General features: G+C 63.5%; 49 protein-coding genes and 1 riboswitch (2 of these 50 only partly in view). Of the genes, 23 read left to right on the top strand and 26 right to left on the bottom strand.

Going from position 1 to position 57671, the window contains the following annotated elements:
- From LHFGNBLO_RS31720 to LHFGNBLO_RS31700, 5 genes are all read right to left on the bottom strand, one after another.
- Positions 1-283: the beginning of a DUF5682 family protein gene (locus LHFGNBLO_RS31720; RefSeq protein ID WP_258603925.1), read on the bottom strand. 1982 nt of this gene lie to the left of the window's left edge; the window shows 283 of its 2265 coding nt (coding positions 1-283); it begins with the start codon at positions 281-283; its stop codon lies beyond the left edge, outside the window.
- 4 nt (positions 284-287) lie between these two features.
- Entirely contained in the window at positions 288-1367 is a 1080-nt protein-coding gene (locus tag LHFGNBLO_RS31715) for an ATP-binding protein (RefSeq protein ID WP_258603923.1), read from the bottom strand.
- A 19-nt stretch (positions 1368-1386) separates the two neighbouring features.
- Entirely contained in the window at positions 1387-2826 is a 1440-nt protein-coding gene (locus LHFGNBLO_RS31710; protein ID WP_258603922.1) for a DUF5691 domain-containing protein, read from the bottom strand.
- On the bottom strand, positions 2823-4217 hold the full coding sequence (locus LHFGNBLO_RS31705) for an SWIM zinc finger family protein (protein ID WP_258603921.1): 1395 nt from the start codon (positions 4215-4217) through the stop codon (positions 2823-2825). The genes LHFGNBLO_RS31710 and LHFGNBLO_RS31705 overlap by 4 nt, the downstream gene beginning before the upstream one ends.
- A 100-nt stretch (positions 4218-4317) precedes the next feature.
- The gene (locus LHFGNBLO_RS31700) at positions 4318-4857 is read right to left on the bottom strand and encodes an Lrp/AsnC family transcriptional regulator (RefSeq protein WP_258603919.1); all 540 of its coding nucleotides are present in this window, start codon (positions 4855-4857) and stop codon (positions 4318-4320) included.
- Between the two features lie 48 nt (positions 4858-4905).
- Here LHFGNBLO_RS31700 and LHFGNBLO_RS31695 point away from each other — a divergent pair, with 48 nt between their 5' ends.
- Complete coding sequence (locus LHFGNBLO_RS31695) at positions 4906-6123, top strand: MFS transporter (RefSeq protein WP_258603918.1); 1218 nt, start codon at positions 4906-4908, stop codon at positions 6121-6123.
- Here LHFGNBLO_RS31695 and LHFGNBLO_RS31690 read toward each other — a convergent pair.
- The 5 genes from LHFGNBLO_RS31690 to LHFGNBLO_RS31670 are packed head-to-tail and all read right to left on the bottom strand — an operon-like array spanning position 6120 to position 10834.
- Entirely contained in the window at positions 6120-7409 is a 1290-nt protein-coding gene (locus LHFGNBLO_RS31690; protein WP_319944236.1) for an NAD(P)/FAD-dependent oxidoreductase, read from the bottom strand. The genes LHFGNBLO_RS31695 and LHFGNBLO_RS31690 overlap by 4 nt on opposite strands.
- 8 nt (positions 7410-7417) lie before the next feature.
- Entirely contained in the window at positions 7418-8389 is a 972-nt protein-coding gene (locus tag LHFGNBLO_RS31685) for a branched-chain amino acid ABC transporter permease (RefSeq protein WP_258609992.1), read from the bottom strand.
- Positions 8386-9294: a branched-chain amino acid ABC transporter permease gene (locus LHFGNBLO_RS31680; protein WP_258603915.1), complete on the bottom strand. Its 909-nt coding sequence runs from the start codon at positions 9292-9294 to the stop codon at positions 8386-8388. The genes LHFGNBLO_RS31685 and LHFGNBLO_RS31680 overlap by 4 nt, the downstream gene beginning before the upstream one ends.
- Positions 9291-10040 (bottom strand): ABC transporter ATP-binding protein, encoded by a 750-nt coding sequence (locus LHFGNBLO_RS31675; protein ID WP_258603914.1) that lies wholly within the window; start codon positions 10038-10040, stop codon positions 9291-9293. Before LHFGNBLO_RS31675 ends, LHFGNBLO_RS31680 begins: the two co-directional genes overlap by 4 nt.
- The gene (locus LHFGNBLO_RS31670) at positions 10037-10834 is read right to left on the bottom strand and encodes an ABC transporter ATP-binding protein (protein ID WP_258603912.1); all 798 of its coding nucleotides are present in this window, start codon (positions 10832-10834) and stop codon (positions 10037-10039) included. The genes LHFGNBLO_RS31675 and LHFGNBLO_RS31670 overlap by 4 nt, the downstream gene beginning before the upstream one ends.
- Positions 10835-10958: 124 nt before the next feature.
- On the opposite strand from LHFGNBLO_RS31670, the gene LHFGNBLO_RS31665 reads away from it, so the two are divergent.
- The 6 genes from LHFGNBLO_RS31665 to LHFGNBLO_RS31640 are packed head-to-tail and all read left to right on the top strand — an operon-like array spanning position 10959 to position 15339.
- Positions 10959-11687 (top strand): GntR family transcriptional regulator, encoded by a 729-nt coding sequence (locus LHFGNBLO_RS31665; RefSeq protein ID WP_258603910.1) that lies wholly within the window; start codon positions 10959-10961, stop codon positions 11685-11687.
- Entirely contained in the window at positions 11684-12172 is a 489-nt protein-coding gene (locus LHFGNBLO_RS31660; RefSeq protein ID WP_258603908.1) for a DUF3830 family protein, read from the top strand. Before LHFGNBLO_RS31665 ends, LHFGNBLO_RS31660 begins: the two co-directional genes overlap by 4 nt.
- Positions 12173-12526 (top strand): TIGR04076 family protein, encoded by a 354-nt coding sequence (locus LHFGNBLO_RS31655; RefSeq protein WP_258603907.1) that lies wholly within the window; start codon positions 12173-12175, stop codon positions 12524-12526.
- On the top strand, positions 12523-13578 hold the full coding sequence (locus LHFGNBLO_RS31650) for an aldo/keto reductase (protein ID WP_258603906.1): 1056 nt from the start codon (positions 12523-12525) through the stop codon (positions 13576-13578). Before LHFGNBLO_RS31655 ends, LHFGNBLO_RS31650 begins: the two co-directional genes overlap by 4 nt.
- A gap of 19 nt (positions 13579-13597) precedes the next feature.
- Complete coding sequence (locus LHFGNBLO_RS31645; protein WP_258603905.1) at positions 13598-14026, top strand: DUF4440 domain-containing protein; 429 nt, start codon at positions 13598-13600, stop codon at positions 14024-14026.
- Positions 14027-14076: 50 nt separating this feature from the next.
- Complete coding sequence (locus tag LHFGNBLO_RS31640; RefSeq protein ID WP_258603903.1) at positions 14077-15339, top strand: ABC transporter substrate-binding protein; 1263 nt, start codon at positions 14077-14079, stop codon at positions 15337-15339.
- Between the two features lie 93 nt (positions 15340-15432).
- Here LHFGNBLO_RS31640 and LHFGNBLO_RS31635 read toward each other — a convergent pair whose 3' ends face one another.
- The 5 genes from LHFGNBLO_RS31635 to LHFGNBLO_RS31615 form a co-directional block, all read right to left on the bottom strand.
- Positions 15433-16506 carry a proline racemase family protein gene (locus LHFGNBLO_RS31635; protein WP_258603902.1) on the bottom strand — a complete coding sequence of 358 codons (1074 nt, stop codon included), beginning with the start codon at positions 16504-16506 and terminating at the stop codon, positions 15433-15435.
- Between the two features lie 43 nt (positions 16507-16549).
- Positions 16550-17539: a DUF808 domain-containing protein gene (locus tag LHFGNBLO_RS31630; protein ID WP_258603901.1), complete on the bottom strand. Its 990-nt coding sequence runs from the start codon at positions 17537-17539 to the stop codon at positions 16550-16552.
- A gap of 121 nt (positions 17540-17660) precedes the next feature.
- Positions 17661-19391 (bottom strand): Na/Pi cotransporter family protein, encoded by a 1731-nt coding sequence (locus LHFGNBLO_RS31625; protein ID WP_258603899.1) that lies wholly within the window; start codon positions 19389-19391, stop codon positions 17661-17663.
- Between the two features lie 94 nt (positions 19392-19485).
- Positions 19486-20520 carry a phosphate ABC transporter substrate-binding protein PstS gene (gene pstS / locus LHFGNBLO_RS31620; protein ID WP_258603898.1) on the bottom strand — a complete coding sequence of 345 codons (1035 nt, stop codon included), beginning with the start codon at positions 20518-20520 and terminating at the stop codon, positions 19486-19488.
- Positions 20521-20775: 255 nt separating this feature from the next.
- Complete coding sequence (locus tag LHFGNBLO_RS31615; RefSeq protein ID WP_258603896.1) at positions 20776-21891, bottom strand: anhydro-N-acetylmuramic acid kinase; 1116 nt, start codon at positions 21889-21891, stop codon at positions 20776-20778.
- Here LHFGNBLO_RS31615 and LHFGNBLO_RS31610 point away from each other — a divergent pair.
- The 6 genes from LHFGNBLO_RS31610 to LHFGNBLO_RS31585 all read left to right on the top strand — a co-directional run bounded on the left by LHFGNBLO_RS31610 (position 21890) and on the right by LHFGNBLO_RS31585 (position 26840).
- On the top strand, positions 21890-22156 hold the full coding sequence (locus LHFGNBLO_RS31610; protein ID WP_258603894.1) for a hypothetical protein: 267 nt from the start codon (positions 21890-21892) through the stop codon (positions 22154-22156). The two genes, LHFGNBLO_RS31615 and LHFGNBLO_RS31610, sit on opposite strands and share 2 nt — an antisense overlap.
- Positions 22146-22829 carry an SDR family NAD(P)-dependent oxidoreductase gene (locus tag LHFGNBLO_RS31605; RefSeq protein WP_258603892.1) on the top strand — a complete coding sequence of 228 codons (684 nt, stop codon included), beginning with the start codon at positions 22146-22148 and terminating at the stop codon, positions 22827-22829. The genes LHFGNBLO_RS31610 and LHFGNBLO_RS31605 overlap by 11 nt, the downstream gene beginning before the upstream one ends.
- A gap of 171 nt (positions 22830-23000) precedes the next feature.
- A complete protein-coding gene (locus tag LHFGNBLO_RS31600; protein ID WP_258603891.1) occupies positions 23001-23855 on the top strand; it encodes a MetQ/NlpA family lipoprotein in 855 nt (284 codons plus the stop codon).
- Positions 23856-23938: 83 nt separating this feature from the next.
- Positions 23939-25033, top strand: a complete 1095-nt coding sequence (locus LHFGNBLO_RS31595; protein WP_258603887.1) for a methionine ABC transporter ATP-binding protein — start codon at positions 23939-23941, stop codon at positions 25031-25033.
- Positions 25014-25670 carry a methionine ABC transporter permease gene (locus LHFGNBLO_RS31590; protein ID WP_258603885.1) on the top strand — a complete coding sequence of 219 codons (657 nt, stop codon included), beginning with the start codon at positions 25014-25016 and terminating at the stop codon, positions 25668-25670. The genes LHFGNBLO_RS31595 and LHFGNBLO_RS31590 overlap by 20 nt, the downstream gene beginning before the upstream one ends.
- A gap of 150 nt (positions 25671-25820) precedes the next feature.
- Positions 25821-26840: an isopenicillin N synthase family dioxygenase gene (locus tag LHFGNBLO_RS31585; protein WP_258603884.1), complete on the top strand. Its 1020-nt coding sequence runs from the start codon at positions 25821-25823 to the stop codon at positions 26838-26840.
- Between the two features lie 332 nt (positions 26841-27172).
- On the opposite strand, the gene fba is transcribed toward LHFGNBLO_RS31585, so the two are convergent.
- From fba to mtnK, 4 genes are all read right to left on the bottom strand, one after another.
- On the bottom strand, positions 27173-28237 hold the full coding sequence (fba, locus tag LHFGNBLO_RS31580; protein WP_010914722.1) for a class II fructose-bisphosphate aldolase: 1065 nt from the start codon (positions 28235-28237) through the stop codon (positions 27173-27175).
- Positions 28238-28413: 176 nt separating this feature from the next.
- Positions 28414-28887 carry a 6,7-dimethyl-8-ribityllumazine synthase gene (locus LHFGNBLO_RS31575; protein WP_258603882.1) on the bottom strand — a complete coding sequence of 158 codons (474 nt, stop codon included), beginning with the start codon at positions 28885-28887 and terminating at the stop codon, positions 28414-28416.
- A gap of 75 nt (positions 28888-28962) precedes the next feature.
- A riboswitch (FMN riboswitch) is annotated at positions 28963-29109 on the bottom strand.
- A gap of 211 nt (positions 29110-29320) precedes the next feature.
- Positions 29321-30415 carry an S-methyl-5-thioribose-1-phosphate isomerase gene (gene mtnA, locus LHFGNBLO_RS31570; RefSeq protein WP_258603881.1) on the bottom strand — a complete coding sequence of 365 codons (1095 nt, stop codon included), beginning with the start codon at positions 30413-30415 and terminating at the stop codon, positions 29321-29323.
- Positions 30412-31686: an S-methyl-5-thioribose kinase gene (gene mtnK, locus LHFGNBLO_RS31565; protein ID WP_258603880.1), complete on the bottom strand. Its 1275-nt coding sequence runs from the start codon at positions 31684-31686 to the stop codon at positions 30412-30414. Before mtnK ends, mtnA begins: the two co-directional genes overlap by 4 nt.
- Before the next feature lie 137 nt (positions 31687-31823).
- On the opposite strand from mtnK, the gene LHFGNBLO_RS31560 reads away from it, so the two are divergent.
- From LHFGNBLO_RS31560 to LHFGNBLO_RS31550, 3 genes are all read left to right on the top strand, one after another.
- The gene (locus tag LHFGNBLO_RS31560; protein ID WP_258603878.1) at positions 31824-33335 is read left to right on the top strand and encodes a sugar ABC transporter ATP-binding protein; all 1512 of its coding nucleotides are present in this window, start codon (positions 31824-31826) and stop codon (positions 33333-33335) included.
- Between the two features lie 85 nt (positions 33336-33420).
- A complete protein-coding gene (locus LHFGNBLO_RS31555) occupies positions 33421-34416 on the top strand; it encodes an ABC transporter permease (protein ID WP_258603876.1) in 996 nt (331 codons plus the stop codon).
- 46 nt (positions 34417-34462) lie between these two features.
- Entirely contained in the window at positions 34463-35515 is a 1053-nt protein-coding gene (locus tag LHFGNBLO_RS31550) for a substrate-binding domain-containing protein (RefSeq protein ID WP_258603874.1), read from the top strand.
- Positions 35516-35585: 70 nt separating this feature from the next.
- Here the strand turns inward: LHFGNBLO_RS31550 and LHFGNBLO_RS31545 are convergent, their stop codons facing one another.
- The gene (locus LHFGNBLO_RS31545; RefSeq protein WP_258603873.1) at positions 35586-37640 is read right to left on the bottom strand and encodes a bifunctional aldolase/short-chain dehydrogenase; all 2055 of its coding nucleotides are present in this window, start codon (positions 37638-37640) and stop codon (positions 35586-35588) included.
- A gap of 93 nt (positions 37641-37733) precedes the next feature.
- On the bottom strand, positions 37734-38699 hold the full coding sequence (locus tag LHFGNBLO_RS31540; protein WP_258603870.1) for a sugar-binding transcriptional regulator: 966 nt from the start codon (positions 38697-38699) through the stop codon (positions 37734-37736).
- 190 nt (positions 38700-38889) lie between these two features.
- Here LHFGNBLO_RS31540 and LHFGNBLO_RS31535 point away from each other — a divergent pair, with 190 nt between their 5' ends.
- The 7 genes from LHFGNBLO_RS31535 to LHFGNBLO_RS31505 all read left to right on the top strand — a co-directional run bounded on the left by LHFGNBLO_RS31535 (position 38890) and on the right by LHFGNBLO_RS31505 (position 50026).
- Entirely contained in the window at positions 38890-40530 is a 1641-nt protein-coding gene (locus LHFGNBLO_RS31535; RefSeq protein ID WP_258603869.1) for an acyl-CoA synthetase, read from the top strand.
- A 390-nt stretch (positions 40531-40920) separates the two neighbouring features.
- A complete protein-coding gene (locus LHFGNBLO_RS31530; protein ID WP_258603868.1) occupies positions 40921-41529 on the top strand; it encodes a TetR family transcriptional regulator in 609 nt (202 codons plus the stop codon).
- A 59-nt stretch (positions 41530-41588) separates the two neighbouring features.
- Entirely contained in the window at positions 41589-42737 is a 1149-nt protein-coding gene (locus LHFGNBLO_RS31525) for an efflux RND transporter periplasmic adaptor subunit (protein WP_258603867.1), read from the top strand.
- A 343-nt stretch (positions 42738-43080) separates the two neighbouring features.
- The gene (locus tag LHFGNBLO_RS31520; RefSeq protein ID WP_258603866.1) at positions 43081-46221 is read left to right on the top strand and encodes an efflux RND transporter permease subunit; all 3141 of its coding nucleotides are present in this window, start codon (positions 43081-43083) and stop codon (positions 46219-46221) included.
- Between the two features lie 48 nt (positions 46222-46269).
- Positions 46270-47763, top strand: a complete 1494-nt coding sequence (locus LHFGNBLO_RS31515; RefSeq protein WP_258603865.1) for an aldehyde dehydrogenase family protein — start codon at positions 46270-46272, stop codon at positions 47761-47763.
- A gap of 129 nt (positions 47764-47892) precedes the next feature.
- Positions 47893-49248 (top strand): LLM class flavin-dependent oxidoreductase, encoded by a 1356-nt coding sequence (locus LHFGNBLO_RS31510; protein ID WP_258603864.1) that lies wholly within the window; start codon positions 47893-47895, stop codon positions 49246-49248.
- A gap of 97 nt (positions 49249-49345) precedes the next feature.
- Positions 49346-50026, top strand: coding sequence for a TetR/AcrR family transcriptional regulator (locus LHFGNBLO_RS31505; RefSeq protein ID WP_258603863.1), 681 nt, complete (start codon positions 49346-49348; stop codon positions 50024-50026).
- Between the two features lie 207 nt (positions 50027-50233).
- Here LHFGNBLO_RS31505 and LHFGNBLO_RS31500 read toward each other — a convergent pair whose 3' ends face one another.
- The 5 genes from LHFGNBLO_RS31500 to LHFGNBLO_RS31480 all read right to left on the bottom strand — a co-directional run.
- Positions 50234-51772, bottom strand: coding sequence for a trimethylamine methyltransferase family protein (locus LHFGNBLO_RS31500; RefSeq protein WP_258603862.1), 1539 nt, complete (start codon positions 51770-51772; stop codon positions 50234-50236).
- 9 nt (positions 51773-51781) lie between these two features.
- Positions 51782-53884, bottom strand: coding sequence for an FAD-dependent oxidoreductase (locus LHFGNBLO_RS31495; RefSeq protein ID WP_258603861.1), 2103 nt, complete (start codon positions 53882-53884; stop codon positions 51782-51784).
- Between the two features lie 206 nt (positions 53885-54090).
- The gene (locus LHFGNBLO_RS31490; RefSeq protein WP_258603860.1) at positions 54091-55800 is read right to left on the bottom strand and encodes an APC family permease; all 1710 of its coding nucleotides are present in this window, start codon (positions 55798-55800) and stop codon (positions 54091-54093) included.
- Positions 55801-56116: 316 nt separating this feature from the next.
- A protein-coding gene (locus LHFGNBLO_RS31485) for an IS630 family transposase (protein WP_258599869.1) occupies positions 56117-57065 on the bottom strand; the annotation gives its coding sequence in 2 pieces (ribosomal slippage) (positions 56117-56728 and positions 56730-57065; 948 coding nt in all).
- A gap of 110 nt (positions 57066-57175) precedes the next feature.
- Positions 57176-57671, bottom strand: partial view of a DUF1989 domain-containing protein gene (locus tag LHFGNBLO_RS31480; protein WP_258603858.1) — the 3' end only. Its footprint extends 1874 nt past the window's final position; only the last 496 of its 2370 coding nucleotides appear in the window; the start codon falls outside the window, past its right edge; its stop codon occupies positions 57176-57178.

Raw genomic sequence — 57671 nt, 5'->3', positions numbered from 1 at the left:
CCGCGTTGTTCTCCACCGCCCACACCGCAGCCTGGTACTCGGGCGAGAACTCGGCGAACGGCCAGAAGCTTGTCGCTGCCGGATCGTCCTCTGGATAGCAGAGCAGCGCCACCGGCGGCTGCATTTCCGGGCGGGCCAGCAAGGGCAGCAGCGCGGAGGCATCGCTCGGCCCTTCGATCAGCACAGCGACCGGTTTCAATTCCTGCAGTGCCTGCACGAGGCTGTCGGCGGAACCCGGCCCGTGATGGCGTATGCCGAAATAGGCGACGTCGCTCAACCCCATGACCTCAGATCGCTGCGTTCAGCGCCGCATAGTAGCCGGCATAGTCCGGCCGCTTCTTGAGCACTGTTTCCAGATATTCTTCCAGCACCACCTTGTCCTGTACCGGGTCCTTGACGATCGCGCCGACAAGGCTGGCGGCAAGACCTTCGGCGCCGAGCTTGCCGCTGTCGAACCAGGCCGCCTGGCTGAGGCCGCCAACCATGGTGGCGATCGCCTCCGCGGTCGACAGCGAGCCCGAAGGCGTCTTCAGCGTCACCTTGCCGTCGGCGGTCGCGCCGGAGCGCAATTCGCGGAAGATGGTCAGCACGCGGGCGATCTCCTCGCCGACATTTTTCGGCACCGGCAGGTCGAGCCCGCCAGCCATCTCGTCGACCCGTTTGGAGACGATCGCCACCTCTTCCGCCATGTCCTCGGGCAATGGCAGCACGACGACGTTGAAGCGGCGCTTGAGGGCCGAGGACAGTTCGTTGACGCCCTTGTCGCGGTTGTTTGCCGTCGCAATGATGTTGAAACCACGCTGGGCATAGAGCGAGGTGTTCAACTCCGGGATAGGCATCATCTTTTCGGAAAGCACGGTGATCAGCGTGTCTTGCACGTCCGAACCCATGCGCGTCAGTTCTTCGAGACGGCAGAGCTTGCCGCTCTCCATGGCGCGGTAGAGCGGCGTCGGCACCAGCGCTTCCTGGCTCGGACCCTTGGCCAGCAGCTGCGCATAATTCCAACCATAGCGGATCTGGTTCTCGTCGGTGCCGGCCGTGCACTGCACGATCAGCGTGGAATTGCCCATGATGGCGGCGGCGAGATGTTCCGACACCCACGATTTGGCGGTTCCGGGAACGCCGAGCAGCAGCAGCGCGCGGTCGGTGGCGAGCGTCGCCACCGCCGTTTCCATCAGCCGGCGGCGGCCGACATATTTCGGCGTTATCACGGTGCCGTCACCGGCCTTCCCGCCCAGCAGATAGGTCAGGACGGCCTTCGGCGAGAGGCTCCAGCCCGCAGGCTTCTGCCGCTCGTCGCCGCGCGCCAGCGCTTGCAGTTCAGACGCGTAGGCCTGCTCTACCGGAAGACGGATGGCTGCGTTCATTGTGCTGTTCTCCGATTGCTCACGTGTTGGGTCCAGGCCTGGCCAAGGCCGCGTTGAGGCGCAGAAAAGCGAGCGAAGCCGCCGCCGGCGGCATGCCGGCCGCGACAATGTCGCCGATCAACCGCTCCGCAGTCGCCGCTGTGGCAAGAAAGCCTATCGTTTCCAGGGCGTGGTCTGCGCTTCGCTTAGCAGGCTCGTCGTTTCCCGCAACCTTGGAGCGTAGTGCCGACAGCGCCTTGCCATTTGTCAGATCGTCCCATTCCAGCCAGCTTGCTTCGGCGCCTTCCACCAGGTTGAGCGCTTCAAGATTTTGCGCGTCATTCAGCATCTGCCTGATCAGGGTACGCTTCCTGCCGCTGTCCAAACGCAACATGAGGTGGAAGACGAAAAGCGCCGGCTTGCCGCCCTCGGCGGTCAGCGTATCCGCCAATAGCGCCACCGTGGCATCGCTGCCGGACACCGCGACCATCCGGACGAGAGACAGATCCGCTTTGTCGTCGACGCCGAATTGCCATGCGCCAATGAAATCGGCCTCTGTTTTGCCGAAGCACGCGGCAAGATCGACCAGGTAACAGCTTGCAAACAGGTCGACGCGACGACTTTCTTGCGCAGACGACTTCAGCTTCGCCGGCGTGTAGGTGGTGCGACGGCGGATGAAGCCGGATTTGCCTTCGCTGATGAAGGCGGCGAGTTCGGCAACGGGATCGTCGGCCCCGCCATCGCCGGCGCGGCCATGCTCGCCCAGCCTTGCCAGCAGCCTCCCCGCCAGCTCCTGCACCTTGCCGGACCGGTCGGTGGCCAGGCTTTTCAGGAGCGGCGCGTCCTCCGGCGTCAGGCCGAAATGCATCAGTTCGATCAGCGCCAACCGGACTTCCGCCGGTTCGCCCGGCGCCTTGGCTTCGATCAGGCTGCGGGCCGCCGCCGGATCGCGGCGCCGCATCTCGGCCAGCGCCATGCGCCGCGCGGCGGGATAGAAGTCATCCCAGTTCTGCACCGTCAATTGCTCCTGCGGAGCAAGTTTCTGCCCCTCCACGCTGGCCTGCCAGTCGATCCAGGGGGCGTAGACGTCGGGGCTGTTCTGATCCGATACAGACGGCATCCAGTCCAGCGGATGCAGCACGTTGCCGCGGCTGGCGACAAGCGTCGCGATGCGTGTCTTGCGCCGCGCATCGGCAGCATTCTTCAGGGCCGCCCGCAACAGCGGCCGCAACCGCTCCGGCAGCAGCGGCAGGCCAAGCCTTGGCAGCGGTGGACGACGCTTGAGTACCTTCGGTGCCGCAGGCCGCAAGCCAATATCCAGGGCCTGCGCGGCAATCGCCAGAAGCCGGCGCTCCTGCTCGTCCGGGCTTGCGCCCCCGGCGATTGCCTTCCACGCGGCCGGAGCCAGTTCGAATGTGGTTCCGCCGGTGATCCAGCAATCGCGCATTGTCGCCAGACCTGTCTGCTCCAACTCGTTCACGACAGGTCAAGCCTCCCGAATCCGCTTTGCGCCGCCAGAAGATCAAGCCGGGCGCCGTTCCACAGCGCTGCCGTGGCCGCGAGGTCAAGGCCAAGCACTGTCTGATGGACGGCGCCGGCGATTGGCAGGGCGATCCCTTGCGGGTCGTCTGCCGCTTGCCACCAGGCCGTGCCCCGGTCGTCCAGCAGGATTGCACCGGGCGGCAAGATGAGAGGGCTGTCGGTAAGCCAAGGCGCGCCATCCTGCTGGGAAGCATGCGCGGCAAGTGGGTCCTTCACGTCGGCAAAATCAGGCCATGCGCCGGACGTGACGTCGCCCATGCGCTCCACCACCAGTGCACGAAGCGGCTGGCGTGCCGGATAAAAGACCAGCCGGGCATTGAAGCGATCGCCTGGGGAAAAGGCGTTGGATCGGCGTCCGGCCGAGGCCGGAAAATAATCGAGAAGCACGGCAAATTGCGGGATGGCGCTCTTCAGATCGAGCAGCCATGTCGAATGGCTGACGAGACCATCCCTTCGGGTCTCGATCTTCTCGCCGACAACTTCCCAGAAGCTTTCGATCTGTTTCGCATCGGGATTGGCCAGAACCTGGTCGCGGGTTTCGGATGTCGATACGAGCCGTTTCAGCTCGGGGTCGTCGGGCGCCGACCGCCAGGCCTTGGCCAGCAGCACCAGCTTGCCGAGTTCGCGGATCGCAGCGTCCGGTCTTTCTTCGCTGCGCAGCGCCATCAGCCTTGACGGGATCTCGTCGATGCGACCGGCAAGTGCTGTTGCCTTCATGTCGACCAGCCGCGCGGCAATGCGGCGGCAACGATCGCTGCTGGCGTCGACAAATCCGGAAAGACCTAGCCGCAACTGGTCGGCAATCCATTGGTCGAGTTCATCGAGCGCCGCCGACACTGCGGATCGCGTATCTTCCACCCGCTTGCGCTGCGCTGCTTCGCGGCGCTCCACCGCCGCAACGTCTTCGACGGCGGCGCTCTCGTCCTGCCGTGCGGCTTCATCAATGCTCTTGCCTACCGCGCCGGGTATCGGGCCCGTCGGCTGTGGTGTCGTCTTCCGGCGCCGGCCGAGCCAGTCATTCACCCATTCCGGTATCGATTCGGCGGGCGCAAAGCTGGCTGGCGCGGTGGCGGCGATCCACATCAGGGCCAGCGTGTGCTTGCACGGGAATTTTCGCGACGGGCAGGTGCATTTGTAGCCGTGATCGCCAGTATCAACCGCTACGCGATAGGGATTGGAGCCGGAGCCCTGGCATTCACCCCATATCAGCGCCTGCTGCTCATTCTTTTCCAGGCGCGGCCAGTTCGATCTCTTGGTCAGCTTGGAGGCGGCGCTCAGCGATGCCTGATCGGGGGCAAGCGCCTCGATGGTTTTCAAATCGAATTCCAAGCCGCGCCCCCTCGTGACTCGAACCAATGCGCCTGTCGTCAGGATAGATAGCCGTTTGTTAAGAACTATTGTAGCTCTGGCGAAATGAAGATCGCGCCAGTCAATATAGCGGCTTGGCCATGTGTCGGGGCGTTGGCCATTGCGTCGTGATCCCCGGCTGCACCGGCCGCTCGAGATAGGTCGACAGAACCACATAGCTTCGCGTCGCGGTGACGCCGGGCGTTTCGTAGAGGCGCTGCAGCAGGCCTTCGAGCGCCCTTGTGTCCTCGGTGCGGACCTTGATCAGCATGCAGGTATCGCCGGCCACCGAATGGATCTCCTCCACCTCCGGGTGCTCGGAAACCGCCATCAGTTCCGGGGTCTTGCCCCAGCCGCTGGTGTCGACGTGCACGAAGGCGAGCAACGGCTTGCGCACCGCCTTGGGATCTATGATCGCCGCCGTATTGCGGATGGCGCCGCTGCGCCGAAGCCGCTTCACGCGTTCATGGGCTGCCGGCGGCGAAAGGCCGACGCGATCACCGAGTTCGGCATAGCTGATCGTGGCGTCGTCGACCAGAACGCCTAATATCTTTCGGTCAATCGCGTCGACGTCGCGGGTGGTAGGCTTGTTCTGCAGAATGCCATCTGTTTCTTCATTCATACCGAAATTCCTTATTGCTGCAGAACTAAATACGGTCAGTATGGCCGTATGTCGAACAGTGATCAAGCAGCAACATTGGCCGCGGCGCCCAGGCCATCTATCCCGGCCCTCGCATACCTGCTGACCGGATGCATCGCCGTGATCGGCTCCAACTCGCTGGTTCTCGGTCCGATAGCACCGGCAGTGGCGGCGGCGTTTGCGACAAGCGTGCCGGTCGTCATGATCGCGTCCGCCGTGTTCGGTCTTGGTACATCGGCAAGCGCCTTGTTCCTAGCGCGCTATATCGATCGAATTGGCGCCCGGCGCATGTTGCAAGGCGCGTTGCTTCTGCTGGCAATCGCGCTTGTCGCCAGCGCCGCCGCACCGACGGTATCGGCGCTGGTTGCGGCCCAGCTTGTTGCCGGCATCGCCGCCGGCGTCGCCATGCCGGCAATCTATGCCAGTTCCGCGGCGATCGCTCCGCCCGGTCGCGAAAGCGGGACGATCGGCGTTGTGCTGACCGGCTGGACCCTGAGCATGGTAGCCGGTGTTTCGCTGTCGGCCGTGCTTGCCGACCTGGTGCATTGGCGCGCCGTGTTCGCGGCGGTCGCGCTCCTTGCAGCGCTTGCGTTGGCCGGTCTCACAGTGACCTCGCTGAGCGACGTCAGGAAAAGCGGCCCGGCGCCGACGCCGCTGGCTGCGTTGCGCGTTCCCGGCATCGTGCCCCTTTTGATCGCCTGCGCCGCCTTCATGACCGCCTTCTACGGTGTCTATGGCTATCTCGGCGACCATCTTCACAGCGGGTTGGGACGGCCGGTGAGTGCCAACGGCTGGGCAGCACTCGCCTATGGCGTCGGCTTCGGCACGGCCGCACTCCTTGACGGCATAATTGATCGCCTGGGCGCGCGCCGCGTCATGCCGTTCGCCTATCTGCTCGTCGCGATCGTCTATGTCGCGCTTGCCGCGGCAAGCGGCAGCTTCGGCCTGACCATTGCGATGGTGGCCGTGTGGGGCCTTGCCAATCATTTCGGCCTCAACGTGTTGGTGACGCGCCTCACCGCACTCGATCCTTCGCGGCGCGGCACCATCATGGGCTTGAACAGTGCGGTGACGTACTTCGCGGTCTTTGTCGGCACCACCGGCTTCGGACCGCTTTATTCCGGGTTTGGATATGCCACGTGCGCGATGGTCGCAGCGCTTCTGATGCTGATTGCCGCTTCGGCGGCGGCATGGCCTGCCGCAGCCCGCCGGCAGGACGGCCACGCTTCGATCGAGCAGCGGAGCTAAGCGGCAGCGTCCAGCCGGTCGCGCAGCATGCTCCATGGCAGCAGCATGTTTGGCGCATGCCTGAGCAAGCCATGCAGCGGGATCGGCGACGGTGGCGCAAACGGAAGTGGCAGATCGCGGGCGTCGGCTCCACCAGCCCAGTCCGCAAGCACCTTGCCCATGGCCGTGGTCATGGCGATGCCGCGACCGTTACAGGCAAAGCCGGCGATCAGGCCCGGCCCGAGATCGACGAGGCGCGGCAGGAAATCGGGCTCGACGGCAGCCATCCCCGACCAGCTGTGTTCAAGCGGCGGCAGTTCCGGAAGATCGAGATGTCTTGCCAGCCGTCGCCAGATCGTTTGCGGCACGCGCGTATCGGCGCCGCTGCCCAGAACATGCATACCACCGCTGATCAGCCGGTTTTCGGCATCGAAGCGGAAGGTAAAGAGATTGCGCCTGGTGTCGCCGACGCCTTGCCCGCCTGGCAGCAGGCGCGTGCGCACTTCGCGTGGCAGCGGCGCAGTCGCGACCTGGAAGATTTTCAGCGGGAAGTAGGTGCGCTGCAGCACCTGAAACAGCGGTCCACCATAGGCGTTGGTGGCGATCAGGACCTTTCCGGCACGCACCGACCCGGCCGCCGTCTTCAGGGCCCAGCCGTCCGACATCCGATCGATAGAGGTAACGCGCGCGTGCTCGAAGATGCGCGCGCCGGCCTTCTCCGCCGCATCGGCCAGCCCACGGGCGTAGTCGACTGGATTGAGCACGCCGCCCGAACGATCCATCCAGCCGCCGGCATAGCCTCGAACGCCGGTCATGTCCTCGATTGCCTTTCTGTCCAGCGTGACAACAGGCCTGCCGCGCCCTGCCCACTGGCTGGCGCGCGATTTGACCTTTTCGAAAGCAGCCAGTGAATGCGCCGGCTGGATCCATCCGCTCTGCATGGCGTCGCAGTCGATGCCATGCCGCCGGATCAGGCGGAAGACGAGGTCGGCGCTGCCGGCGGCGAAATCGATCAGCCTTTTGCCGCGCTCGGGTCCGAGATGGACAAGGATGTCGATCGGGTCCTTCTTGGCGAAGTTCGGTACGATGAAGCCGGCATTGCGCCCGGTTGCGCCCCAGGTGATGATTTCAGCCTCGAGAACGGCAACCGAGCGCCCCCGCTCTGCAGCGTGAAGTGCTGTTGACAGGCCGGCAAAGCCGCCGCCGACGATCGCCAGATCGACATCGAGTGCACCTTCCAGCGCTGGCCGTTGGCGGCGATAGCGGCTGATGGCGTGCCAGAGGGAAAGGCTGGGCGAGCCGGCCATGTCTTTCGTCACTTGCTCTCGCTCGCCACTGCTTTCACAACCTTGCCGAACCGCGCACGCGGCCTGTCGCCGAGCAGGCCATTCGGCCTGACCAGAAGGATGACGCATAGCATCACGCCGATGGCGACGATCTGCAGCGCGGCGGCGCGCGCCTGCTGCTCCGGCGAGAACAGTACGCTGGTCAAGGTTCCCGACCCGGCCCATATCGCCCATACCAGGATGCTGCCGACAACGGCGCCTATGTTGCTGCCCGAGCCGCCGACGATCAGCATCACCCACACCTGGAAAGTCAGGATCGGCAGATAATTGTCCGGCGCGATGAAGCCGGTGAAATGCGCCTGCAGCGCCCCGGCCAGCGCCATGATGGCGCCGCCGACGGCAAAAGCCTGGACGCGGTAGAAACGCGCGCTCTTGCCCAGCGATATCGCCGCCCGCTCATCCTCGCGCAGCGCCTTCAGCACGCGCCCCCATGGGCTACGCGACAGATGCTCCAGCGCCAGATAGACGATCAGCGTCACCCCCGAGACGACGGCGAGATTCGACAGGTTGAACAGCAACGGCGTTTCGGCAAGGCCGCCGAAGGGACGCGGAATGAAGCCGATGCCGAACGGGCCGCCGGTCAGCTTCTGGGCGTTGAGCGCGACGAGCTGCACGACGACGGCGACGCCGAAGGTGGTGATCGCCAGATAGTCCGATCTCAGGCGCAGCGTGGCGATGCCGGTGATGGCGGCGGCGATTCCGCCAACCAGCATGGCGCCGAGCCAGCCGACAAGGATCGGCAGGCCGAAGCCGCCAAGACGCGCCGCGTCATCGGGTGTGGTCAACAGTGCCGAGGTGTAGGCGCCGATGGCGACGAAGCCGGCGAGACCGACATTGAACAGCCCGGTCAGCCCCCATTGCAGATTGAGTCCGAGCGTGACCAGCGAAAAGATCAGTGCGGTGGTCAGGAAGAAGGCGCCATAGCCGAGCAGATCCATCAGCGTTCCCTCACTCCGAAAAGGCCGATGGGCCGCACGAACAGCACCGCCATCAGGATGATGAAGGAGACTGCGGCGCGCCATTCGGCACCGATCAATTGCACCGCACCGGCTTCGGCGAGGCCGATGATCAAGCCGCCGAGAACGGCGCCCGGCACGCTGCCGATGCCGCCGAGGATGGCGGCCGCGAACATCGGCAGCAGCATGTCGAAGCCCATGAACGGGCGGATCTGGATGAGAATGCCGATCATGACGCCGGCGACGCAGGCCAGCGCCCCGCCGATGATCCAGGTGACGCGCACCACTTTTGCGACGTCGATACCGACGATGCGGGCCAATGCCGCGTTCTGGCTCAATGCCTGCATCGAGCGGCCGGTCTGGGTGCGCGTCATCAACAGGTGCACACCGAGCACCAGCGCGGCGGTCAGCAGCAGCAAGGCGATCTGGTCGGGGGTGATGCGAATGCCAAAGCCGACCGGCATGGCGATCTGGATCGCCCGGCTGAAATAGGTCGGGCGCGAGGTGAAGATGAATTCGAGCAGGCTTCGCAGCGCCATCGAGGCGCCGAAGCTCGCCATCACCACGATGATCGCCTGGCCTTGTGCGCGCAGCCGCGCGAACAGCACAAAGTCGAGCAGCAGCGCCAGCAGGCCGGTGAGCGCCATGCCGATGATCAGCGCGGCGATCAGCGGCCAGCCGAAGGACAGCGGTGCGATGGGTGCTATCTTGCCGAACATGGCGCCGAGGGCGCTGACCACGGCCAGTGTCGCGTAGGTGCCCCAGGCCATGAAGTCGCCATGAGCGAAGTTCGAGAAGCGCAGGATCGAATAGGTCAGCGTCACGCCGATGGCGCCAAGGCCGATCATCGAGCCCGTCAAAAGTCCGTCGACGACAAATTGCAGGCTCATGCCGCACTTCCTTTGCCCGGCTGTTGGCGGCGTTGGCCAAGATAGAGTTCGGCGACGACCGGATCGTTCCACAGTTCGGCGGCGACGCCCTCATGCCGGTCCTTGCCTTCGACCAGCACATAGGCGCGATCGCCGATGGCAAGCGCTGCCTTGGCGTTCTGTTCGACCAGCAGGATGGTGACGCCGGATTTGCGGATGCCGGCCAGCATCTCGAACACCATCGACACGAATTTCGGCGACAGGCCCGCCGACGGTTCGTCAAGCACCAGCACCTTGGGATGGACGATCAATGCCCGGGCGACCGCCAGCATCTGCCGCTGTCCGCCCGAGAGGTTTCCGGCCACGGTCCGGCGCTGGCGGGCGAGATCGGGGAAGGCCGCATACATTTCCTCGATGCGGGCAGGGGTCTCGCGCGGCTTCAGGATGCCGCAGGCGACCTTCAGATTGTCCTCCACCGACATCAGCGGGAAAATGTTTTCGGTCTGCGGCACGAAGGCAAGGCCGAGGCGAACCATGGTGTGGGCGGGCGCGGCGGTGATATCCTTGCCGTCCAGCAGCACCGTGCCGCCGGTGATCGGGACAAGGCCGGAGATGGCCTTGATCAGGCTCGACTTGCCAGCGCCATTGGGGCCGAGAACGACGACGATCTCGCCCTTGCTCACGGTGATCGAGGCGCCGCGCACGATCGGCACGCCGGGCTCGTAGCCGGCTTCGAGGTCGCGAACGTTGAGGACGGTCTGGGTCATGCCGCGCCTCCGAGATAGGCCTCGATGACGCGTGGATCGCGCGCCACCTCGTCGGCGGTGCCCTCGCACAAAAGCTGGCCGCTCGCCATGACCAGGACGCGATGGCAGAGCCGCGTCACCATGTCGATATTGTGCTCGATCAGCAGGAAGGTGATGCCGCGGGCGTTGATGTCGCGAATGCGGTCGATGATGACTTCGAGCAGCGTTGCATTGACGCCGGCCGCCGGCTCGTCGAGCAGGATGATCGTCGGGTCGGCCATCATGACGCGAGCGAGTTCGAGCAGCTTGCGCTGGCCGCCGGAGAGCACACGCGCCGGTTCGTGGGCCAGGCGGGCAAGTGAAACCAGCTCGAGCAACTCGAGCGCCTTCGTCTCGGCAACCCTTTCCTCGGCGGCGACCCGTCGCGGTATCAGGAAGTTGGCGAGCAGCCTTTCGCCAGCTTGGCCCTGTGCGGCCAGCATGACGTTTTCGATCAGCGTCAGGTTGGGCAGAGGCCGCGGAATCTGGAAGGTGCGGCCAAGGCCGCGGCCGATGCGGCGGTGCGCCGCTTCCCCCGACACCAGCGTGCCGTTGAGCAGGATCTCGCCGCTGGTGGGCAGGATGCTTCCGGCCAGCAGGTCGAACATTGTCGTCTTGCCGGCGCCGTTCGGGCCGATGAGGCCGAGGATCTCTCCGTGCCGGACGTCGAATGAGACATCATTGACCGCGACGAGGCCGCCGAAACGCCTGACGACGTTCTTTGCCGACAGAACCGGTGCGCGGATTTCGTCCTGCCTTTCTGTTGTCTCGCTCATGCACCCTCTGGCCGAGCGGTCGTTGCCGCTTTCTGATTTTTTGATTTGTGATCACACTTGCTTTGATCACGCTAATCGGCTTTAATTTTCTCCGCAAGCCAAAAACGCGCCAAACCGGAGTGCCATGCAAAAGGCTGCCATCGAGCGAAACAACGAGGCGATCGCCGCCCAGCTTACGCCGGTCGGCCGCGAGACCGTGCAGGATCGCGTCTATTCGGAATTGCGCCGGGCCCTGATCGGTGGCCTTTTCGAGCCGAGCCAGGTGCTTACCATCCGCGGGCTAGCCGATGCGCTGGTCACCAGCACCATGCCGGTGCGCGAGGCGCTCGGACGGCTGATTACGGAACAGGCGCTGGAGGCGCTTCCCAACCGCTCGGTGCGGGTGCCCCCGATCACGCTGGAGCGTATCGATGATCTGTTGCGCGCCCGCTCGCTCATCGAGGGCGAAGCGATCGCGCTTGCCGCCACGCGCATGGGTCCGCGCCAGATAGCCACCATCGAAGCCATGCTCGGCGAGTGGGACGAGATGCGGGCGCTGAAGCACAAGAAGGACATCGACCGCGAAGCGACGCTCAACCAGAGCTTCCATTTCGAAATCTACCGTTGCTGCGGGTCCGCCGTGCTGATCCCGATGATCGAGAGCCTCTGGCTGCAATCGGGACCCTGCATCCGCGTCGCCATCTACGCCTTCTCGGAGGCTGGCGAGGTCGATACCGCCCACTATCACCGCAGCATCGTCGCGGCACTTGCCAGGCAGGATGCGCAGGCTGCGCGCGAAGCGCTTGTCGCCGACATCAGCCGGCCCTTCGCCTTCCTGCGCGACAAGCTGCAATCCGCGAAAGGCTCGACATGACCAAGCCTGCCATCCGGATCACAGAGCCACGCTCGAACCTTTCGGTGACGGCGCTGCTGTTGCCGGAAAAGGCGCCCGAGAATGCGGCCTTCCTGCAGGCGTATCTCGGGCAGCCGCGCGTCGTTGCCGGCATCCATGCGATGTGGACGGGGCCTGAAATCTCCTGCCCGGTTCCATCAGCGCATCTGGATGGCCAGGCCTATGCCGTGCCCTTGTCGGCCGAGAATGCGACGCTGACGCCGCAGCCCGGCGACATCGTGCTGTCCTATGTGCCGCCGCGCATGTGGGGTGGCAATCCCAACGCGATCTTCGACATCGGCCTGTATTACGGGCAGGGCGCGCGCCTGCTGTTCCCGATCGGCTGGCTGGCCGGCAGCGTGGTGGCGCAGGTGCGTCCCGACGAGCGCGATCAGTTCGCCGCCGCTTGCGGCGTCATCCGCCGCAACGGCGCCTGCGACGTCACCTTCAGCCTGGTGGAGGTCTGAATGGCCGATGACAGTTTCGAACTCTTCGACCTCCGCGTCGAGGCGGTCATCCCGCAGGGCAAGCCGATCTATTGCGGCGCCAAGGCGGGCGATTATTTCGAGCTCAAGGGCGAGATGCTGTCGATGCCGGCGGGGCAGGGCTTTTCGATCTATTCGATATCGGCCGTCCTGCCGTTGCTGGCAGCCAAGCAGCGTCCGACCCACAAGAACGACTGGATGACATCGGACGCCGAGATCGCTTGTCCCGATCCCAATTGCGCCAGCCGGCTGAGGATCGTCAGGACCGGCAAGCGGCAGTTCAGCCATGCCGAGACCACGGCAGTGCCGCTGCCGAAGGAGAATGACGAGAAATGACCGCCAAGACCTTCGAGCTCAGCCCCGGCTACACCATCTCGCGCGTCATCCGCGGCGGCTGGCAGCTGGCCGGCGGGCACGGCGCCATCGACCGCGAGCAGGCGGTGACCGATCTGATCGCCACCTTCGATGCCGGCATCTGGACCTATGATTGCGCCGATATCTACACCGGCGTCGAGGAGTTGATCGGTGCGGCGCGACTGCGGCTGGCCAGCGAGCGCGGTCTCGATGCCGCCGCCCGGATGAAGGTGCACACCAAGCTGGTGCCCGACCTCGAACGGCTCGCCAACATCAGCCGCGATTACATCAAAGGCATCGTCGACCAGTCGCTGCGGCGGCTGAAGACCGAGCGGCTAGATCTCGTCCAGTTCCACTGGTGGGATTATGAGCAGCCTCGCTATGTCGATGCGATGGGCTGGTTGAACGAGCTGCGCCTCGAAGGCAAGCTGCGCAATGTCGGCACCACAAATTTCGACACGCCGCGCCTGGCCGAGATCCTGGCGGCCGGCGTGCCGCTGGTCAGCCAGCAGCTGCAATATTCCGTGCTCGACCAGCGGCCGGCCAACAGCCTTGCCGCACTTGCCGGCCAGAATGGCATCAGTTTCCTTTGCTACGGTTCCGTGGCGGGCGGCTTCCTCAGCGACAAATGGCTTGGCGTCGCCGCGCCGCAAACGCCGCTCGAAAACCGCTCGCTGGTCAAGTACAAGCTGATCATCGATGACTTTGGCGGCTGGGACTTGTTCCAGCAACTGCTTCAGGTGCTCAAGGCGGTGGGTGACCGCCACGGCGTCGACATCGCCACCATCGCCAGTGCCTGGGTGCTCGAGCAGCCGCAGGTGGCGGCCGTCATCGTCGGCGCCCGCAATCAGGCACACGCTCTTGCCAATGCGAAAATAATGGACGTCGCGCTCGATGCCGATGACCGGGCGCGGATCGCCGCCGTCATCGCGCAAAGCGGTGGCCCCCTGGGCGACGTCTACACGCTGGAGCGCGACCGCCACGGCCGCCACGGTTCGATCATGCACTACAATTTGAATGCGGGCCGGATATGAGCTTGAATGCAGGCCGGATATGAGCGCACAGCCCTCCTTGTTTTCACGCGCCAGTGCCGAGGTCGTCGATCTCCACCGCTTCTTCGTCGACTGGTTCGTCGAGGCGCGCGCCGACAGCGCCGATTTCAGCCGCTTCGAACGCGTCATGGGCGAAGGCTTCAGCATGGTTGCGCCAAGCGGCCAGATCCTCGATCGCGACGCGGTTGTCGATCATGTCCGGGACAGCCGCGCCACCTGTGACGAAGGCTTTGCCATCTCGATCGAGGACATCCGTCCCGGCTGGCAGACCGCCGATACGATCGTCGTCTTCTACATCGAGGCGCAGCTGCGCGGCGGCGAGCACAGCCGCCGCCGGTCGAGTGCCGTTTTCACCACCAGTTCATCGGCGCCCAACGGCGTCGAATGGCGACATCTGCATGAAACCTGGCTGCAGGTGCCGGAAAGCTGAAACAGGCTCCAGAGAAGAAATCAGAGTCGAGTAACGAAAGGGGAACAACAATGACAAAGACGATACTCCAGATCACCACCGCGCTTGCCTTGCTGACGGCAGCCGGTGCTGCGCAAGCCGCCGACTGCAAGATCACCGTCGGCCTGGTCATGGAACTGACCGGCCCGGCTGGCGAATATGGTCAGGCCGGCGCCAAGTCGGTCGAGATGGCTTTTCGCGACATCAATGCCGCCGGCGGCGTGCGCGGCTGCGATCTCGCCACCGACACGCGCGACAGCCAGAGCCAGGGCAACATCGCGGTCGACGCCGCGACCCAGCTCGTGCAGGTCAAGAAGGTGCCGGTGATCATCGGCGGCATCATCTCCTCGGTGTCGATCCCGATCCTGACCTCGGTCACCGCGCCGGCCAAGATCGTCCAGGTCTCGCCCGCCTCGTCCTCGCCGACGCTGACGGCGCTCGGCCGCGATGGCAAGACCAACGGCATCTTCTTCCGCACCATCACTTCGGATGCGCTGCAGGGTGTCGCCGCCGGCAAATATGCCATCGACAAGGGCTTCAAGAAGCTGTCGATCATCCATGTCAACAACGACTTCGGCGTCAACATGGCGGCGGAGTTCTCGCGCGCCTACAAGGCGCTCGGCGGCACCATCGTCTCCGACACGCCCTACAACGAAAAGCAGTCGAGCTATGCTTCGGAAGTTACGGCGGCGATGGCCGGCGAGCCGGACGGGCTTTATCTCGTCAGCACGCCTGTCGATGGCGCGACCATCGCCCGTGCCTGGATTTCGCAAGGCGGCGTCCAGAAATTCCTGCTCAATGACGGCATGAACAGCCCGGACTTCATCGAATCCGTCGGCGCGGACTACTTGAAGGACGCCTATGGCACGTCTTCCGGTACCAGCCCGACCGCCTCGACCGAGTATTTCACCAAGAACTACAAGGAGTTTTCCGGCATCGAACCAACGAACCCGGCGGCCGACCGTTCCTATGATGCCGGCGCCATCGTCGGGTTGGCCATCGCCATCGCCGGCTCCGAGGATCCGGCCAAGATCAAGGACGCGATGTACAAGGCTGTCGACCCGGCGGGTACACCGGTCTTTGCCGGCAAGGACGAGTTTGCCAAGGCGCTCGGCCTGATCAAGGACGGCAAGCCGATCCGCTACGAAGGTGTCATCGGCCCGGTCGCCTTCGACAAATATGGCGATATCACCGGCCCGTTCCGCCTCTGGAAGATCGTCGATGGCAAGGTGACGACCGACGGCGAAATGACCACGGAAGACGTCAACGCCTTGCAGGCGACGCTGAACAAATAAGTTCTCCCTCGCAGATACAAAGAACCCCGGATCGAGAGATCCGGGGTTCTCATGCGAGGGCAGCCATGTCTCGGGCGTGGATGCCTTTGCCGTCTACAGAACCGCTGCACCGCCACCGACCAGATAACCGTTGCCGAGCGGATCGCGTTCATCGACGAGCAGCCGCGAATGGGCGGTGATCCAGGCGCTTCCCTCGACTTGCGCAACGATGCCGCCAATGCCGTTCTGAACCCCTGGACTGACCGGCATGCCGCGATAGAGCGTGCCCATCAACCCCTCGTTGACGAAGGATTGGCCGATTTCAAGTTGCCCCAGCGCGACCAGCGCCGCCATGCGCGCGCAGGTCGCGGTTCCGCATGGCGAGCGATCGAACGACCCTGCCGCCGACACCGGTACGTTGAAGCCTGTCGCCTGCGGATCACGCGGTGTGTCGGTCCACACGATGTTGCCGACCACAGGCGGCTTGCCGTTGCGCGGATCGGCTGACGTCAGTTGCGCCGCGATCCTGGCCCGGATGTCTTGCGCGGCGACAATCAGCGCATCGATCGCATTCGCTTCGACACGAAGGCCCGCGGCCGCCACGTCGATGAAGGCGTACCATTGGCCGCCATGGGCGATGTGGACCGGCACGGTTCGGTCGTCGCCGAGCCGCAGTTCCAGCGAGCATAGATAAAACGCAAAGCCGAGCCGGAAGGCCACAGCCTCGCAGCGCCCGTTCTTCAATGTGGCGCGCAGTTCGACGCGGCCTGCAGGCGTACGCAACCCGAATTCGAAGGCGCCGTCGTACCCCGGCATTATCGGCCCAACCAACCCGAGTTCGATCAGCGTCGTCGCGGCACCGATCGTCGCGTGACCGCACATGTCCGGGTAGGTCGCCGCGTCCATGTAGACGACGCCGTAGTCATCGCCTGGGCTGGCCGGTGCGATAAGCGCAACCGAGAACATCGAGCGATGGCCGCGGGGTTCGAACACCGAGACCCGCCGCACCCAATCACGCTTGGCCCGCAACAGTTCGCGCGCCTCGTTTGGATCCAGCCCCGGCGCCAGATCGGCGCCGGCGATGACGACCCGAGTCGGCTGGCCACAGGTGTGCGAGTCCACCACCTCCAGCATTCTAGACGTCATCCGGGACAGTGACGGCAGATCAAAGGGGCGGGTCAGATCCATTGCGTCTCCCTTGGGATGGCAGCTATCCGTCAAGCACGAGCGGCTAGGCCCTGCGGGGCTTGGGCTTGAACTGACGCCATAGTGGCGAAATGCAATAGCTGATCACAGGGATGGTGAGGAGCCCGATTGCAATCCCGGCCAGGCCGGCGCCCGTCGCCTCGACCAGCCATTTGACCAGTCCACCGGCCGCGGGAAGGCTGTGCGCCGCCATCTCGGCAGCGTCGTGGATGAGATGACCGAGGCCCCCGAAACCATAGGTCTCGAAGCCGTGCACGACGATGCCGCCGCCGACCCAGATCATCGCCGCGGTGCCGATGATGCCGAGCACCCTCAGAAAATAGGGCATGCCGAGAACGAGCATCCGACCGGTGACGCGCACCAGCCCGCCGATCGGCGAGGTCGATGTCATGCCGGCCAGCGCCAGACCGAGGTCGTCGGCCTTGACGATGAGAGCGACCGCGCCATAGACCGCAACTGTGATGCCCACGCCCACCACAGCCAGAATGACGGCTTGCGTCGCGAAGCCGCTGTCGGGAACCGAGCCCAGCGTGATGGCCATGATCTCGGCCGAAAGGATGAAGTCCGTCTTGATCGCGCTTGCCACCTTCTGGTCTTCGAAGGACTGTGCGCCGGGATCGATCGAGCCGAGTTCGGCCTCATGCTTGTGCGCGGCATGCGGCACGACGAGTTCGTAGATCTTTTCGACGCCTTCGTAGCAGAGATAGACGCCACCGATCATCAGCAGCGGCGTGATGGCTTGCGGCAGGAACAGGCTGAGCGCGAGCGCCACCGGCAGCAGGATCAAGAGCTTGTTCTTGAGCGAGCCGAAAGCGATCTTGCGAATGATCGGTAATTCGCGCGCCGCCGCAAAACCGGTGACGTAGCGCGGCGTGACGGCGGCATCGTCGATGACCACACCGGCTGCCTTGGCGCCCGCCTTGGCGGCCTGGCCGGCAATGTCGTCCAGCGACGCCGCTGCGACCTTCGCCAGCGCTGCGACATCATCGAGAAGGGCGAGCAGACCAACACTCATGGTCCTTCACTTAGCTCTGTTGCAGACAATGCGGAAGGGAGTGTCATTGCGAGGTCGGAAAAAGAGCGGCATCGCAAGATGGCGATGCCGCTCTGGTCGTTTGTTCTGCCGTCTTTGGCCGTTACTCGGCCGGTACCGCGCTGAAGCCGGTGTCTCCCATGGAGCGCGACGTGGCTTCCCGGCGTGCTGACGCACGGGCGAGCACGCTTTGCCGGTTGACGGATTTGCGCTCGGCATCGATGCGGTGGATCAGGATTTCCGCACGCTCGATCGAACCGAGCAGGGCCAGGATCGTGCCGCGTTCGGCGGCACCAGCATTCGGTCCGAGCGCCAGCGTGCGGGCACGCAGTTCCTCGACCTCCGGCAGATTGACATGGCCGGCCGGCATCTGCGGGTTTGAGATGCCGTAGGTCGGCAGGATCTCGCGCAGCGAGGTATCGAGCTTGTTCAACGCTACGTCGACGATGGCTTGTGCCGGGTTGCTGAACTTCTCGCGTTTGACGCGGCGCGCCACCTGATGCATCGATTCCGTCAAGGCAGCCGTGAAGTCGGCTTCCTCGATCAGGCTGGCGATCAGATCGAGTTGCTCATAGGGCAAATCCTCCTTCATCAGCGAAGCCGTGTAGGAACGAATGTCGCGGCTGAGGATGTCGGTTGCGAGATAGTGCTCGCCCGGATCCGACGGCGCCTTCTTGGAAGAGCGTGCGATGTCGAGGAACATTGCACCGGCTTCGAGGTGACGCGCCGTCTCCTGCTGAACGGCGGGAATGGCCTTGGCAAAATCACTGGCCAGCTTGCGGTCGAGGAATTTCGGTGTCGAGAAATCCTCCGCGTCCTCGGCATCCGTGCGACCGACACGCGACAGCACGCGCTCGAACACACCGATGAAAGGGAACAGCAACAATGTGTTGAAGACGTTGAAGAAGGTCGAGTAGAGGCCGACCGCCACCGGCACCAGGGGAAAGGTCTCCTTGCCGTCGACGATCACCGCAACGGCCGGATCGCCGCCAAAGAACTGCATGGCCCAACCCAGGACCTGGATGGAGACGAAGAACAGCGGGATGGTGATGCACACGCCGATGATGTTGAACGATATATGCGCATAGGCGGTCCGCTTGGCATTCTTCGAAAGGTTGAGCGAAGCCATCCACGATGTGATCGTGGTGCCGAGATCGGCGCCGAGTGAAAAGGCGACGGCGGTTGTCCAGTCGAGAATGCCAGCCGCGCCAAGGCCCATCACAATGCCGATGGTCGCAGAGGACGAATGGATCATGGCGGTCACGCCGGCAGCAATGAACACGCATTTGAGAAGGTTGAGGTAAGAGTCGGCCGTGAGGGTTTGCAGCAGCGCCATGACTTCGGGCAGGTTGCGAAGCGGGCGCAGTCCGCCAGTCATCAGATTGAGGCCGTAGAAGATCAGCGCGAAACCCATGCAGGCGAGCGCTATGTTCTTCACCTTTTCGCTCTTGGCGAAGCAATAGACCAGCGAGAACACGCCGGCCAGGATCAGACCGAGCGGACCGAGCGGCAGGGCGATGAGTCCGTTGCCAAGCGTGGTGCCGATATTGGCGCCCATGATCACGCTGATCGCCGGCCTCAAGGCGATGACACCGGCATTGACCAGACCGACGACCATGACGCTCATCGCGGTCGACGACTGGATCACGCCCGTGATCAGCGTTCCCGCCAGCACGCCCTTGACCGGCGTTCCGGCTGCCTTGGCAAGAAAGTCGCGCATCCGGTTGACCGAGAGCGCCTGGATGCCGTTTGCCATGAAGTCCAGACCGAGCATGAAGATGCCCAATCCGCCGATCACCGGCACCAGGATGTCCTTGAAGATATCTATGTCCATTTCACGCAATCCCCCAACAAGTCGCCAATGCGACGCGACACGAAGTTCAGCTCAATTGCTGCGCGAAGCAGCCCGGCACCGAGCGGCGCCCACCTCAGTTTCCGACAGGCACCTGCTTTGCCCAGTACTGCTCGATCTGCTCGACAAGCGCTTTCGGCAGCGGCACATAGCCGAGCGCGGTGGCGTCGCCAGCACCTTGTGCGAAGGCGAGCCGGAAAAGATCATGCACGCGGCGATAGCGATGTTCCGAACGGCCCGAGACCTGAACGACGGCGAACACCGCCGTGCTGATCGGGTATGCGGCATCTCCGCTGCGATCGGTCAGCGAAGCGAAGAAGTCAGTCGTTTCCTCCCAGGCAACGGAATTGGCCGCTGCTTGCACGCCTTGCGGATCCGGTTTGACGAAACTACCCGATTTGTTCTGCACCGCTGCGAAGGGAAGGCCGGCGCGCAGCACCTGCCCGTATTCGGCGTAGGCGATCGCCCCTTTGGTCGCCGCCACGGCACGAATCAGAGCCTTGGTACCTTCGGCGTCAGTCCCAAGCGGCCATTCGATCAGCGTGTCGGCTCCGAGCTTGGTCTTCCATTCTTCGCTGCTGGACGAGAGGAACTCGGTGAAGACATAGGTCGAGCCGGAGCCGTCCTGCCGATGGACGACGCTGATGGCCAGATCGGGCAGGGCTATTCCGGGATTGAGCGCCTTGATCGCGGGATCGGACCAGGACTTGATCTTGCCGAGATAGATGTCGGCGATGACAGGGCCGGAGAGGCGCAGGCCTTGCTCCGGCAAGCCGTCCAGATTGGTGACCACCGCGATGCCGCCCATCACGATCGGAAATTGCTGCTGGCCATTCCTGGCGAGGTCGCTCGGCGGCACGGGAACATCCGTGGCCGCGAAATCCAGTTCGGGCTGCGCAAGCCGCATGAGGCCGGCTAGAGAGCCGACCGGCTCATAGTCCACGCTCCAGTCCAGCGTGAAGAAGTCGCCGCCGTCGGCGCGCGCATTCTTGTATGCCGTCGCCCATTTGCCGATGATCGGCGCAGCCAAGGTCGACCCGGCACCGCGAATAGGCTCAGCCTGCGCCGCGGTCCCGACGATGGCCACGGCAAGCGTTATGGCACCTGCCAATTTTGAAACCGCCGCCCAGGTACCGCGCAATGACACTAAATTTGTTGAAAACATAAATAGAATCCTGATTGTATTGCCGCCGCCGGTCTGGCGGACACATCAATAGTTATGCGCCCGGTGAAATGAGGCGCCGGCCAAAGACAAGATCACTGGTAATTTGTATTAATTTTTCTTAACGATTGGATGACAGGAATCCCTGCGCGGGATTCTTTTCGGTTACGTCAAACCGGGACAAAACCCGGCATCGTCGTTACTCTAACCGGCGAGCCGTCCGCCGCGCATCGGCTGCGGCACGCCGGTTGTACTCGGGAAGCTGATCGGCAGGCCTCTGAGCACGCGCACCGCCAGGAAAGCAAAACACTCCGCCTCCACCGCGTCACCCTTCCAGCCGAGCGCCTCGGCCTGCACGACCTCGACACCGGCGCGGCTGGCAAGCATGGCCATCATCGTGGGGTTGTGGCGGCCGCCGCCGCTGACCACCAGCGTCTTCGGCCGGTGCGGCAACAGATCGAGCGCCTTGCCGACGGCAGAAGCCGTGAACGCCGTCAGCAGCGCCGCACCGTCCTCGGCATCCATGCCGTCCGCCATCGCCGCGCCGAAATCGAAACGGTCCAGCGATTTCGGGTAGAGCTTGGTCAGATAAGTGTGCTGCAGCAATTTCGACAGCCGGGCTTCATCCACTGTTCCCGCCCTGGCCAGCGCGCCGTCGCGATCCATTTCGCCGAGCCCTTTCGACTTGATGAAATCGTTGAGCGGCGCATTGGCCGGTCCGGTGTCGAAGGCAACGACATTGTCCTTGCCGTCCCACCAGGTGATGTTGGCGACGCCGCCGAGATTGAGCACCGCCGTGTCGCCGCTGGCATCGGCATCACGCAGCAGCGCGGCGTGATAGGCCGCCGACAGCGGCGCGCCTTGCCCGCCGGCGCGTATATCGGCCGAACGGAAGTCGTAGGCCACCTTGGTTCCCAGTATGGCATGCATCAGTTCGCCGTCGCCGAGCTGGCGGGTGTCACCGAGCCGGCCGGGTTGCGGGGCGCGATGCAGCACGGTCTGGCCATGGAAGCCGACGACGCCGATATCGGCCATGGTCAGGCCGTAGCTTTCGACAAGGTTCTTCACCGCCACGGACTGGGCGCGCGTCAGCGCTTCTTCGGCTTCGGCAAAGATCGCCGGCTCCGGTCCGTCGAAGTTCCAGATCCTCGCCTGGCGCAACGTCTCCTCCAGCAGGGTGCGAATCGCTGTGGGGTAGGGGGCCAGCGTATAGGTGCCGAAATCCTCGATGCGCTCGCCGTCGGTCTTGATCAGCGCGACGTCGATATTGCCGTCGAGAACGGTGCCGGTCATCAGGCCGACGGCCCAGATTGGTTCCATGGTCAAGTTCCTCTACGACACCGCTGTAGCAGTGTTGCGATTCCTTCTGGATTCACGTGTCGGACGGATCGGCTCGTCAGGCAAGACCTTCGCCGACATCGGATCGCGCGGAACCTGCCGGCAGCGTTTTTCGCAAGACGGTGAAAATGGAGCAACCCCGTTCTTGCCTCTTGCCGTCGAAGGCGCGAGCCTGTGTGACCAAGGACATCGGCATCGGGCCGAATGTCCACACGCATATCGCAAGGAGGAACGACATGACATCTGAAGTCGCAGTGATCGCCGGCGCGGGCGCGGGCCTGAGCGCTTCGCTGGCGCGCCTTCTGACCAGGGAAGGGTTTCGGGTGGTGCTGGCCGCCCGCAACACCGGCAAGCTCGCGCCGCTGGTCGAGGAGACCGGCGCGCTGGCCGTCGAAACCGACGTCGCCGATCCGGCCTCCGTCGCCAGCCTGTTCGAGGCCGCCGACAAGGCCGGCCCTCTGGCACTTGCAGTGTTCAATGCCAGCGGGCGCACGCGCGGACCGATCGCCGAGATCGATCCCGATGCGGTCAAGCAGGCCTTGCTGGTTGGCGCCTATGGTGGCTTCCTGGTCGGCCAGCAGGCGGCGCGTCGGCTGCTTGTCCGCGGCTCCGGCTCGATCCTGTTCACCGGCGCCTCCGCCAGCATCAAGGGCTTTCCAGGCTCGGCCGGCTTTGCCATGCCGAAATTCGGCCTGCGCGGCCTGGCGCAGTCCATGGCGCGCGAGCTTTCGCCGAAGAACATCCATGTCGCGCATTTCATCATTGACGGCCAGATCGAGCCGTCCGGAAAAAAACCCGACCGGCCGGATAGCCAGCTGTCGCCCGATGCGATCGCCGAGACCTATTTCGCTGTTCATCGTCAGCATCGCAGCGCCTGGAGTTTCGAGGTCGAGCTTCGGCCTTGGGTCGAGACGTTCTGATCGGCCCGGCGTGCCGTTCTCGCAAGTGTGGAATCTTTGAGAGAATATTCCTGGCTCGGTGTTTGAGAAGAAATGCGGTTCTTTGATCCGGCAAACAGCATTGCCGATGATGTCGTCAAGGTTTGGCATTCCGCCTCGCCGATATGACTTCAGGATTACGAGGGATCGACAATGTTCGAACGCGGAAACGCTTCCAAAGCTCATCTTTCATCGGCAATCAGCCGGCGTGCTGCCCTTGCGGTACTTGTTGCCTCAGCCGTCACGCTTGTCGGCTTGGCAGCGCCCAATCAGTCGTTCGCCGAGGATAAGAAGGCGATCAAGGTCGGCATCATCAGCGGCGAGGACGAGGATGTCTGGCGCGTCGTTGTCGCTCAGGCGGCCGAAAAAGGCCTGACCGTAGAGACCGTGGTGTTCAACGACTACACCCAGCCCAACGAGGCGCTCGAGCGTGGCGAAATCGACGCCAACGCCTTCCAGCACAAGCCCTATCTCGACAACCAGATCAAGACGCAGGGTTATCATATCGTCCCGGTCGGCTACACCGGCGTCTGGCCGATCGGCCTCTATTCGAAGAAATACAAAGAGGTCGCCGACCTGCCCGAGGGCGCGGTCATCGGTCTGCCGAACGATCCCTCCAACGAAGGCAGGGCGCTACGCGTCTTGCAGAACGAGGGTGTGCTCAAGCTGAAGGACGGCACCGGCATCCTGGCGACGACCGTCGACATCGCCGAAAATCCCAAGAAGGTCGTCATCAAGGAACTCGACGCCGGCATTGTCGGCCGCTCGGTGGAGGATCTCGATGCGGCCGTGGTCAATACGGACTGGGCGCTGAAGAGCGGCCTCGGCCCGGAAAACCGCATCGCCCAGGAGCCCGTCGCCGACAATCCCTACCGCAACTTCATCGCGGTCAAGGCCGGCAATGAGAACGAGGCCTGGGTGAAGACACTGGTGGCGTCCTATCAGAACGAGGCGGTGAAGGCCGAGTTCGACAAGGTCTACAAGGGCACAGGGATCAGCGCCTATTGATCGGGGCATGGTTGGCAGAAACAGGCGGTCCGCAACAGAGCGGGCCGCCATCGCATTTGCGGAGCGCCGGAACAGGAAGCTCGATGAACCAGCATTTCACGGCATCTGCCGAAATAGCCGATCCGGCGGTCAGCCATCCTCGCGGGCTTGAAGATGTTGTCCGTCTCACTGACCTGAAGCGTCGCTTCGGTGCCACGCCGGCGCTTGACGGTGTCTCGCTCACCGTGCGCAAGGGCGAGATCCTCGGCATCATCGGCCGCAGCGGCGCCGGCAAGTCGACGCTGATCCGCTGCCTCAACGGCCTGGAACGGCCCGATTCCGGCCAGGTCTTCATCGAAGGCCGCGAGATCAGCCGGTTCGGCGAACGCGAGCTGCAGCCGCTGCGGCGCATCGGCATGATCTTCCAGCACTTCAACCTGCTTTCGGCCAAGACCGTCGAGGACAATGTCGCACTGCCGCTCAAGATCGAAGGCCGCCCCAGGGCCGAGCGCCTCGCGCGCGCGGCCGAACTGCTCGATCTCGTCGGCCTGTCGGAGAAAGCAAAAGCCTATCCGTCGTCGCTGTCGGGCGGCCAGAAGCAGCGTGTCGGCATTGCCAGGGCGCTTGCGGCGCGCCCGGCGCTGCTGCTCTCCGATGAAGCAACCTCGGCGCTCGACCCGGAGACGACCCGCTCCATCCTTGCCTTGCTGAAAGACATTAACCGGCAGCTCGGCCTGACCATTCTGCTGATCACCCACGAGATGGAGGTGATCCGTTCGATTGCCGATCGCGTCGCGGTGATCGACGCCGGGCGGATCGTCGAGGAAGGACCGGTCTGGTCGGTCTTCGCCGACCCGCGCTCCGAGATCACAAGCAGCCTGCTCGGCGGCATCCGACCGCAACTGCCGGCGGAGATCGAAAGCCGGCTGACGCAGGCAGATGGTGGCGAGGCGATCCTCAGGATCGACGTCGCCGGCGAGGCAGCGCGCGGCCCGCTGCTGTCCGACCTCACCACTGCCGTGCCCGGTCCCTTCCGCCTCCTGCATGGCGGCATCGACCATGTCCAGCAGCAGCCCGTCGGTACGCTGTTCCTGGCGGTCCCGGGCAGCGATGCAAATCATCTGCTGCAAGTGATCGCGTTCTTGAAATCCCGCCAGGCGCGGGTGGAGGTGCTTGGCCATGTCGCCGGTTCTGTTTGAGCTTCTGCTGGGTTCGATCTGGGAAACCATCCTGATGACGGCCGCCTCCGGCCTCATCTCGCTGGTTTTCGGCCTGCCGCTCGGCCTGGCGCTGGTCGCCACCGACCGCGGCGGCATCGCCGAAAGCCTGTGGGTGAACCGCGCCCTTGGCGCCGTCATCAACGGCTTTCGCTCGGTCCCCTTCATCATCCTGCTGGTGGCGCTGATCCCGGTGACGCGACTGATCGTCGGCACCTCGATCGGCACCTGGGCGGCCATCGTGCCGCTGTCGATTGCCGCCACGCCCTACTATGCCCGCATCGCCGAAGTGTCGTTGCGCGAGGTCGATCACGGGCTGATCGAGGCTGCGCGCGCCATGGGCGGCAACCGCTGGACGATCATCCGCGAGGTCCTGGTGCCTGAGGCTTTGCCCGGCATCGTCGCCGGCTTCACGGTGACGCTGGTGACACTGATCGGCGCTTCCGCCATGGCGGGTGCCATCGGTGCCGGCGGGCTCGGCGACCTCGCCATTCGCTATGGCTATCAGCGCTTCGAGACCAGCATCATGGTCGCCGTGGTCATCGTGCTGATCATCCTGGTCTGCGGCATCCAGTGGGCCGGCGACCGGCTGGTCGCAAGGCTGGACCACCGGACATGAGAGAAGTATCCGTCTGAACGTTATTTGCCTGCAGGCAGCAAAATGGGGTGCTGACGTTCTGCCATTTGCTTGGAGATTGGATCGCGCGTTGCTTTGATCGGAATAGTCTGCGTGCCACCTTAGGGCGGAACGACAAGAAGGAACTTGACCATGCCAAGGATCGTCCCCGTGCTTGATCTCAGCCGTCTTGAACAGGGCGCGTCGGAGCGACGAACCTTTCTGTTCGACCTGCGCACGGCAGCCAGGGATGTCGGCTTCTTCTATCTCAGCGGCCACGGCATATCGGCTCCGGACACCGCAGAGGTGCTCGATGCCTCGCGCCGCTTCTTTGCCTTGCCGGAGGCCGACAAGCTGGCGATCGAAATGGTCAAGTCATCGCAATTCCGTGGCTATACGCGCGCCGGCGGCGAACTGACCAAGGGCAAGGCCGACTGGCGCGAGCAACTCGACATCGGTGTCGAGCGACAGGCAATCGCGCAAGGGCCTGATGTGCCCGCCTGGACGAGGCTGCAAGGGCCGAACCAGTGGCCTGCGGCGCTACCGGAGCTGAAGCCGGCGCTGCTGGCATGGCAGACCAAGGCAACCGCGGTTGCGATCCGCTTGCTGAAGGCCTTCGCGCTGGCGCTCGACCAGGCCGAGGACGCCTTCGACCCGATCTACGAAGATGAACCCAACCACCGCATGAAGATCGTGCGCTATCCCGGCCGCGATGCGACCGGCGATGACCAGGGCGTCGGCGCCCACAAGGATGGCGGCTTCCTGACCCTGTTGCTGCAGGATGAGAACAAGGGGCTGCAGGTCGAGTATGACGGCAGCTGGGTGAATGTGGACCCGCTTCCCGATACGCTGGTGGTCAACATCGGCGAGTTGCTCGAACTGGCGTCGAACGGCTATCTCAAGGCGACCGTTCACCGCGTCGTCACGCCGCCTCCCGGCGTCGAACGGATCTCCGTTCCTTTCTTCTTCAGCGCCCGGCTCGACGCGACGATCCCGTTGCTGACCTTGCCCGAAGAACTGGCGGCCGAGGCGCGCGGACCGGCGAGCGACCCGGACAATCCGCTGTTTCGCAATGTCGGAACCAACGTGCTGAAAAGCCGCCTGCGTTCCCATCCCGACGTGGCGCGCCGGCATTATGCCGACCTGCTCGAAACGGGAATTTCAGCCGCCTGAGGCATCGTCGGAAAACAGGAGAGGAATTTTCCTTTTTCCGCCGACTTTTGGAATTCCATTCGTCGCAAAAGGCCGCGAATAAGCGCAAACAGGTAAAATCGTTCGGTGGTTTCCTCCCATTCCACTGAACGGTGTTCCCCTCTGAAGGTTTTGACCTTCTTTTGGCCGGGCCGCATTCGAGCCCGGCTTTTTTTGTCCTGCAGTCTGGAGTCTTCGCTCGGGCGCAGTTGCCCATTCGGAAACAGGTTGCGCCGCAACGCTTCATGGAGAAGGGCAGGAACCGTATCGGCTCCTGCCCCTCGTTCTTTGCCACTTGTGAAGGTCGGTCGAGTTCAGCCGAATTTCGGATCGAGACTGCCCGACTTGTAGCGCTTGGCCATTTCCGAAACCGGCAGTGGCTTGATCTTTGGCGCGTTGCCGGCAGTGCCGAACTGTTCGAACCGCTCCTTGCAAAGCTTGCGCATGGCGGCCATTGCCGGTGTCAGGTACTTGCGCGGGTCGAATTCGCTGGGGTTCTCGGTCAGCACCTTGCGGATGGCGCCGGTCAGCGCCATGCGGTTGTCGGTGTCGATGTTGATCTTGCGCACGCCATGCTTGATGCCGCGCTGGATTTCCTCGACCGGCACGCCCCATGTCGGCTTCATCTGGCCGCCATATTTGTTGATGATCTCCTGCAGATCTTCCGGCACCGAGGACGAGCCATGCATGACCAGATGCATGTTCGGCAGGCGGCGGTGGATCTCCTCGATCACGTTCATCGCCAGCACCGCGCCGTCCGGCTTGCGCGAAAACTTGTAGGCGCCGTGGCTGGTGCCCATGGCAACCGCCAGCGCGTCGACATGCGTGTCCTTGACGAACTCCACCGCCTGTTCCGGGTCGGTCAAAAGCTGGTCGTGGCTGATCGCGCCTTCGACGCCGTGGCCGTCTTCCTGCTCGCCGCCGCCGCTCTCCAGCGAACCCAAAACGCCGATCTCGCCTTCCACCGACACGCCGCCCCAATGCGCCATGTCGACGACGCGCTTGGTGATGCCGGAATTGTAGGCGTAGTCGGCCGGCGACTTGCCGTCCTCTTTCAGCGAGCCGTCCATCATCACCGAGGTGAATCCGTACTGGATCGCGGTGACGCAGGTGGCTTCGTTGTTGCCATGGTCGAGGTGCATGCAGACTGGAATATCGGGGTGGATTTCGACCAGCGCGTCGATCAGCTTGGCCAGCACCACGTCATTGGCGTAGGCGCGGGCGCCGCGGCTCGCCTGCAGGATGACCGGCGACTTGGTCTCCTCGGCGGCCTCCATGATGGCGAGGCCCTGTTCCATATTGTTCATGTTGAAGGCGGGCACGCCATAGCCGTATTCGGCGGCATGGTCGAGCAATTGTCTCAATGTGATGCGAGCCACTCAATGGTCTCCCGTATTTGATTGCAGACGCGATGGTCAGGCTGTGGCCCAACTCCACAATGCTTCTGGCCGGATTTTCGACGGACCGCAACCATTCGCGGCCCCGCCTGTTGCAATTCTTGTTGTGGCCATGAAATCCAAATCGGTTTAGTCCACGGCGCGTTGCCTGCGAGGGTTCAAGCCGCGATCTGTTGCCGCGCGGCAAGGATCTGCACGCAGGCATTGGCCGCCTCCTTGCCCTTGCCCTTGAAGTGCTCGAAGAAGAAGCCGTGATGGTCCTCGCTGTCATGGTAGTTGAGCGGGGTGAGCACCGCCGAAAGCACCGGCACGCCGGTCGACAGCTGCACGTTCATCATGCCGTCGATGACGGCGCTTGCCACGAATTCATGCCGGTAGATGCCGCCATTGACGACGAAGGCCGCACCCAGGATCGCGCCGTAGCGGCCGGTCTCGGCCAGCGTCTTGGCGTGCAGGGGAATTTCATAGGCGCCCGGCACGTCGAAGACATCGACGGCAAAGCGGTTTTCCCCGAGCGCGGCAAGCTCGGCCTCGAAGGATTGTACGCACTGGTCGACGATATCGGCGTGCCAGCGCGCGCGAATGACGGCAACGCGAACGGTTTCATAGTCTTTGCGGGAATGCTGATTCATGGGTCCATCCTTCCGTTTCGAACCAGAATCAGGACGCACGATACGGATTAGGACCGCAAAGCGGTCCGTCTTCCGTTTCGTTCTCTTCCATCCGGACTGTAACCGTCGGCTCCGGAATCACACCGGATCTGCTGACCTTTCCGTTTAAGCGGAAAGCGCTCGCGGGCTTGGGTCGAGACCCTTACCGCCGGTGGGGACTTTCACCCCGCCCTGAGAACTTGACGGCGTTGTATGGAAGGGCAGGGTGGTGTTGTCAATTGGCGAAGAGGGTGAGGCGCTAATCTCCCCCCTCGAGGGGGAGATGGCCGGCAGGCTAGAGGGGGTCGTCTCGCGTAGATCGTCACATCGTCTCCCGTCACGGAAGGCGTCGGCGCTTCACGCGCGGCGACCCCCTCTGGCCGCTTCGCAGCCATCTCCCCCTCGAGGGGGGAGATCACCCGCGCTCGGGAAACATCGCCTTCAGGCCTTCGCGCGACGCCTTTGCCACGCCGCGTTCGGTGATCAGTCCCGTCACCAGCCGCGCCGGCGTCACATCAAACGCCGGATTTGCCGCCGGCGTCGCCTCGGGCGACACACGAACCTGGGCGATCTCGCCGGAAGCGGTCTTGCCCCAGACCAGCGAGACCTCGTCGGGCGAGCGCTGCTCGATCGGGATCTCGATCAGGCCGTCATGCACGGTCCAGTCGATGGTCGGGGACGGCAGCGCGACATAGAACGGCACATCATTGTCGGCGGCGGCCAGCGCCTTGAGATAGGTGCCGATCTTGTTGCAGACGTCACCACTAGCAGTCGTGCGGTCGGTGCCGACGATGACCATGTCGATCTCGCCGCGCTGCATCAGATGGCCGCCGGCATTGTCGACGATCAGCGTGTGCGGCACGCCGTGGCCGGCCATCTCCCACGCGGTCAGCTGGGCGCCCTGATTGCGCGGCCGCGTTTCATCGACATAGACGTGCACGGGAATGCCGGCTTCAACAGCCAGATAGATCGGCGCGGTGGCGGTGCCATAGTCGACGGTGGCGAGCCAGCCGGCGTTGCAATGGGTGAGGATGTTGACCGGATCGCCCGCCTGCTTGCGCGCCGCGATCGCCTTGATGATCTCAAGACCATTGGCGCCGATGGCGCGGTTGAGGCCGACATCCTCGTCGGCAATTTCAGCAGCACGGCGATATGCCGCCTCGGCACGCTGCTGAGGTGAAAGCGGCCGCAGGTAGCGCCGCATCTCATCGAGCGCCCAGCGCAGATTGATCGCCGTCGGGCGCGTCTCATGCAAGGTCTCCCACACCGCGTCGAGTGCAGCGTCCGACGGATCGTCTGCCATCTGGATGGCGACGCCATAGGCAGCGGTGACGCCGATCAGCGGCGCGCCGCGCACCCACATGTCGCGGATGGCGGTAGCGATGCCGGCGACGCTGTCGATCCTCTCTATGCGGAAATCATGCGGCAGCCATCGCTGGTCGATGATCTCCACCGAACGCCCGTCGTCGCTCAGCCAGATGGTGCGATAGTGGCGATCGCCGACGTTCAAATTCCGCTCTCCCGTTCGATCAGCGCGGCCAATTGGTTGACCTCGTCGATGCTGTGTATCTGGCGCCGGTTGACGGCGATGTGACGGCCGAACTTCAGCGCCTTGGCCTCACATGTGGCGCGCAGGTCCTCGTCGGCAATGGTCTCGAAATCGGCATTGTGCGCGAGGCCGAGGATGCGCCGGTGAACCTCGATGCCAGCGAAACCCAGCAGGTCGTCCCAGATCGAATGCAGGACGTGGTCGAGCGCCTGTTCGGCGCCAAGCCGGTCGCCCTGATCCTCGAACAGGCTTTTCTGATAGAGCATGCCGGTGCGTTCGGTTCGCCACAGATGCGAAAACTCGGTGCGGAACACGACCCAAGTCTCGGTCGTCACCTCGAGCAGATAGGCGCGCATGGCGTCGCGTTTGCTCTTCTGCTCGTGGCCGCGTTGCGAGAAGAACGACATCCAAAAATTGGCAAGCAGCATGCCGACATCGAAGGCCATCGGGCCGTAGAAGGCGAATTCCGGATCGATCATCCGCGTTTGTGTGTCGGTGACCATGATCGAGCCGGAATGCAAATCGCCATGCAGCAACGTCTCGGCATTGGCCGCGAACAAATGCTTCAGCCGCTGCGCCTCGACCTTCAGGTCGCGGTCGGCGCGCAGTTCGGCGACGAGGCCGTCAAGCTGCGGGCTGGTATGCCGGTTCATCTTGGCGTCGAAATACGGATCGGAGAAAACCAGGTTCTCGGTGATGTCGCAGAGTTCGACATTGTCGGCGAACAGCGCCAGATCGGCCTTGCGGTCCTTGGCCGCCATATGCAGGTCGGAACCGCGAAACAAGGTGCGGGCCATGAACAGGCCGATGTCGCGAGCGATGTTGGGCAGCTGCCGGCCATCGATCAGGGCGCGGCGCAGGATGATGTGCGGCGGTGCCAGATACTCCATGATGATCAGCGCCTGGCCTTCGTCGAAGTGATAGATCGCCGGCACCGAACCGGGCGCTCGCGCCTCTTGCCGCGTCAGCGCGTGATATTCGAAGAACGAGCGTTTTAGCGGCAGCGGCCAGCTGTCGCCGACCAGGCGCACATAGGGCAGCGCTTGCTTGACGACGGCCGCCCCCGTAGCGCCCTCGACGATGAAGACCAGGTTCAGATTGCCGTCGCCAACCTCGCGCACCTTCCAGGCGCTCGTGTCTTTGCCGATCCGCGCACACAGCGCTTCGTTCGTGCCGAGGCGCGTCGACAGCGTTTCCACCGACAGTGCTTCGAACGGCAATTTCCCAGTCATTCCTCACCCTCACGCTTATGCGCTCCGATTATACCGGAGCCATGGCGGCCGGGCCAAGCTAGGAAGCCATCTGGCAATTGTCAATCGTGTTGACAATTGCCGATGGAGCCCATAGCGTCGCGGTCAGGGAGGAACGAATGGGCAATGATGCCGTGTTCCGCGTGGACGGCCTGAGGAAGTCCTTTGGCCATATCGAGGTGCTTGGCGGCGTCTCGGTCGAATTGCATGCCGGCGAAGTAACCGTGCTGATGGGCGCCAACGGCGCCGGCAAATCCACCTTGGTCAAGATCATCAGCGGCGCCTACGAGCGCGGCGGGGGCACGATGAGCCTCGCAGGCCACGACTTCGCGCCGAAAACACCGGCGGAGGCGATCCGCGCCGGCGTCGTCACCGTTCACCAGAACATCAATGACGGTGTCGTCGCCGATCTCGACGTCGCCACCAATTTGACGCTGGACAGGCTGAGTGGCAGCGGTGTGCCGACCCTGTTCAATCCAGGCCGGGTGCGCCGCGAGGCAAAGGCCGTCGCCGACCGCATGGGGCTGGCCATCGACCTGAAGGCCCGTATCAGCGATCTGTCGCTGGCCGATCGCCAGATGGTGGCGATTGCCCGCGCTATGGCGCACCAGCCGAAAGTATTGATCCTCGACGAGCCGACCTCTTCACTCTCCAGCGCCGAGGCCGACCGGCTGTTCGCCCTGCTCGACCGGCTGCGCGAGCAAGGCGTGGCGATCCTCTACATCTCGCATCGCATGTCGGACATCAGGCGGCTTGCCGACCGCATCGTCTCGATGCGTGACGGAACCATTTCAGGCACCTTCGACAGGAAGCCGCTCGACTATGAGGGTGCGGTCAACGCCATGCTCGGCCGCAAGATCCATCTCGACCAGATCGTTGCCAGGCATTCGGCCAACGCTGTCCTCACCATCGACGGGTTGCGGATTGCTCAGGGCGCCAGGCCATTCTCGCTGACGCTCGGCGATGGCGAGGTGGTTGCCATCACCGGCCTCGTCGGCGTCGGCAAGACGGCGCTCGCCGAGACGCTGTTCGGCGTGCGCAAGCCGCTGTCCGGCACCATGATTTTGAACGGCAAGCCCTATGCGCCTGCGTCGACGGGCGAAGCGATCGCTGCCGGCGTCTTCCTCGTCGCCAAGGACCGTGGCGAGAACGGCATCGTCGGTGGCTTCAACATCCAGGAAAACATCAGCCTGCCGTTCCACAAGCGCATGTCGCGTTTCAGTGTTCTCAAGCGTCGCCTCGAACGCGCCACTGCCCGCCAGCAGATCCGAGAACTCGGCATTGTCTGCCGTTCCGAGAAGGACGAAATGTTCACGCTTTCCGGCGGCAACCAGCAGAAGGTGATGGTCGGCCGCTGGATGGCTCAAGAGGCAAAACTGTTCATCCTCGACGAGCCGTTCCAAGGCGTCGACATCTCCGCCAGGCGCGATATTGCCGCCAAGCTCAGGGCGAGCGGCAATGGCCGCGCGACGCTGCTGTTCGTCACCGAACTCGATGAAGCGCTGGAAACGGCCGACCGCATCCTGGTGATGTCCGAGCAGACGATCGTCGGCGAACACCGCAATGCCGATGTCGACCTCGAGCGCCTGTTGGCCGAGGTCGCCGGCGGGCCGCTGCACAGTGCGGCTTGAGGGGCAGGGGCCGAAGAACGATGAGAATTGCAACGGGAGACAGCATGGATTGGGTAAAGACGGCGCCTGCGCGCGGGAGCGCTGAATGACGCTGCGCGACTACGCTATTCGCTATGGCTTCATCGTTCTACTGTTCGGGCTGGTCGCCTATTTCGCGATCGCCGCCGATGGTTTCGTCTCGCCGCAAAGTGCCGTCTTCATCTTCCAGTCCGTCGCCATCACCGGCGTGCTGGCGCTCGGCGTCACCGCCACCCTGGTCGTTGGCGGCTTCGACCTGTCCATCGGCTCGGTCGCCACGTCAGCCATGATGGCGGCTGCCTATGTCATGGTGGTGCTGGAACAGAATGCTCTTGTCGCGGTCATCGTCTGCCTGCTCATCGGCGCCGTCGTCGGCCTCATAAATGGCTGGCTGATCGTCTATATGAGGGTGCCGGACCTGCTGGCGACGCTCGGCATGATGTTCCTGCTGGTCGGTCTGCAGCGCATCCCGACCGAAGGCCGCTCGATCGCCACCGGCATGACCATGCCCGACGGTTCGGTCGCCAACGGCAAGTTCTCTGACGCCTTCCTGGCGCTCGGTCGCCACCGCTTCGATTTCTTCATCCCGAACCTCATTCCGGTGTCGGTGGTCGTCCTGCTCGTGCTGGCCGTGCTGATCTGGTTCTTTCTCGAATACACCCGTTTCGGACGCATGATGTATGCCGTCGGCAGCAACGAACGGGCCGCCGAACTCGCCGGCGCGCCTGTCAAGGCATACAAGATCTGGGCCTACGTTATTTCAGGAGTTTTTGCCTCGATCGGCGGCATTTTGCTCGCTGCCCGACTTGGACGCGGCGACATCGCCTCGGGTAATAATCTGCTGCTCGACGCTGTCGCGGCAGCACTCATCGGTTACGCGGTCCTCGGGGCCGCCAAGCCGAACGCCTTCGGCACGGCCGTCGGTGCGCTGTTCGTCGGCATCTTGCTGCAGGGCCTCACCATGATGAACGCGCCTTACTACACACAGGATTTCGTCAAAGGCGTGGTTCTGGTCGTCGCCCTTGTCTTCACCTTCGCCCTTTCCGGCCGGGGCAGGAGATAGCTTTCGACCGGGTCAATTTTTGAGTTCAACAAATGGAGGAAACAACGTGAAGATCACAAGAAGACTTCTGGGGAAGGCGGCACTTGGGCTTGCCGGCGCAACCATGCTGATGCAGTTCCCGGCGATGGCCGCGGACAAGCCGGCGCCGTTCGACAAGCCCGGCGTCAAGATAGCGCTCGTCCGCTATCTCTCGACCGGCGATTTCTTCCAGGCCTATCTCAGCGGTGTCGAGGCGCAGGCCAAGGCACTTGGCGTCGATCTGCGCGTGCTCGACAGCCGCCAGGATGCAGCCCTTCAGGCGGACATGGTCGACCAGGCGATTGCGCTCGGCGTCCAGGGCATCATCATCCAGCACGGTCTGACGGAATCGATGAAGGACGCCGCCCAGCGGGCGGTCGACGCCGGCATCAAGGTCGTCGCCTTCGACGTCAATGTCGAAAACCCCAAGATCCCGCAGATCGAGCAGTCTGACAAGGACTTGGCGCGGCTGGCGCTCGAACAGGCGGTCAAGGACAATGGCGAAAGCTGGAACGCCGGCTATGTCTATGTTGCTGGCATCGCGCCGCTCGACCGCCGCAACGAGACCTGGGTCGACGTCAAGAAGAAGTACGCCGGCATCAAGGAAGTCGCGATGTTCGGAACGCTCGACAATCCGATCGCCAATTCGGTCGCCAACCAGGCGCGCTCGGTGCTGTCGGCCCACCCCGACATCAAGGTGATGTTCGCGCCCTATGACGAGTTCGCCAAAGGCGTGAAGATCGCCGTCGACGAAGCGGGACTCAACAAGGGCATCAAGATCTACTCGGCCGATATCTCGACGTCGGATATATCAGCGATGCGCGAACCCGACAGCGCCTGGGCGGCAACCGCCGCCACCAACCCGGCCGTCGTTGGTCAGGTCTCGGTGCGTGCGCTGGCGCAGCTGCTGGCCGGCGAAGACCCCGGCCACAACGTCATCGTGCCGCCGACGCTGATCACCCAGAAGGACCTGATCGACAAGGACATCAAGAACATGGAAGACCTGTCGGCCAAGCTGCCGCAATTCGCCCATGCCGATGTCGCCATGCCGGCCTGGATGCCGAACCCGAACGCCAAGTAGTCAGCACTTCGGGCAAAAGAAAAGAGCGGCCCCTGAGCCGCTCTTTTTTCGTTCTGCAGTGTTGGTCCGTCTACCGCATCGCCGCTGCGATGTTGCCGCCATCCACCGTCGTCACATCGGCGGTGGTTCGGTCGGCCAGCGCCTGATGCAGGAAGGCCTGGGCGACGTCCTCGGCCGTCACCTCCTGTCCCAGCAGATTGCCGGACATGTATTCCTTCTCCGATACGCCGCGTGCGCCTGAGCGGCTGGCGATCATGGCGTCGGTCAGCAGCCCCGAACGGATGCGGTCGGCATTGACCGCATTGGAGCGGATGCCATGGGCGCCATAGTCCAGCGCGTATTGCCTGGACAGGAACAGCGTCGCCGCCTTCGGAATGCCATAGGCGCCAAACTTCGGACCGGGATTGATCGCCTGCTTGGAGGTGTTGAACAGGAGCACGCCGCCGGTGCCCTGTTCGAGCATGACGCGCACCGCGTTCTGCGCTGCCGACTGGTGGGCGAAGAAGTTGAGCTCGAAGCTCTTGCGCAACACGGCATCGTCGAGCTCGCCGATCCTGCCTTCCCAGGCCGCACCGGCATTGGAAACCAGGATGTCGACGCCGCCGAAGACGGCGACGGCCTTGTCGAATGCAGCTCGCATCTGCTTGGCATCGGTGATGTCGGCGCCGACACCGATCGAATTGTTGCCGGCCTGCTTCGCTGCTTCCGCTGCCTTTGCCGCGTCGAGATCGACGACGACGGCATGGGCGCCATTGGCGGCAAACAGCTTGGCCGTGGCAGCACCAATCGCGCCGGCGCCGCCGGTGATCAGCACCACCTGGCCGGTCAGCGGCTTCGGCTTGTTGGAGGCGAGCTTGGCCTGTTCCAGCGACCAATATTCGAGCGGGAACAGGTCGGCTTTCGACAGCGGATGGAAATTGCCGACGGCCTCGGCGCCGCGCACCGCCTCGATCCACATTTCGCCGACGTCTGAAGCGATCCTGGCATCCTTCAGCGTGCGGCCGTGGCCGAACATGCCGAGGCCCGGCACCAGCGTCAGCCGCGGCATCTGGTCGAGCATGGTGCGCTTCACATCGTCGAGCGCGTCATTGGTTTCGAAATAAGCGCGATAATCCCGGGCGAAGGTCTCGACATGGCTGCGGATGACGGATTTGTAGTCGCCGATCTTGTCGGCTTCAGGCGCCGGCAATGCCATCGGTCCGGTCTTGATGCGGATCGACAGATCCGGCGTGGAAACGCCGCGTCCGGCGTAGTCGGCAATCCCGGCTGAATTGATGAAATCGACGATCGCATCCGAGGTGCGGAAATCGCTGATCATGCGGTCGAAACGGCCTTCGCCGCGCGAAACCGCAACTGCACCGCGCAACGTCGAAGCGATGTCGGCCGCTGTCGCCAGCCTGGCCGGAAAGGCCGCCTTCTCCGTGCGCGGCTTGCCGTGTTTGGCGATGTAGTCCTCGGCGACATTCACATAGTGGATCATGCGGTCGTAGGCCTGTTTGGCGTCGTCGCCGAAGGTGAAGATGCCGTGCTTGTCGAGGATCAGGCCTTCCACGGTCGGGTCGGCGTCGAAGATGTCAGCCGCCACTTTCGCCAGGTCGAAGCCCGGCATGATGTAGGGCACGTACCCCATCTTGGCGCCGAACACCTTCTTCACCAGCGGCTCGCTGTCCTGCTGGTCGACGATGGCCAGTATGGCGGTCGAGTGCGTGTGGTCGACGAATTTGTGCGGCAGGAAGGCGTGCAGCAGCGTCTCGACCGAAGGATTGGGCGAGGACGGATCGATGAGGTTCACCCGCTGCAGCGCGACCATGTCCTCGTCGGAGAGTTTTTTCAGCGACCGCGCCCTCAGCAGCGCGCCGAGCTTGACCGCCGGCAGGCCCTGCGGCTCGATGACGCCCATGTCCCAGCCGCTGCCCTTGACGCACAGCACATCCCATTCGTCGCCAACCAGATCCGTGGCCTTTGTCTTGCAGGAGGTGTTGCCGCCGCCATGCAGCACCAGCCGCGGCTCGCCACCCAAGAGCCGCGTCGTGTAGACGCGCAGCGCCAGGTCGCGGCTGACGCCTTTCTTTGCATAGTCGGCAACCAGTTTCTCCGCGTCGCCGTCATTCCACAGGTTCTTCATGTTCGCTTCGTCCGATTGCTGTCTTTTGTCGTTGTGAAACAGGAATGCCGCGACGCTTTGATGACAATGCGCCGGCTGCAATGATTTCGTTTGCTAGGAAGCCTTTTCTGTCGCCGGTCCGGCATGATCCAGCAGCCGTCGCGCCATGCGTGCGCCGACTACGAGATGCGTGCAGAGCCCGCCCGCGAGCGCCGCGATGAGCGGGTCGAACTTGCTGTCCTCCTGCACGACCATCAGGCGCTTTTCGATGGCGCGTAGCGACGACAGCTCCGCCGAAATGACGCGGCGGTTGTAGCTGCAGTCGAGCGCCTTGCCCTTGGCGTCGATGATCTGCCCGGCAATGACGCCGGCCGCACCCGCCTTGCGCAATGCACTCATTTCGTCTGATGTCAGCGCGCCGCATTTGACGACATGGCTATCGGCATCGACGGTGCCGACCGAATACAGCGCCAGGTCGCATTCGTGGATGCTCGACAGCTGCTCGCGGATCACCGGCTCGGCGCGCAGGCCGCGCGCCAGTTCCTCGGTCGTCAGCACCAGTGGCGCGTAGAAGTTGATGCCCTTGGCGTTGAGCCGGCGGGCGATTTCCATCGTGCATTGGTCCGGACGGTAGGAATAGGGGGCGCCGAGATTGCCGCAGAGCTGCACCACCGTGACATCCTGCAGGTCGGCATAGGACATGATGTCGGCGATCGTGTAGACGGTCCGGCCCCAGGCGACGCCGATGCGGTCGCCCTTCTTGACCAGCTCGAGAAAGACGCTCGCCGCCAGCACCGCTATGTCTGTCGAGGGATCGATGACATAGTCGTTCTCAGGCGCGATCCAGACGGCGTCGAGCTTCAGCGCGTCTTCCAGCTTGCGCGCCAGCACGTCGTCGGTGAAAAGTTGGGTCGAGGTCGAGATGTTGACGATGCCGGTCTCGCGCGCCTTGCGCAGATACATGGCGACCGAGGCACGGGAAATCTTGAGTTGGCTGGCCACCTGGTCCTGGCGCAGGCCGTGAGCGTAGTAAAGCCAGGCGGCCTTGTGGATAAGCTGTTCTGCCGGTCGGATCGCCATGCCATCTCCTTGCTGACATTATTCACGGCTCTCGACAAAAGTCAAACCGAGTGGGGTATACGATGCCCTTTCATCAGCTGAATCCAGAACATCATTGTGCCAAATGCGCTCTGTCGTGGCATCGTTGGTGGTGACGCGGCCCGAGCCTGTGGTTAGAAGTCCCTGACAAGAACATTCGGGGAGGAGCGGGATGGGCAATCCCTATGAACAGGATCTCGACAAGAACGCGGCCAACCACCAGCCGCTGACGCCGCTCACCTATCTGGAGCGGGCGGCCCGGACCTTTCCCGACCATGTCGCCATCATCCATGGCCGCCAGCGCACGACCTATCGCGATTTCTGGCGCCGCTCGCTGAAGCTTGCCTCGGCGCTTTCCAAGCGCGGCATCGGCAAGGGCGATACCGTCAGCGTCATGCTGTCCAACACGCCGCCGATGCTGGAAGCGCATTTCGGCGTGCCGATGACCAAGGCGGTGCTGCATTCGCTCAACACCCGTCTCGATGCCGCGGTCATCGCCTTCCAGCTCGACCATGCCGAAACGAAAGTGCTGTTCGTCGACCGCGAGTTCGCCGGCGTCGTCGGCCAGGCGCTGGCACTGGCCAAGGTCAAGCCACTGGTCATCGACTATGACGATCCCGAATACGCCGCCGATGCGCCTTACCCGAAGGGCGAGCGGATCGGCACATCAGACTATGAGGAGTTTGTCGCCGGCGGCGACGAGGACTTCGCCTGGTTGATGCCCGACGACGAATGGGACGCCATCTCGCTCAACTACACCTCCGGCACCACGGGCAACCCGAAGGGCGTCGTCTACCACCATCGCGGCGCAGCATTGATGGCCTACACCAACACCATCCATGCCGGCATGGCCAAGCACGCGGTCTATCTGTGGACGTTGCCGATGTTCCACTGCAATGGCTGGTGCTTCCCGTGGACGCTCGCCGTCCAGGCCGGTACCCATGTCTGCCTGCGCTGGGTGCGGCCGAAGCCGATCTACGACGCCATCGCCGATCACGGCGTCACCCATCTCTGCGGCGCGCCGGTCGTCATGTCGGTGCTGATCAATGCCAGGGATGAGGACAAGCGGGAATTTCCGCAGACGGTCACTTTCAACACGGCCGCGGCACCACCGCCGGAAGCCGTGCTGTCGGGTATGGCCGATGCCGGCTTCGCCGTCACCCATCTCTATGGCCTCACCGAGACCTATGGCCCGGCGGTCGTCAACGAATGGCATGGCGCCTGGGACGGGCTCGACAAGGGATCGAAGGCCACCAAGAAGGCGAGACAGGGCGTGCGCTATGCAGCGCTCGAGGATTTGACGGTGATGGACCCCGAGACGATGCGAAAAACGCCGGCTGACGGCGAGACCATCGGCGAGGTCATGTTCCGCGGCAACATCGTCATGAAGGGCTATCTGAAGAACCGCAAGGCGAGCGACGAAGCCTTTGCCGGCGGTTGGTTTCATTCGGGCGATCTCGGCGTCATGCATGCCGATGGCTACATCCAGCTCAAGGATCGCTCCAAGGACATCATCATCTCCGGCGGCGAGAATATCTCCTCGATCGAGGTCGAGGACGCGCTCTACAAGCACCCTGCCATCGCCTCTTGCGGCGTTGTCGCTAGGCACGACGACAAATGGGGCGAGGTGCCGGTCGCCTATGTCGAACTGAAGCCGGGCAAGACGGCCAGCGAGGCCGAGATCATCGAGCATTGCCGCACGCTGCTCGCTCGCTTCAAGGTGCCGAAAGCGGTGATCTTCGCCGAAATCCCGAAGACCTCGACCGGCAAGATCCAGAAGTTCCGGCTGCGCGAGATGGCCAAGGGGGCCTAACTTCGTCATCCTAGGGTGGAGCAGTCGCGAAGCGACGTCGCGGAAACCCTAGGATCCATGCCGTGATCTCGCGGCCGTGCTCCAGCAGTCGAGGACGGCTGTGGATGATAGGTCGCTGATCAGCGTAACTTATTGATCCGCCAAACTCTTTGACCGACGTCGCGGCATGGATCCCAAGGTCTGCGCTGCGTCGCTACGCTCCTTGCTTCGCCCTGGGATGACGAACGGATAAGCGCCGTTCGCCAATCGCCAGCGCCGGTCATCGCGCCCCTCACTGTCACCAGCTGTCACCAACTATACGCGTACGTCGAATCCGCGTTGACAAGTGACGGATTTCAATTTACGACTGACGAAAATTGAAATTCGTCACTCGTAAATTGACAGAGAGCCATGTCAGAAGCAGCCAACATCGCGGCCGACCCCACCCGCCAGGAGAATGTGACGCGCATTCTCGACTGCGCCGAGCGCTTGTTCCGTCACTACGGCTACGGCAAGACCAATGTCGCCGACATTGCGCGCGAACTCGGCATGTCGCCGGCCAACATCTATCGTTTCTTTGCCTCGAAGGTCGAAATCCACCAGGCGGTCTGCGGCCGGATGCTCGGCGCCAGCTACAAGATGGCCTACGACATTTCCCGCCTGCCGATCAGCGCCGAGGAGCGGCTGCGCCGTTACGTGCATGCGCAATACAAGATGACGATGGAAGTCATGCTCGACGACCAGAAGGTTCATGAGATGGTCATCGTCGCCCTCGAACGCGACTGGAATGTCATCGACAAGCACATCGACAGCATCCACGATGTCATCGCCGAGGTGATCCGCGACGGCATCGAGGCCGGAGAGTTTGCCGAGCAGGACCCGGTAATGGCTTCGCGCTGTTTCGGCGCCGCCACCATCATTCTCTGCCATCCGCAGATGGTGGCTCAGTGCCTCGCCAAGACCAATCGGGCGATGCCCGACGACCTTATCGATTTTGCCATCAAGGCCCTGAAGAAGTGACCGTTGCCGCCCGTCGGGCGGCGATGCCGACAGTTTACCTCCAATTCGGGAGTACGCACGTGTCTTTGTCCAATTCCATTATCAACAGGCTGACGGCCGCGGGTCCGGCCGTGCTTGTCGTCGCCGCACTCGGGCTCGCCGGCTGCTCGCAGGAGAAGGCCGAAGTCAAGGACATCATCCGTCCGGTCAAGGTGGTCGAGATCGGCCAGGCGCAAGCCAGCCGCGAACTCGACTATTCCGGCTCGGTGCGTGCCCGCACCGAGATGAATCTCGGCTTCCGGGTCGCCGGCAAGGTCACCGAGCGTCTCGTCGACATCGGCCAGCATGTGACCTCGGGCGATGTGCTGGCCCGCATCGATCCCTCCGACTACGACTTGTCGGTCAAGAGCGCCGAGGCGAGCCTCGATGCCGCGGAGCGGCAGGTCGAGACGGTCGATCTGGCCAAGAAGCGCGCCGAGCAACTCTATGCCAAGAATTTTGCCCCGAGGTCGCAGCTTGAGCAAGCGACACTGACCTATAACCAGGCGGTGGCGACGCGCGATGCCGCCCGCTCGACCCTCGCCCAGGCACGAAACCAGGTCGGTTACACCGATCTCAAGGCAAGCCAGGACGGTATCGTCACGACCGTCAGCGCGGATGTCGGCCAGGTGGTCGGTGCCGGAACCCCGGTCATGACGGTTGCCGTCGATGGCGAAAAGGAAGTGCTGATCGCCGTCCCGGAAATGGACATCGCCGAATTCAAGCCCGGCAAGGACGTCAAGGCGGGCTTCTGGTCCGACGATGCGCTGACACTGGACGGCAAGGTCCGTGAAGTTGCGGGCAGCGCCGACGCGCAATCGCGCACCTTTGCCGTTCGCGTCAGCCTGCCCAACGATCCGCGCGTTCTGCTTGGCATGACCGCGAACATCAAGGCCTCCGTCGGCAGCAAGCAGCAGCTGGTGTCGATCCCGCTCAGCGCGCTCGCCGAGAAGGATGGTCAAAAGATCGTGTGGACCGTCGACCGCAATGGCGAGACGGTTCACCAGCGTCCAGTCAAGGTCGCCGAGTTCACCGCCGACGGCGTCAGTGTCGCCGACGGGCTGAAGCCGGGCGATGTCGTCGTTGCCGCCGGCACGCAGTTCATGACCGAAAATCTGCAGGTCAAGCTGGCCGGCGAAACGACGCAACAGTCCGCATCGGCAGACGATGAGGCCAAGCGCCTGCGCTGACGCAAGACCGGCTTTGATCGCAGCGGCGCAAGCCGCGCGGTCAATCGGTTCATGGTTTCCGGGCGGCGAGTGCCCGATGGTCGAGACGCCAGGTCGATGTAACCCCCACATCGGTTCTCGCGTCCCACCGCGATGAGTGTCTCTCCCGCTCGGAAAGCCTCGTCGCCCGGAAGCCAGAGCATGATCCCGAAAAGTGGAACCCGGTTTTCGGAAAAGATCATGCTCGAACAAGAAGATAGAGCCCCATCCCGACCCCCGTCGGGATGAAACAGGCTCTACCATCGGAAATTCCGTGAGCACGTCGAGAGCGTGCGCTGACGATCAATTGGATGGACTGACGCCGATGACCACCGACACCAATGAAAAGCGGCCTTTCAACCTATCGCGCTGGGCCATCGGGCATCCGAGCATTGCTCGCTTCCTGTTCGGCCTGATCATCATTGCCGGCGGGCTCGGCCTAATGCGCATGGGCCAGAAGGAAGACCCGGATTTCACCTTCCGCGTCATGATCGTCCAGGCAGTCTGGCCGGGTGCCTCGATCCAGGAGATGGAGGACCAGGTCGTCAACAAGATCGAGCGCAAGCTGCAGGAGACGCCGCATCTCGATTTCGTTCGGTCCTACACGCGCGCCGGCAGCGCCATCATCACCTTGCAGGTCAAGGGCGACACCGATGCCGAGCAGGTGAAGGACGCCTTCTACCAGGTGCGCAAGAAGGTCGGCGACATCGCCAATGAACTGCCGCAAGGGCTGCTCGGGCCTTACTTCAACGACGAGTTCGGCGACACGTTCATCACGCTGCATTCGATCAGCGGCGATGGCTACAGCTATCCCGAGCTGAAGAAATTCGCCATCCAGGCGCGCGACATGCTGCTGACCACGCCAGGCGTCGAGAAGGCGGTGATCATCGGCGATCAGCCTGAAAAACTCTATATCGACGTTTCGTCGAAGGCGCTGGCCGAACGCGGCCTGACGCTCACCGATCTGCAGAACGCGATCAAGGGCCAGAACAATGTCGATCCGGCGGGCTCGGTCGATACCGGCCAGCGGTCGGTGCGGATCTCGGTCGAAGGCGATGTGACCAAGGCGGCCGACATCCGCGAGCTTCGCTTGCGCGCCGGTGGCCAGGTGACGCGCCTTGGCGACATCGCCACCGTCACGTCCGGTCTCGAGGATCCCTATCAGCGCAAATACCGCTTCAACGGCCACGAAAGCGTCCAGCTCGGCGTCGTCATGGCCAAGGGCTTCAAGGTCACCGACGTCGGCACGGACGTCGAGGCCACCTACAAGCGCTTCGAGGAGGCGCTGCCCTACGGCGTTTCGGTCGACCAGATTTCCGATCAGCCGGAAGTCGTCAAGGATGCGGTCAGCGAGTTCATGGAGGCTCTGGGCGAGGCGCTGCTGATCGTGCTTGTCGTCTCGTTCCTGTCGATCGGCTGGCGTTCGGGTCTGGTCATCGCCATCGCCATCCCGCTGGTTCTCGCCGCCACCTTCGCTATCATGTACGAACTCGGTATCGATCTGCAGCGCATCTCGCTCGGCGCGTTGATCATTGCTCTCGGCCTGCTGGTCGACGACGCGATGATCGTCGTCGAAATGATGGAGCGCAAGCTCGAGGAGGGGCTGGTCAAGATCGAGGCTGCGAGCTTTGCCTATTCCTCGACCGCCTTCCCGATGCTGACCGGCACGCTGATCACCACCGCCGGCTTCATCCCTGTCGGCTTCGCCGCCTCGACCGCCGGCGAATATGTCCGCACCCTGTTCTATGTCGTCGGCATTGCGCTGGTCGTGTCCTGGTTCGTGGCGGTCTATTTCACGCCGTGGCTCGGCCACATGATCCTGAAGCAGCGCAAGCACGCCGGCAGTCACCACGATGCCTTCGACACGCGCTTCTACCGCCGTCTTCGCGCCACCGTCGGCTGGGCCGTGCGCCACCGCATCATCGTGCTGGTGATGACGCTGATGACCTTTGCCACCAGCCTGTGGGCGTTCCAGTTCATCCCGCAGAATTTCTTCCCGCAGTCGTCGCGTCCGGAAATCCTTGTCGACCTCTGGCTGCCGGAAGGCACCAGCATCAAGGAGGTGGAGACTGAGGCCAAGGCGCTCGAAGCCAAAATGATGGACGACACGGACAAGCGCTTCATCGCCACCTATATCGGCGAGGGTGCGCCGCGCTTCTTCCTGCCGCTCGACCAGCAGCTGCGCAATCCGAACTTTGCCCAGCTTCTGGTGATGGCGAAGGACGAACCGGCCCGCGAACGGCTGATCGTCAAGCTGCGCACCATTCTGGCGCAAGACTTCCCGTCGATCCGCGCCAAGGTCGACCGCCTGTTCCTCGGGCCGCCCACCGGTTGGCCGGTGCAGATGCGGGTCATGGGACCGGATCGCCAGGAGGTGCGCCGCATCGCCGACCAGGTGAAGGCGAAATTCGCCGAAAATCCGCTGCTCAGCGCCATCCACGACGACTGGCTGGAGCCGGTGCCGGCGATGAAGCTGGTGATCGACCAGGATCGCGCCCGTGCGCTCGGCGTCACCTCGCAGCGCATCCGCCAGATGCTGCAGGCAACCATGTCCGGCGCGCCGCTCGACGATTTCCGCGATGGTGAGGAGACGGTTTCCATCGTCGCCCGCGAGCCGGAGTCCAGCCGCAAGCTGCTGTCCTCGGTCGACTCGGTCTACATCCCGACCGATTTCGGCGGCTTCGTGCCGCTGTCCCAGGTGGCCAAGGTCGTGCCGGTGCTGGAGCAAGGTATCGAATGGCGGCGCGACCGCCTGCCGACCATCAGTGTGCGCGCGACATTGCCTGATGATGTGCAGTCCAATGATGTCGTCACCAAACTGTACAACGACATGCAAGGCATGCGCGCTGGTCTCGCGCCCGGCTACAAGATCGAGATCCAGGGCGGTGCCGAGGATTCGGCGGAAAGCCAGGCTTCGATTGCCGCGAAAGCACCCGTCATGCTGGCCATCATCGTCGTGCTGTTGATGATCCAGCTGCAGCATTTCGGCAAGGCGATGCTGGTGCTGGCAACCGGCCCGCTCGGCATCATCGGCGCGGCTGCGGCTCTGCTGATCAGCGGCGCGCCGTTCGGCTTCGTCGCCATCCTCGGCGTCATTGCGCTGCTCGGCATCATCATGCGCAACTCGATCATTCTGGTCGACCAGATCGACCAGGATATCGCCGCCGGCATGGAGCGTTCCGAGGCGATCATCGGCTCGGCGGTCCGCCGTTTCCGGCCGATCGTGCTGACCGCGTTGACCGCGGTGCTGGCGCTGATTCCGATCTCGCGCGCCGTCTTCTGGGGTCCGCTCGCCTATGCCATGATGGGCGGTATCCTGGTGGCCACCGTGCTCACCATCCTCGTCCTGCCGGCAGCCTATGCCCTGTTCTTTGGCCGGGAGCCCAAAAAGACCGCGGTCACGGAACAAGCGGCCGAGACCGAGGAAAACAACGAAAGGCCGCAACTGGCCCTGGCGGCTGAATAGAGTTCTTGGCAGACGTGACGTCCGGCGGTTTAATCCCGCTTTAGGAGGATGGTCATGACCATAGCTCAGACAGCGCTGCGGCTGCCGATCGACGGACGCCATCGCCAGATGTTCATCGACGGCGCCTGGGTCGATGCCCGCTCGGGCCGGACCATGGAGAGCCGCAATCCGGCCACCGGCGCCATCATCGCGACGGTGCCGCGTGGCGATCGTCAGGACATCGAGTTCGCCGTCGCTGCGGCTCGAAAAGCCTTCGACGGGCCGTGGAGCCGTTTCAAGCCCTATGAGCGGCAAGTGCTGCTGCTCAAGGTCGCCGACCTCTTCGAAAAGCACTGGGAGGAGATCAGCCGGTCGGACACGACGGACATGGGCATGCCGATCGTGCGCACCCGCGCCAACCGCAACCGTGTCATCGGCATGCTGCGTTATTACGCTGGCATGGCGACGTCGCTGCATGGCGAGACCATCGAGAACTCGCTGCCGGGCGAGGTCGTTTCCTTCACCCGCAAGGAGCCGGTCGGCGTCGTCGGCGCCATCATCCCCTGGAACGCACCGACTGCCGCCTCGATCTGGAAGATAGGGCCGGCGCTGGCGAGCGGTTGCACCATCGTGTTGAAACCTTCGGAAGAAGCGCCGCTGACGCCGCTGCTGATCGCCGACATCATGAACGAAGCCGGCGTGCCGGCGGGCGTCGTCAACATCGTCACCGGCACCGGCGTCGAGGCAGGCGCGGCGCTGGCCGAGCATATGGGCGTCGACAAGATCGTCTTCACCGGCTCGACGGCGACCGGCCAGTCGATCATCCGGGCGTCGGCCGGCAACCTCAAGCGCGTTTCGCTGGAACTCGGCGGCAAGTCGCCGGTCATCGTCTGCGCCGACGCCGATCTCGACAGGGCGGTGCCGGTGGCGGCGATGTCGGTGTTCGCCAATTCAGGTCAGATCTGCATCGCCGGCTCGCGCCTGTTCGTCGAGCGCTCCATCCATGACGCGTTCGTCGAGCGGCTGGCCGCCTATGCCAAGGGTCTCAGGATCGGTGACGGCATCGACCCGGTAACCGAGATCGGTCCGCTGGTGTCGGAGAAACAGCTGCAGCGGGTCACGGGCTATCTCGAAGCCGGCACGGCCGAAGGCGCGACCCTTGTCACCGGCGGTTCGCGCCTCATAGAGGGCGCGCTCGCCGCCGGCAATTTCATCGCCCCGACCGTCTTCGCCGGCGTATCGGACGGCATGAAGATCGCGCGCGAGGAAATCTTCGGCCCGATCATTTCCGCGCTGCCCTTCGATACGCTGGACGAGGCAGTCGAGCGCGCCAACAATACGCCCTACGGCCTTGCCGCCGGTGTCTTCACCCAGAATGTCGCCACGGCGCACCAGCTTTCGCGAAAGATCCGCGCCGGCTCGGTCTGGGTCAACACCTATCACGCCATCGATCCGGCGGTGCCTTTCGGCGGCTACAAGATGAGCGGCTACGGCCGCGAGGGCGGCGGCGAGCATCTCGACGAATATCTCAACACCAAAGGCGTGTTCATCAAAATAGATTGAACGGCCACCCATACGAAAATGCTCCGCAGCACGGGTTTTGCAAAACTAAATTCCTTTCCAGGACGGCAAAGCCGTCCGATCCTGAGCTGATATCGGAGCGGCAACGCTCGTCCTCATCAGGTGCTTCCCATGGCAGATAACAGGCAATTGCGGCTCGGCGCCTTCATGCGCCCCGTCAGTCTTCATACCGGGGCCTGGCGCTACCCAGGCGCCTATCCCGACGCCAATTTCAATTTCGCGCATTTGAAACGCTTCGCGCAGACGCTTGAGGCGGCGAAGTTCGACGCCTTCTTCATGGCCGACCATCTGGCGGTGCTCAACATGCCGATCGAGGCGCTGCGGCGCAGCCACACGGTGACGTCGTTCGAGCCGTTCACGCTGCTGTCGGCGCTTGCCGCCGTCACCGATCATATCGGGCTGGTCGCCACCGCATCGACGACCTTCGATGCGCCCTATCACATTGCCCGTCGTTTCGCCTCGCTGGACCATATCAGCGGTGGGCGCGCCGGCTGGAACATCGTGACCACGTCCAACCCGGACGCAGCGCTGAATTTCGGCCTCGACGACCATGTCGAGCATGACGAGCGCTATCTGCGGGCGCGGGAATTCTACGATGTCGTCACCGGCCTGTGGGACAGCTTTGCCGACGATGCCTTCATCCGCGATGCCGAGAGCGGCCTCTATTTCGACCCGGCCAGGCTGCATGTGCTCGATCACAAGGGCGAGCATCTCTCGGTGCGGGGGCCCCTCAACATCGCGCGGCCTCCGCAGGGCTGGCCGGTCATCGTCCAGGCCGGCGCATCGGAGGCGGGCCGGCAACTGGCAGCCGAGACGGCGGAAGTCATTTTCGCCGCCCATGCCGATCTCGCGGCCGGGCAGCGCTTCTTTGCAGACGTCAAGGGCCGTGCGCAAAGGCTCGGCCGCTCGCGTGACGACATCAAGATCCTGCCTGGCGCCTTCGTCATCGTCGGCGACAGTATCGAGGAAGCGCAGGCCAAACGGGCGAAGCTCGACAGCCTCGTCTACTACGAGAGCGGCATTGCCTCGCTGTCGATCGCGATCGGGCATGACGCATCGGGTTTCGATCCGGACGCAGCCTTGCCCGAAATCCCGGAAACCAACGCCAGCAAGAGCAGCCGCGAGCGCGTCATCGAACTGGCCCGCAAGGAAAACCTGACCGTCCGGCAGCTCGCGCAACGGCTGGGTGGCTATTCCGGCCTCGCCTTCGTCGGCACGCCGCAAACCATTGCCGATGAGATGGAGGAATGGCTGGTCGCCGAGGGATCCGACGGCTTCAACATCATGTTTCCCTATCTGCCTGCCGGGCTCGACGATTTTGCCGAGAAGGTGGTGCCTGAACTGCAGCGGCGAAACATCTTCAGGCGGCAGTATGAGGGAACGACGCTGCGCGAGAATCTCGGCCTGAAGCGGCCGCCCAACCGTTTCTTCGAGGATGCGAAGGCGGCGATCCGCAAGACCGGCTGACATCTCGCAAACCGTTGCCCGCCAAACTGTGCTGTTCAAGAAGAAGGCGCGACCGCCAGGACGTGGACAGTTTGACGGCAATCGATTAGCTGGTTCCATGACGGAAGCCCAACCAGAAACTGCCAAAAAGAAGCGCGGCGCGAAGAAGGCCCCACCGCGCTTCAGCCGCGAGCAGCCGGACGTTCGTCGCGCCATGCTGATCGAGGCGGCGACACGGTGCCTGTCGGTCGGCGGCATCGGTGCCTTCACCGTCGATCGTATCTGCAAGGAGGCCGGCGTTTCGCGCGGCCTGATCAACCACCATTTCGAAGGCCGCGACGGGTTGCTGGTCGAGGTCTACAAATCCTCGCTCTATGCCAGCGTCAACAACCAGATCGCCGAGGCCAAGCGCCGCCGCGCCGAGACTTCGGACTGGTCGCCGCAGGCAGCGCTCGCCGCTCTGGTGCATTCCAATTTCTCACCCGATTATTTCAGCCGCGACAATTTGCTGATCTGGCTCTCGCTATGGGGCGAGATCGCCGTGAACCCGCGCCTCAAGGCGGCGCATCGCGAACTCTACGACGTCTACCGGGCTGAACTCGCCGAAGACATCGCGGCGGTCGCCACGCCACGCGGCAGGGACGTCGATGCCCCGGCGCTGGCGCGCAATTTCATCGCTCTGGTCGACGGGCTCTGGCTCGAATGGTGCCTCGACGAAAGCGTGGTGACGCCGCAGGCCGCCGAAGCCGCCGGCTTCGAGATGCTCGAAGCCCAGGTCGGGCCTTTGCGGGACGAATAACTATTTCAAGTCGGCGCTGTTACCCCCTCTGTCCTACCGGACATCTCCCCCTCAAGGGGGGAGATTGGCAGCTCTACTGAAGGCGCCTCTCCTTCAATGTCGATGATTGGCGAAGGCCGAAGTGACATCTGATCTCCCCCCTGAGGGGGGAGATGTCCGGCAGGACAGAGGGGGGTGCCTGGGCGCCAAGCGTCGCACCCCACAAAGTCAATTCAGCGGCGAGCCGCCCTCGCGCTTGCGGCGTTCCATATAGTCGCGCAGCGCTTCGTCGATGCCGGGATCGATCGGCGGCTGCTCGTATTCGGCGATCATGCGCTTCCAGACGACGTTCGCCCGCTCTCGCGCAGTGATCTGGCCACGTTCGACCCAGGTGTCGTAATTGTCCCAGTTGGACACCAGTGGCGAATAGAACGCCCGCTCATAGCGCTGCATCGTATGCGCCGCGCCGAAGAAGTGCCCGGCCGGCCCGACCTCGCGCACGGCTTCCAGCGCCAGCGTGTCGATGTCGACCACCGGCGGATCGAAATAGGCGCACATCATTTGCAGCATCTCGGCATCGATGACCAGTTTCTCGAATGACGCGGTCAACCCGCCGCCGAGCCAGCCCGCCGCATGCAGCACCAGGTTGGCGCCGCCCATCAGGCACCCCCACAGCGACATCGAGCTCTCATAGGCGGCCTGGGCGTCGACCGAATTGGCGGCGGTGACGTTGCTGGAGCGAAACGGCACGCCGATCAGCCGACAGAGCTGGCCGGTGATCTGCGCGGCCTGCGTGTATTCGGGCGTGCCGAAAGCCGGCGCGCCGGTCTTCATGTCGACATTGGAAGTGAAGCCACCATACATCACCGGCACGCCGGGGCGCACGATCTGGGTCAGCACGATGCCGGCCAGCGCCTCGGCATGCTGCTGCGACAGCGCACCGGCGAGAGTCACCGGGCTCATCGCACCGGCCAGCGTGAACGGCGTGATGACATTGACCTGGCCGTGCTCGGCCAGTGCGATCAATCCCTCGGCCATAGGCTCGTCGAGCTGCAGCGGCGAGTTGGTGTTGATGATGCCGGTAAACACCGGCATTTCGGCGCCAAGGTTTTCGCGCGTCGTGCCGAGCGAAATCGCCACCATCTCCAGCGCGTCGATGGCGCGACCTCGACCAAGGGTTTGCGGCTGCCAGTTCTTGTCGAGCAAAGTGATCTCGGCATAGTAGAGGTCGAGGTGGCGCGTGTTCTGGTGCAGGTCGAGCGGCTCGAACGGCCCGCCGCCTTCCTGATGCAGCACGTTGAACGACTGAATGAGTTTTAAGTAGTCGCACATTTCGGCATAGGTGCCGGGCCTCCGGCCGCGATCATTGTCCATGACATAGGCCGGCCCGCCGACCGACGACAGGATGCAGTGCCGTCCACCCACCTTGACGTTCTTCTCCGGATTCCTTGCTCGCAGTTCGAACGACGACGGCGCCATGGCGACGCGCTCCATGACCATGGCGCGGTCGAAGCGCACCCGCATGTCGCCTTCGTCGACATCGCAGCCGGCTGCGCGATAGAACTGGCGCGCCTGCGGTTGCAGCACACGCATGCCGATCTCTTCGAGAATGGTCAGGCCCATCTCGTGAATCGTCTGAACCTGGTCGGCCGACAGGATCTCGACCGGCGCATAGGGCCGTGTCAGCTGCTTCCACGGCCGCTGCTCGATGCCGCCGATCTCGCGCTGCGGACGGCCGGGCCTGCGACGTGCCGTGATACGTTCCATGGCTTCCTCCTATTCGGCTGCCGTGCGCATGTCGAAGTCCGCCACCGCATCGACGATCGGCGTGTCGCGGCGGTAGGGCTGCCAACGTTTTTTTGAACCGATCTCCTGAGCCAGCTTGTGGCCGCTGTGCACTGCATGGGCGATGGCCCCGGGAGCCAGCGCGTCGCCGATCCGATCGACACTGCAGATGCCGGCGGCCGCAAGCGCGTCCGTCCGTTCCGTCAGCGCCTCGAACAACTCGCCACGCGGCAATCTGAGCCCGACGATCACCACCGAGCGGCAGGCCACGCGGGTTTCCTCACCGGTGAACAGATGCGCCAGCGTCGCCGTCTCTCCGTCGAAGGCTTTCAGCAGGTGCAGTGTCGTGACTGGCACCTTGCGCCGTGCCAGCGCGCGATGCACCAGCGGCAGTTCGTTGGTCATGATCGTCCATGCGGACGCCTGGCCTGCCGGTGTCACATAGCTGACCGGGATGCCGTGCGCGGCGAGGTGTTCGGTGAGGACGCCGCCCATGTAGTAGTTGTCGAAATCGAAGACCAGCGTCGGTCCCTGGGGAAGCCGGCCGCCGGCGATATCGTCCGGGGTCAGCACATCGGGATGGTCTAGCCGGCCGACCGGGATCTCCAGCGAGGAATAGAGCATATCAGTCCAGCGCGCGCCGGTCGCCAGCACCACGCGCTCCGGCGCCAGGTCGATGATCTCGTCCGCGCCCAAAACGCTCTCGGGATAGAGCGAGACGTTGCTCATCTCGTTGAGACGTCCGAGCCGGTAGTCGACGACGCGGTTCCAGGCCGAGAGGCCGGGCAGCGTCTTCTCGAAGGTCAGCCGTCCGCCGAAGGTCCGGCTGCCGTCGGCGAGCGTCACCTCATGGCCGCGACGGCCAAGCGTGAGTGCACATTCGAGCCCGGCCGGTCCGCCGCCGACAATGAGAATTCGCTCAGGCGCGTCGGTGCGCTCGACGCGTTCGGGGTGCCAGCCGCGCCGCCATTCCTCGCCGGCGGTCGGGTTCTGGGTGCAGCGCACCGGCACGCCGTCATGCCAGCTCGAAATGCAGATGTTGCAGCCGATGCATTCGCGGATTTCAGCCTCGCGGCCCTCGCGGATTTTATTCGGCAGGAAGGGGTCGGCGATCGAAGGCCGTGCGCCGCCGATGAAGTCGAGCACGCCGCGCCTGATTTGCGAGACCATGGTGTCGGGCGAGGTGAAACGCCCGACGCCGACCACCGGCTTTTTGGTCAGCGATTTGACGAAATCGATCACCGGCTCGTGGCTGCCTTCGCCGGTGAAGCGGGACGCCGAACAGTCGGTCGGACTGGAATCCATCTTGACGTCGAACAGGTCGGGCAAATCGGCAAGCAGTTCGATCAGCTCATGCGCTTCGGAGGGCTGGTTGCGGCCAGGCCTGCCGCGCAGTTCCTCGAGACTTACCCGCAAGGCGACGCCGCAATCCTTGCCGACCGCCTCCTTGGTGACTTCGATCATCTCGCGCACGAAGCGCACCCGGTTCTCGATCGGTCCGCCATAACAGTCGGAGCGTTGATTGTATTCCGGCAGCAGGAATTCGTAGCCGAGATAGCCCATGCCGGCATAGACATAGACGATGTCGAAGCCGGCCGTGCGCGCCTTGCGCGCCGCCTCGGCCTGGCATCGAAGCACCTCGCGAATGTCGGCCTTGTCCATCGTCTTCGGCCGCAGATTGCCCATGAAGCCGACATGGGTGGCCATCCATGGAATTCCCGACGGCGACAGCGGCGGCAGGCGGCTTGTCCTGTTCATCACCGAGGCGCCGCCATGCCACAGTTCCACGCCGGCCAGCGCGCCATGGCGGTGCACCGCCTCCGTCATCAGTGCATGCGCGCGGATATCGTTGTCGTCCCACATCGTGGCGAAAGGCAGCGGCGTATCGTCCGAGCTGGGGTCGATCGAACAGGCCCCGGTGCAGATCACACCCCACCCGCCCTCGGCCTTCGCTTCGCGAAAGGCCGCGCGCACGCGTGGCAGCGCGTTGGTCATGCCGCTGGCGTGGGGCACTTGATAGAAGCGGTTCGGCGCGGTGACAGGTCCGATCCGCACCGGTTCGAATAGGATTTCGTAGCGGGGGTTGCAGGTCATCGACGCGTCTCGAATATGCTTGTTGAACGATCGTATAACAAGCATATTCGCGCTGATGGTGAAACGCAATGGCCTGCATGGCTACGCGGGTTGGATCCATCATCAGCCGCAGACGAAAAAACCCACCCCGATGGTATCAGGGTGGGCTTCAGCCGGGAGGCTCGGACCGAGCGCGTCGATACGCGCTCGGTCCTTTCAGATTGCTGTCAGATGACGAAAAACCAGTTGGCGAGCAGCATCACCACGACGCCGGCGGCCAGCGTCAGATAGGGCAGGATGCCCGCCTTTTTTACCGCCAGATCGGACGACTTCATGCCGAGATCCGCCAGCATATGGTCGGGGAACTTGCCGCCGTCCTGGATGTAGTGCCGGAAGCAGAACACCGGGATGATCAGGGCGGCTGTGATCAGCCCCGCCCACAGCGCCATCGGGTTCCAGACCTTGGCGCCTGCGCCCATGAAGATCATGTTGACATAGGCAAAGATGGCGCCGACGCCGAGCAGCCAGCTCGGAGCTCTCCACGGCCGTGTAATGTGGCCGTTGTCGATGCGGTGGATCCAGCCGGCATTGAGGTTGAGGAAGTTGAAGATGATGTAGCCGCAATTCGAAACGGCGAGGATGAAGAAGAAGCTCGTCGCATCGGCCGAGGCGATGGCCAGCACGATCAGGTTGAAGACCAGGTCGGTCCACATCGCCCGCGTCGGGGCGCCATGCTCGTTGACGTGGCTGAGGTAGCGCGGCAGCCAGCCATCGACGGAGCCCTGGTAGAGCGTGCGCGAGGAGCCCGCCATCGCCGTCATGATGCAGAGCACCAGCGCCAGGATCATCAGCATCACCAGCAGGCTGTGGATCAGCGCTCCGCCGCCGACCATGCCGGCCAGTGCGTCTGCAACGCCGGAGCCGTCGACAATCGGCGTGGCCAGCATGCCGTTCAGCCCCAGCACGCCCTGGAAGGTGAATGGCACCAGGATGAACAGCAGCATGCACAGCAGGCCGGAATAGAAGATGGCCTTGAACGTGTCGGTGCCCGGGTTCTTGAACTCGGACGTATAGCAGACGGCAGTCTCGAAGCCGTAGGTCGACCAGGCGGCGATGAACATGCCGCCGAGAACAAGCGTCCAGCCGGCGATGTTCCACGCGCCGGGCTCAGGCGCGTAGGCTGCTGCGAGCGGCACCAGCGGCGAAAAGTTGGCCCAGTTGATCTGGCCGGTGACGATCGGCACCACGCCGACGATCAGCATCGGGATGATGACCAGCAGGCCGATATATTTCTGCACATTGGCCGTGCCCAGGATGCCTCGATGCTGGATGGAGAAGATGATCAGCATCAGCACCGCGCCGATGAAGAAGGTCGCGTTGAGCGTGAAGGAGACCGGGCCCAGCGTGTGGCTGAACAGCGTCCAGGTGCGGATCGCCGGTATTGCGGCCGCGCCCACCGCCGCAATGGCGTCGGCGGCACTCGTTCCGGCATGCGCCGCGATGTAGGCGACAACTTCCGGAGAGGTCTCGCTGAACAGCGGCACTGGCGCCAGCGCGTTGAGGATGTAGGCGGCGGCGATCGAACAGCCGAGCGACAGCACAGGCGACCAGGCGAACCAGTTGCACCAGACCGAGAGCGGCGCGATGAACTTGGAATAACGCAGCCATGCGGTGGCGCCGTAGACCGAGGCGCCGCCGGACTTGTTCGGGAACAGGCCGGCGATTTCCGCATAGGTGAAGGACTGCAGGAAGCCCATGATCATGGACGCGGTCCAGATCGCGAAGGCCAGCGTTCCGGTCGTGCCGGCTATGCCGCCGATCGAAAACAGGACAAGGGCCGGAACACCGCTCGCCACCCAGAAGGCGCCGCGCCAGTCGATATTGCGGTGCAGCTCGCCTTCGGCAGGCTGCGCCAGGGCAGTGGTTATCGTGCTCATCTGTGTGAAGTCCCCTTTTTGATGTTCCCCATCGGCGAGGCCGCGACTGTGCGTGGCTTCATCACCGCATGCATCCAACGACCCCAGTGTTTCCACTCAGTCGCATTTTTTTCTTAACAGTGAACATTGATCCGGCGCGCTTTCACGTCAAGCGATTTGTGAAACTGTGCACATCACGCTTGTGAAACGCGAGCTTTCGCGGCGCTGCCGGGTGGTCTGAAACGAAAAAACCCGCCTGAGGCGGGTCGCGGCGCAAATCAGCAGCATCGCCAAATCAATAGCATAACTGCCGTCATTTGTCGATCACTAGAGCATTTCATGTTTTGACGGAAGCGTATCCCGCATTTTCGAAGTAGTTCTTGCATTCGGCTGCCTCGATGGTTTCGACGAGGTGGCCGATGTGGCGCCAAGTTTCCTCGACAGTGCGTTTCTGAGCCTGGCGCATCCAGTGTTTGATCTTGGCGAAGGCCTGCTCAATCGGATTGAGGTCCGGAGAGTAAGGCGGCAGGTACCAAAGCCTGGCGCCGGCAGCCTTGATCATCTGCCTGATGGCCGCCGACTTATGACTTCCCAGATTATCCATGACGACGATGTCGCCGGGCTTCAGAACGGTGACGAGCTGCTGCTCGACATAAGCGCGGAAGCATTGGCCGTTGATCGGTCCGTCGAAGACACAAGGTGCTGCGAGCCGATCCCAGCGCAGCGCGCCAAGGAAGGTCAGCGTGCGCCAGTGGCCGTGCGGCGCCAGGCCGCGCAGCCGCTTGCCCTTCGGCCCCCAACCGCGCAGCGGAGCCATGTTGGTCTTGATCCAGGTCTCATCGATGAAGACCAGGCACTGTGGATCGAGACCGGTCTGCCAAGATCGCCATCGCTGGCGCCTGCGGGCAATATCAGCGCGGGCCTGCTCAAGGGCGAACAGTGTTTTTTTTGAAGCTCAGGCCCTCGCGGCGCAGGAACATCCAGATCGTATTGTGCGAGACCTTGACCCCGCGCGCTTCCAACTCGTCTTTCAGCCTATGCAAACTCAGCTCAGAGGTCTGATTGATCCGCTCCACGATGAAGGCCCGATGCGGCTCAAGAATGCGCTTGCGATGTCCGCCCATCTTGCCCGGCGCCACCGAGCCGGTCGCTCGATAGCGCTGCGACCACTTCACGACAGAGGAAACTGCAACGCCAAAGCGCGATGCCACGGTACGGCAATTCTCGCCTGCGCCAACTGCTTCAACAACACGCTCACGAAGATCGTTTGAAAGCGCTCGCGTCATTAGATGCTGGCCTCCAACCCAGCCTGCGTCTTGAATCACAAACAGCCTGATTTGGGAATCCTACGATTCTCTCAAAGTAGGAAACGCTCTAGGGCGTGGCTGCGATACCGTCAGGAGCGCGGTCTGGTCTTCTGCGGATCGTAGTGGGCGAAGGCGACGACGCGTGCCGGCAGCCGCTTGGCATGGCCGTCGAGCTTGCCGATCTCTACCTCGGTGCCGATGGCGGCATGGGTGACGTCGAGCCTCGCCAGCGCAATGTTCTTGTTCAGCACCGGCGAGCGCATGCTTGATGTCACCACGCCGATCTGGGCGCGGCCGACATGCACGCAATCGCCATGGCCGACAGCGACATTGGCGTCGATGTCGAGGCCGACCAGTTTTGTCTGCGGGTTCTCCTTGCGCCGGATCAGCGCCTCGCGGCCGATGAAATCGTCGGTCTTGGTCTTCAGCGGCACGGTGAAGCCGATGCCGGCCTCGAACGGGTCGGTCTGGTCGGAAAACTCGTAACCCGCGAAGATCAGCCCGGCCTCGATGCGCACCATGTCGAGCGCCTGCAGACCCATCGGCTTCAAACCATGCGGCTGGCCAGCCTCCCAGATGGCGTCG

The organism is Mesorhizobium sp. AR10 (genome assembly GCF_024746795.1).
GTDB lineage: Bacteria > Pseudomonadota > Alphaproteobacteria > Rhizobiales > Rhizobiaceae > Mesorhizobium.
This window is presented reverse-complemented; position numbering and strand designations above follow the sequence as displayed.

Coding starts and splice junctions, on each gene's coding strand:
- LHFGNBLO_RS31715 (WP_258603923.1), bottom strand. CDS start 1,367: ATGAACGCAGCCATCCGTCTTCCGGTAGAGCAGGCCTACGCGTCTGAA.
- LHFGNBLO_RS31700 (WP_258603919.1), bottom strand. CDS start 4,857: ATGAATGAAGAAACAGATGGCATTCTGCAGAACAAGCCTACCACCCGC.
- LHFGNBLO_RS31695 (WP_258603918.1), top strand. CDS start 4,906: ATGTCGAACAGTGATCAAGCAGCAACATTGGCCGCGGCGCCCAGGCCA.
- LHFGNBLO_RS31690 (WP_319944236.1), bottom strand. CDS start 7,409: ATGGCCGGCTCGCCCAGCCTTTCCCTCTGGCACGCCATCAGCCGCTAT.
- LHFGNBLO_RS31680 (WP_258603915.1), bottom strand. CDS start 9,294: ATGAGCCTGCAATTTGTCGTCGACGGACTTTTGACGGGCTCGATGATC.
- LHFGNBLO_RS31675 (WP_258603914.1), bottom strand. CDS start 10,040: ATGACCCAGACCGTCCTCAACGTTCGCGACCTCGAAGCCGGCTACGAG.
- LHFGNBLO_RS31670 (WP_258603912.1), bottom strand. CDS start 10,834: ATGAGCGAGACAACAGAAAGGCAGGACGAAATCCGCGCACCGGTTCTG.
- LHFGNBLO_RS31665 (WP_258603910.1), top strand. CDS start 10,959: ATGCAAAAGGCTGCCATCGAGCGAAACAACGAGGCGATCGCCGCCCAG.
- LHFGNBLO_RS31660 (WP_258603908.1), top strand. CDS start 11,684: ATGACCAAGCCTGCCATCCGGATCACAGAGCCACGCTCGAACCTTTCG.
- LHFGNBLO_RS31655 (WP_258603907.1), top strand. CDS start 12,173: ATGGCCGATGACAGTTTCGAACTCTTCGACCTCCGCGTCGAGGCGGTC.
- LHFGNBLO_RS31650 (WP_258603906.1), top strand. CDS start 12,523: ATGACCGCCAAGACCTTCGAGCTCAGCCCCGGCTACACCATCTCGCGC.
- LHFGNBLO_RS31645 (WP_258603905.1), top strand. CDS start 13,598: ATGAGCGCACAGCCCTCCTTGTTTTCACGCGCCAGTGCCGAGGTCGTC.
- LHFGNBLO_RS31640 (WP_258603903.1), top strand. CDS start 14,077: ATGACAAAGACGATACTCCAGATCACCACCGCGCTTGCCTTGCTGACG.
- LHFGNBLO_RS31635 (WP_258603902.1), bottom strand. CDS start 16,506: ATGGATCTGACCCGCCCCTTTGATCTGCCGTCACTGTCCCGGATGACG.
- LHFGNBLO_RS31630 (WP_258603901.1), bottom strand. CDS start 17,539: ATGAGTGTTGGTCTGCTCGCCCTTCTCGATGATGTCGCAGCGCTGGCG.
- LHFGNBLO_RS31625 (WP_258603899.1), bottom strand. CDS start 19,391: ATGGACATAGATATCTTCAAGGACATCCTGGTGCCGGTGATCGGCGGA.
- LHFGNBLO_RS31610 (WP_258603894.1), top strand. CDS start 21,890: ATGGTCAAGTTCCTCTACGACACCGCTGTAGCAGTGTTGCGATTCCTT.
- LHFGNBLO_RS31615 (WP_258603896.1), bottom strand. CDS start 21,891: ATGGAACCAATCTGGGCCGTCGGCCTGATGACCGGCACCGTTCTCGAC.
- LHFGNBLO_RS31605 (WP_258603892.1), top strand. CDS start 22,146: ATGACATCTGAAGTCGCAGTGATCGCCGGCGCGGGCGCGGGCCTGAGC.
- LHFGNBLO_RS31600 (WP_258603891.1), top strand. CDS start 23,001: ATGTTCGAACGCGGAAACGCTTCCAAAGCTCATCTTTCATCGGCAATC.
- LHFGNBLO_RS31595 (WP_258603887.1), top strand. CDS start 23,939: ATGAACCAGCATTTCACGGCATCTGCCGAAATAGCCGATCCGGCGGTC.
- LHFGNBLO_RS31590 (WP_258603885.1), top strand. CDS start 25,014: ATGTCGCCGGTTCTGTTTGAGCTTCTGCTGGGTTCGATCTGGGAAACC.
- LHFGNBLO_RS31585 (WP_258603884.1), top strand. CDS start 25,821: ATGCCAAGGATCGTCCCCGTGCTTGATCTCAGCCGTCTTGAACAGGGC.
- LHFGNBLO_RS31575 (WP_258603882.1), bottom strand. CDS start 28,887: ATGAATCAGCATTCCCGCAAAGACTATGAAACCGTTCGCGTTGCCGTC.
- mtnK (WP_258603880.1), bottom strand. CDS start 31,686: ATGACTGGGAAATTGCCGTTCGAAGCACTGTCGGTGGAAACGCTGTCG.
- LHFGNBLO_RS31560 (WP_258603878.1), top strand. CDS start 31,824: ATGGGCAATGATGCCGTGTTCCGCGTGGACGGCCTGAGGAAGTCCTTT.
- LHFGNBLO_RS31555 (WP_258603876.1), top strand. CDS start 33,421: ATGACGCTGCGCGACTACGCTATTCGCTATGGCTTCATCGTTCTACTG.
- LHFGNBLO_RS31545 (WP_258603873.1), bottom strand. CDS start 37,640: ATGAAGAACCTGTGGAATGACGGCGACGCGGAGAAACTGGTTGCCGAC.
- LHFGNBLO_RS31540 (WP_258603870.1), bottom strand. CDS start 38,699: ATGGCGATCCGACCGGCAGAACAGCTTATCCACAAGGCCGCCTGGCTT.
- LHFGNBLO_RS31535 (WP_258603869.1), top strand. CDS start 38,890: ATGGGCAATCCCTATGAACAGGATCTCGACAAGAACGCGGCCAACCAC.
- LHFGNBLO_RS31530 (WP_258603868.1), top strand. CDS start 40,921: ATGTCAGAAGCAGCCAACATCGCGGCCGACCCCACCCGCCAGGAGAAT.
- LHFGNBLO_RS31520 (WP_258603866.1), top strand. CDS start 43,081: ATGACCACCGACACCAATGAAAAGCGGCCTTTCAACCTATCGCGCTGG.
- LHFGNBLO_RS31515 (WP_258603865.1), top strand. CDS start 46,270: ATGGTCATGACCATAGCTCAGACAGCGCTGCGGCTGCCGATCGACGGA.
- LHFGNBLO_RS31510 (WP_258603864.1), top strand. CDS start 47,893: ATGGCAGATAACAGGCAATTGCGGCTCGGCGCCTTCATGCGCCCCGTC.
- LHFGNBLO_RS31505 (WP_258603863.1), top strand. CDS start 49,346: ATGACGGAAGCCCAACCAGAAACTGCCAAAAAGAAGCGCGGCGCGAAG.
- LHFGNBLO_RS31500 (WP_258603862.1), bottom strand. CDS start 51,772: ATGGAACGTATCACGGCACGTCGCAGGCCCGGCCGTCCGCAGCGCGAG.
- LHFGNBLO_RS31495 (WP_258603861.1), bottom strand. CDS start 53,884: ATGACCTGCAACCCCCGCTACGAAATCCTATTCGAACCGGTGCGGATC.
- LHFGNBLO_RS31490 (WP_258603860.1), bottom strand. CDS start 55,800: ATGAGCACGATAACCACTGCCCTGGCGCAGCCTGCCGAAGGCGAGCTG.